The sequence below is a fragment of the Bartonella taylorii 8TBB genome, assembly GCF_902825155.1.
Lineage (GTDB): Bacteria > Pseudomonadota > Alphaproteobacteria > Rhizobiales > Rhizobiaceae > Bartonella > Bartonella taylorii_A.
In genome coordinates this window covers 1-57671 of record NZ_CADEAG010000008.1, presented here as the reverse complement: position 1 = coordinate 57671, position 57671 = coordinate 1, and the positions used below count along the sequence as shown (strand labels likewise).

The 57671-nt window shown below is 41.3% G+C and carries 56 protein-coding genes and 3 pseudogenes (1 of these 59 running past the window's edge); 41 read left to right on the top strand and 18 right to left on the bottom strand.

Annotated elements, in window-relative coordinates:
• The 11 genes and pseudogenes from virB9 to J7R13_RS06925 all read right to left on the bottom strand — a co-directional run.
• A protein-coding gene (gene virB9 / locus J7R13_RS06975; RefSeq protein WP_208438047.1) for a P-type conjugative transfer protein VirB9 crosses the window boundary here: on the bottom strand, positions 1-239 show its 5' portion. The gene continues 613 nt to the left of window position 1, outside the view; 239 of the gene's 852 nt are visible here — the first part of the coding sequence; its start codon is at positions 237-239; the stop codon falls past the left edge of the window.
• A 3-nt stretch (positions 240-242) separates the two neighbouring features.
• Positions 243-914 (bottom strand): VirB8 family type IV secretion system protein, encoded by a 672-nt coding sequence (locus J7R13_RS06970; RefSeq protein ID WP_208438046.1) that lies wholly within the window; start codon positions 912-914, stop codon positions 243-245.
• Positions 911-1147, bottom strand: coding sequence for a type IV secretion protein VblB7 (locus J7R13_RS06965; RefSeq protein ID WP_208438078.1), 237 nt, complete (start codon positions 1145-1147; stop codon positions 911-913). The genes J7R13_RS06970 and J7R13_RS06965 overlap by 4 nt, the downstream gene beginning before the upstream one ends.
• A 58-nt stretch (positions 1148-1205) precedes the next feature.
• Positions 1206-2126 carry a TrbL/VirB6 family protein gene (locus J7R13_RS06960; protein ID WP_208438045.1) on the bottom strand — a complete coding sequence of 307 codons (921 nt, stop codon included), beginning with the start codon at positions 2124-2126 and terminating at the stop codon, positions 1206-1208.
• Positions 2127-2188: 62 nt separating this feature from the next.
• Positions 2189-2512 carry an EexN family lipoprotein gene (locus tag J7R13_RS06955; RefSeq protein WP_208438044.1) on the bottom strand — a complete coding sequence of 108 codons (324 nt, stop codon included), beginning with the start codon at positions 2510-2512 and terminating at the stop codon, positions 2189-2191.
• 302 nt (positions 2513-2814) lie between these two features.
• Positions 2815-3186 carry an EexN family lipoprotein gene (locus J7R13_RS06950; protein WP_208438043.1) on the bottom strand — a complete coding sequence of 124 codons (372 nt, stop codon included), beginning with the start codon at positions 3184-3186 and terminating at the stop codon, positions 2815-2817.
• A 14-nt stretch (positions 3187-3200) separates the two neighbouring features.
• Positions 3201-3452 (bottom strand): annotated as a pseudogene (locus J7R13_RS06945) (EexN family lipoprotein); the annotation flags it as partial.
• Between the two features lie 24 nt (positions 3453-3476).
• On the bottom strand, positions 3477-4232 hold the full coding sequence (locus tag J7R13_RS06940) for a TrbJ/VirB5 family protein (protein WP_208438041.1): 756 nt from the start codon (positions 4230-4232) through the stop codon (positions 3477-3479).
• Positions 4229-6589, bottom strand: a complete 2361-nt coding sequence (locus tag J7R13_RS06935; RefSeq protein ID WP_208438040.1) for a VirB4 family type IV secretion/conjugal transfer ATPase — start codon at positions 6587-6589, stop codon at positions 4229-4231. The genes J7R13_RS06940 and J7R13_RS06935 overlap by 4 nt, the downstream gene beginning before the upstream one ends.
• Complete coding sequence (locus tag J7R13_RS06930) at positions 6586-6912, bottom strand: VirB3 family type IV secretion system protein (RefSeq protein ID WP_208438039.1); 327 nt, start codon at positions 6910-6912, stop codon at positions 6586-6588. Before J7R13_RS06930 ends, J7R13_RS06935 begins: the two co-directional genes overlap by 4 nt.
• Before the next feature lie 23 nt (positions 6913-6935).
• Entirely contained in the window at positions 6936-7286 is a 351-nt protein-coding gene (locus tag J7R13_RS06925; RefSeq protein ID WP_208438038.1) for a TrbC/VirB2 family protein, read from the bottom strand.
• Between the two features lie 146 nt (positions 7287-7432).
• On the opposite strand from J7R13_RS06925, the gene J7R13_RS06920 reads away from it, so the two are divergent.
• From J7R13_RS06920 to J7R13_RS06910, 3 genes are all read left to right on the top strand, one after another.
• On the top strand, positions 7433-8173 hold the full coding sequence (locus tag J7R13_RS06920; RefSeq protein ID WP_208438037.1) for a nuclease: 741 nt from the start codon (positions 7433-7435) through the stop codon (positions 8171-8173).
• A gap of 581 nt (positions 8174-8754) precedes the next feature.
• Entirely contained in the window at positions 8755-9600 is an 846-nt protein-coding gene (locus J7R13_RS06915; RefSeq protein ID WP_208438036.1) for a TIGR01459 family HAD-type hydrolase, read from the top strand.
• Positions 9600-10622, top strand: coding sequence for a bifunctional riboflavin kinase/FAD synthetase (locus J7R13_RS06910; protein WP_208438035.1), 1023 nt, complete (start codon positions 9600-9602; stop codon positions 10620-10622). The genes J7R13_RS06915 and J7R13_RS06910 overlap by 1 nt, the downstream gene beginning before the upstream one ends.
• Positions 10623-10843: 221 nt before the next feature.
• Here the strand turns inward: J7R13_RS06910 and J7R13_RS06905 are convergent, their stop codons facing one another.
• Entirely contained in the window at positions 10844-11173 is a 330-nt protein-coding gene (locus J7R13_RS06905) for a protein tyrosine phosphatase family protein (RefSeq protein ID WP_004861252.1), read from the bottom strand.
• A 581-nt stretch (positions 11174-11754) separates the two neighbouring features.
• Between J7R13_RS06905 and parA the strand changes: the two genes are divergently transcribed.
• The 4 genes from parA (at position 11755) to J7R13_RS06885 (ending at position 16813) form a co-directional block, all read left to right on the top strand.
• The gene (gene parA, locus J7R13_RS06900; RefSeq protein WP_208432854.1) at positions 11755-12384 is read left to right on the top strand and encodes a ParA family partition ATPase; all 630 of its coding nucleotides are present in this window, start codon (positions 11755-11757) and stop codon (positions 12382-12384) included.
• A complete protein-coding gene (locus J7R13_RS06895) occupies positions 12381-12611 on the top strand; it encodes a hypothetical protein (RefSeq protein WP_208432855.1) in 231 nt (76 codons plus the stop codon). The genes parA and J7R13_RS06895 overlap by 4 nt, the downstream gene beginning before the upstream one ends.
• A 1685-nt stretch (positions 12612-14296) precedes the next feature.
• Complete coding sequence (locus J7R13_RS06890) at positions 14297-14572, top strand: EexN family lipoprotein (protein ID WP_208434427.1); 276 nt, start codon at positions 14297-14299, stop codon at positions 14570-14572.
• A 1818-nt stretch (positions 14573-16390) separates the two neighbouring features.
• Entirely contained in the window at positions 16391-16813 is a 423-nt protein-coding gene (locus J7R13_RS06885; protein ID WP_208438034.1) for a flagellar protein FlgN, read from the top strand.
• A 308-nt stretch (positions 16814-17121) separates the two neighbouring features.
• Here J7R13_RS06885 and J7R13_RS06880 read toward each other — a convergent pair whose 3' ends face one another.
• The 4 genes and pseudogenes from J7R13_RS06880 to J7R13_RS09935 form a co-directional block, all read right to left on the bottom strand.
• Positions 17122-19779 carry an autotransporter outer membrane beta-barrel domain-containing protein gene (locus J7R13_RS06880; RefSeq protein ID WP_208438033.1) on the bottom strand — a complete coding sequence of 886 codons (2658 nt, stop codon included), beginning with the start codon at positions 19777-19779 and terminating at the stop codon, positions 17122-17124.
• 138 nt (positions 19780-19917) lie between these two features.
• Complete coding sequence (locus J7R13_RS06875; RefSeq protein WP_208438032.1) at positions 19918-22260, bottom strand: autotransporter family protein; 2343 nt, start codon at positions 22258-22260, stop codon at positions 19918-19920.
• A gap of 556 nt (positions 22261-22816) precedes the next feature.
• A pseudogene (locus J7R13_RS06870) lies at positions 22817-25053 on the bottom strand (autotransporter outer membrane beta-barrel domain-containing protein).
• A 1912-nt stretch (positions 25054-26965) separates the two neighbouring features.
• Positions 26966-30160, bottom strand: a complete 3195-nt coding sequence (locus J7R13_RS09935) for an autotransporter outer membrane beta-barrel domain-containing protein (RefSeq protein ID WP_425523232.1) — start codon at positions 30158-30160, stop codon at positions 26966-26968.
• Positions 30161-32768: 2608 nt separating this feature from the next.
• Between J7R13_RS09935 and J7R13_RS06860 the strand changes: the two are divergent.
• Positions 32769-33894 (top strand): annotated as a pseudogene (locus tag J7R13_RS06860) (hypothetical protein); the annotation flags it as partial.
• A gap of 916 nt (positions 33895-34810) precedes the next feature.
• Here J7R13_RS06860 and J7R13_RS06855 read toward each other — a convergent pair.
• A complete protein-coding gene (locus J7R13_RS06855) occupies positions 34811-35326 on the bottom strand; it encodes a helix-turn-helix domain-containing protein (protein ID WP_208438030.1) in 516 nt (171 codons plus the stop codon).
• A gap of 81 nt (positions 35327-35407) precedes the next feature.
• Positions 35408-35938: a helix-turn-helix domain-containing protein gene (locus J7R13_RS06850; protein ID WP_208438077.1), complete on the bottom strand. Its 531-nt coding sequence runs from the start codon at positions 35936-35938 to the stop codon at positions 35408-35410.
• Between the two features lie 150 nt (positions 35939-36088).
• Between J7R13_RS06850 and J7R13_RS06845 the strand changes: the two genes are divergently transcribed.
• From J7R13_RS06845 to J7R13_RS06685, 33 genes are all read left to right on the top strand, one after another.
• Positions 36089-36382 (top strand): helix-turn-helix domain-containing protein, encoded by a 294-nt coding sequence (locus tag J7R13_RS06845; RefSeq protein WP_208432535.1) that lies wholly within the window; start codon positions 36089-36091, stop codon positions 36380-36382.
• 73 nt (positions 36383-36455) lie between these two features.
• A complete protein-coding gene (locus J7R13_RS06840; protein ID WP_208438029.1) occupies positions 36456-36596 on the top strand; it encodes a hypothetical protein in 141 nt (46 codons plus the stop codon).
• Positions 36580-36978, top strand: coding sequence for a hypothetical protein (locus J7R13_RS06835; protein ID WP_208432536.1), 399 nt, complete (start codon positions 36580-36582; stop codon positions 36976-36978). Before J7R13_RS06840 ends, J7R13_RS06835 begins: the two co-directional genes overlap by 17 nt.
• Positions 36978-37925: a ParB/RepB/Spo0J family partition protein gene (locus J7R13_RS06830; RefSeq protein WP_208438028.1), complete on the top strand. Its 948-nt coding sequence runs from the start codon at positions 36978-36980 to the stop codon at positions 37923-37925. The genes J7R13_RS06835 and J7R13_RS06830 overlap by 1 nt, the downstream gene beginning before the upstream one ends.
• On the top strand, positions 37922-38380 hold the full coding sequence (locus J7R13_RS06825; protein WP_208438027.1) for a hypothetical protein: 459 nt from the start codon (positions 37922-37924) through the stop codon (positions 38378-38380). Before J7R13_RS06830 ends, J7R13_RS06825 begins: the two co-directional genes overlap by 4 nt.
• Positions 38377-40356, top strand: a complete 1980-nt coding sequence (locus tag J7R13_RS06820; RefSeq protein ID WP_208438026.1) for a transposase domain-containing protein — start codon at positions 38377-38379, stop codon at positions 40354-40356. Before J7R13_RS06825 ends, J7R13_RS06820 begins: the two co-directional genes overlap by 4 nt.
• A gap of 343 nt (positions 40357-40699) precedes the next feature.
• Positions 40700-41731: an AAA family ATPase gene (locus J7R13_RS06815; RefSeq protein WP_208438025.1), complete on the top strand. Its 1032-nt coding sequence runs from the start codon at positions 40700-40702 to the stop codon at positions 41729-41731.
• Positions 41728-42009 (top strand): hypothetical protein, encoded by a 282-nt coding sequence (locus J7R13_RS06810; protein WP_156851549.1) that lies wholly within the window; start codon positions 41728-41730, stop codon positions 42007-42009. The genes J7R13_RS06815 and J7R13_RS06810 overlap by 4 nt, the downstream gene beginning before the upstream one ends.
• Entirely contained in the window at positions 42006-42257 is a 252-nt protein-coding gene (locus J7R13_RS06805) for a hypothetical protein (RefSeq protein ID WP_246786309.1), read from the top strand. Before J7R13_RS06810 ends, J7R13_RS06805 begins: the two co-directional genes overlap by 4 nt.
• A 14-nt stretch (positions 42258-42271) precedes the next feature.
• A complete protein-coding gene (locus tag J7R13_RS06800; RefSeq protein WP_208434631.1) occupies positions 42272-42895 on the top strand; it encodes a DUF3164 family protein in 624 nt (207 codons plus the stop codon).
• Positions 42896-42904: 9 nt separating this feature from the next.
• Positions 42905-43522, top strand: coding sequence for a regulatory protein GemA (locus J7R13_RS06795; RefSeq protein WP_208438024.1), 618 nt, complete (start codon positions 42905-42907; stop codon positions 43520-43522).
• Positions 43523-43528: 6 nt separating this feature from the next.
• Positions 43529-43936, top strand: coding sequence for a helix-turn-helix domain-containing protein (locus J7R13_RS06790; protein ID WP_208431550.1), 408 nt, complete (start codon positions 43529-43531; stop codon positions 43934-43936).
• A gap of 87 nt (positions 43937-44023) precedes the next feature.
• The gene (locus J7R13_RS06785; protein WP_208438023.1) at positions 44024-44605 is read left to right on the top strand and encodes a glycoside hydrolase family 19 protein; all 582 of its coding nucleotides are present in this window, start codon (positions 44024-44026) and stop codon (positions 44603-44605) included.
• A complete protein-coding gene (locus J7R13_RS06780; RefSeq protein WP_246786307.1) occupies positions 44602-44889 on the top strand; it encodes a hypothetical protein in 288 nt (95 codons plus the stop codon). The genes J7R13_RS06785 and J7R13_RS06780 overlap by 4 nt, the downstream gene beginning before the upstream one ends.
• A complete protein-coding gene (locus tag J7R13_RS06775) occupies positions 44882-45220 on the top strand; it encodes a hypothetical protein (RefSeq protein WP_208438022.1) in 339 nt (112 codons plus the stop codon). The genes J7R13_RS06780 and J7R13_RS06775 overlap by 8 nt, the downstream gene beginning before the upstream one ends.
• Positions 45213-45428 (top strand): hypothetical protein, encoded by a 216-nt coding sequence (locus tag J7R13_RS06770; protein ID WP_246786305.1) that lies wholly within the window; start codon positions 45213-45215, stop codon positions 45426-45428. The genes J7R13_RS06775 and J7R13_RS06770 overlap by 8 nt, the downstream gene beginning before the upstream one ends.
• The gene (locus J7R13_RS06765) at positions 45425-45739 is read left to right on the top strand and encodes a DUF2730 family protein (protein ID WP_208432544.1); all 315 of its coding nucleotides are present in this window, start codon (positions 45425-45427) and stop codon (positions 45737-45739) included. Before J7R13_RS06770 ends, J7R13_RS06765 begins: the two co-directional genes overlap by 4 nt.
• A complete protein-coding gene (locus J7R13_RS06760; RefSeq protein WP_208432545.1) occupies positions 45736-46035 on the top strand; it encodes a VpaChn25_0724 family phage protein in 300 nt (99 codons plus the stop codon). Before J7R13_RS06765 ends, J7R13_RS06760 begins: the two co-directional genes overlap by 4 nt.
• Before the next feature lie 21 nt (positions 46036-46056).
• Positions 46057-46638 carry a phage protein Gp27 family protein gene (locus J7R13_RS06755; RefSeq protein WP_208432546.1) on the top strand — a complete coding sequence of 194 codons (582 nt, stop codon included), beginning with the start codon at positions 46057-46059 and terminating at the stop codon, positions 46636-46638.
• Positions 46631-48253 (top strand): hypothetical protein, encoded by a 1623-nt coding sequence (locus J7R13_RS06750; RefSeq protein WP_208438020.1) that lies wholly within the window; start codon positions 46631-46633, stop codon positions 48251-48253. Before J7R13_RS06755 ends, J7R13_RS06750 begins: the two co-directional genes overlap by 8 nt.
• 12 nt (positions 48254-48265) lie before the next feature.
• Entirely contained in the window at positions 48266-49864 is a 1599-nt protein-coding gene (locus J7R13_RS06745; RefSeq protein WP_208438019.1) for a DUF935 domain-containing protein, read from the top strand.
• Positions 49857-51062, top strand: a complete 1206-nt coding sequence (locus tag J7R13_RS06740) for a phage head morphogenesis protein (RefSeq protein WP_208438018.1) — start codon at positions 49857-49859, stop codon at positions 51060-51062. The genes J7R13_RS06745 and J7R13_RS06740 overlap by 8 nt, the downstream gene beginning before the upstream one ends.
• A 432-nt stretch (positions 51063-51494) precedes the next feature.
• Positions 51495-52538, top strand: coding sequence for a phage protease (locus J7R13_RS06735; RefSeq protein ID WP_208438076.1), 1044 nt, complete (start codon positions 51495-51497; stop codon positions 52536-52538).
• Positions 52535-52876: a DUF2190 family protein gene (locus J7R13_RS06730; RefSeq protein WP_208438017.1), complete on the top strand. Its 342-nt coding sequence runs from the start codon at positions 52535-52537 to the stop codon at positions 52874-52876. Before J7R13_RS06735 ends, J7R13_RS06730 begins: the two co-directional genes overlap by 4 nt.
• A gap of 12 nt (positions 52877-52888) precedes the next feature.
• A complete protein-coding gene (locus J7R13_RS06725) occupies positions 52889-53854 on the top strand; it encodes a major capsid protein (protein ID WP_208432551.1) in 966 nt (321 codons plus the stop codon).
• A 15-nt stretch (positions 53855-53869) separates the two neighbouring features.
• Positions 53870-54292 (top strand): gp436 family protein, encoded by a 423-nt coding sequence (locus J7R13_RS06720; RefSeq protein WP_156851562.1) that lies wholly within the window; start codon positions 53870-53872, stop codon positions 54290-54292.
• A 1-nt stretch (position 54293) separates the two neighbouring features.
• Entirely contained in the window at positions 54294-54788 is a 495-nt protein-coding gene (locus tag J7R13_RS06715; RefSeq protein WP_208438016.1) for a phage virion morphogenesis protein, read from the top strand.
• On the top strand, positions 54785-55309 hold the full coding sequence (locus J7R13_RS06710; protein ID WP_208438015.1) for a hypothetical protein: 525 nt from the start codon (positions 54785-54787) through the stop codon (positions 55307-55309). The genes J7R13_RS06715 and J7R13_RS06710 overlap by 4 nt, the downstream gene beginning before the upstream one ends.
• Positions 55302-55895 carry a phage baseplate assembly protein V gene (locus J7R13_RS06705; protein WP_208438014.1) on the top strand — a complete coding sequence of 198 codons (594 nt, stop codon included), beginning with the start codon at positions 55302-55304 and terminating at the stop codon, positions 55893-55895. Before J7R13_RS06710 ends, J7R13_RS06705 begins: the two co-directional genes overlap by 8 nt.
• A gap of 11 nt (positions 55896-55906) precedes the next feature.
• Complete coding sequence (locus J7R13_RS06700) at positions 55907-56107, top strand: hypothetical protein (protein ID WP_208438013.1); 201 nt, start codon at positions 55907-55909, stop codon at positions 56105-56107.
• Between the two features lie 3 nt (positions 56108-56110).
• The gene (locus J7R13_RS06695) at positions 56111-56497 is read left to right on the top strand and encodes a GPW/gp25 family protein (protein WP_208438012.1); all 387 of its coding nucleotides are present in this window, start codon (positions 56111-56113) and stop codon (positions 56495-56497) included.
• The gene (locus tag J7R13_RS06690) at positions 56484-57350 is read left to right on the top strand and encodes a baseplate J/gp47 family protein (RefSeq protein WP_208438011.1); all 867 of its coding nucleotides are present in this window, start codon (positions 56484-56486) and stop codon (positions 57348-57350) included. The genes J7R13_RS06695 and J7R13_RS06690 overlap by 14 nt, the downstream gene beginning before the upstream one ends.
• The coding region (locus J7R13_RS06685; protein WP_246786303.1) for a phage tail protein at positions 57350-57671 on the top strand (322 nt) is incomplete at its 3' end. The genes J7R13_RS06690 and J7R13_RS06685, both read left to right, overlap by 1 nt.

Genomic DNA, 57671 nt, shown 5'->3' with positions numbered 1-57671 from the left:
ACTTCCCATGCCACGCTGTTGCCAATAGCGACATGAGCAATTTCTTCATCAGCGGAAAATTCTATTTGCACCGATGAGCGTATGGAGCCAATAATTTTTGTGACATTATAAGCATCATAATTGATAAAGCGAATGCGGCTATCGTTGGGAGCACGGGTGGGAAAAATACTGGCATGGCCCAAGGGGGCAGGAGAAAAGGCGACAGCACTTAAAAAAAGAAGAAGGAATTTTTTTTTCATGGATCAGTTGACCACTTCTGGATCGGTTCTATATTCATTAACAATAAAGCCAAGAGGATTTATCAAACGGTTTTGTACAGAGATTGGAGCGTTGATATATTCAAAGGTGAGGGTTGAAACCCAGTGCGTGATAAATTCTCTGTTTTTATCATTGTCACGGACGGTTTTGTAATAACGCACTTGTGCGACATCTTGATTGATAAAGGAGATTGATTTTATCGTGACCGTGACGCTAGCGTTTTTATAGAGAATTTGAGGGCTTTGTGGATTTCTTGCTCCATACCAGCTGGCAAATCTTTCTTGCTCTTCGGGAGAAGAGAGCAGGGAGACGGTTTGGAAGTTATGTTGTATCTCTTCGGCTTCAAAGCCTTCACGGGAGCGAACATATTTTGCGGCGAAATAGCGGGTGATCGCTTCGTCGACATTTGTTGGGCCTTCTTTTAAGGTTTCTACCACTTCGACGATGCCGGTTGAATTGTCTACACGGATGACGAAGGGCTCAACGGTTTTGAGCGGGGTGAGGGTGATGACCGCGATGGAGGACAGTATCGCGACGATAACGGCTATCGCGGCAATGGTGAGTGAGGCGCGGGTGATGCGACGTGAGGCGAGCATACGGTCTTGATCAAACAAGCGCGCTTCGGCGATGTATTGTTCTACGTCTTTTTCTTTCATGCTTTTTGCCCGCAATCTTTGTAGGATTTCATTTCTTCATCAGTTAATTTTTGTGCGAGAAGCGTTTCGAATTTGCCCTCTTTGACTGATGCTTTTATGTCTTTATTGTTGCTGATGATGATGGGAGTGGGAGAGGGCGTTTTCCCTTCCCAATTCCACATTGATTTGTTTAATGGTCGCTTAGAATATCCATTGCATTTTGGTAATGACTTCAAGGTGTTTGGTGAAGACATACAACCGCTCAAGAGGATCAGCGATAAAATTACCCCAATTTTTTTTAACACTATCCTATTATCCTTTCCCAAACATTTTAGCCATTATTTTTCCGAACATTCTTTCTAACTTTTTAGCACCTTTCCAAGCCGTTTTTGCTGAGTCTGCGCCTAATTTTGTTGCTCCTGTAAGGGAGGCTCCCCCAGAGGCTAAAGCGGAAGCAATACCAGGTAAATGGAAGAAAAGGTAAATCCCACAGATGCCGACAGCCATAAAGTTAAGTAAGGAAAACAAAATATCTTCCATGTCTCCTGAAAAGATATTCGTTGCAATCTTGATATACAGACCACCAAGTAGCACTACTAATACCTGTAAAATGATGAAGTTTGCTGTTTGGTTTAACCACGCTTCTGTAAAACGCCTTGTTGATGAAAACATATAAAGGCTTATAAAAAGTGGTCCCACTGATATGACAAGAAATAAACCAAGCTTAGCCAACATTGAGACGATAAAACCGATTGTACAAACTATAATAGCAACTACATAGCAGATACAACCAGCAATCCAGTTGGCAATAAACGTACCGATTTTACGGCCTGGTGTATTGCTTGCTGCATCAAAAGCGTGTGCAGCAGCATTTTGCAACAAATTATCCCATACATTTTTATCCGAGTGAGCTCCTTGTGTGACATTTGCAATGGCATTTGGCAGATCACTGAAAAATATATTTGTAACCCATGTATTATAGTGAGCAGCATTTGTTGTGAGTGCAACAATGATGCCAAGTTTGAAAGTTGTTGCTATAAAGTCCCATAAGGGCATGGAAGAACGTCCATAGATGACATTGTAACCAATAAATATAATGTATAATGTACAAGATACCTTAAGAGGCCCCCCTAAAGATGTTGAAAGATGTGTAATGCTGTTACCCATCACCTTTTTAAGGGGTTCCATTATACCGTTGTCTATTGTGGTAAACGGGTCTATACTTTTAGCCATTATATGTCCGTTCTATCTAATTTTGCAAATGTAGTTATTTCTGGTTGTGACAATGATTTCATTTATGGGTCAAAATTGTTATCCTGTTTTTGTTTAGCGTTCCATTTTTCATATTCAGCTTTCTCTTCTTTTTGCTTTTTCTCTCGCTCCTCTCTACGTTTACGAGCTCTTTCTTCAGCGTTTTGCTTATATTCTTTCTCAAGTTCATCTTCTGCTAATCTTAGATTTTCACAATTTTTTGAAGTTCCTGCTAATCCACACCTAGCATCCCACTCTTCCATCAATTTTTTATCTTTTTTAAATTCTGCTACGCTATGGGTTTTTTCACACCCAGCAGTGACAATTGCAGTGCAAAGCAGCAATATGGTGATAATGACTTTATTCACGATTAATTCCCCTTCTTTCTTTCAGTTTTTGAGGTTTGAGCACAATTTTAAAATTCTGCTATGTTCTGGTTTTTTATAACCAGTGATGATAAATCTAGAGCGCAGACATAATGTTGCCATAAATATATTATAAAATGCACAAAGCTCTTTAAGTTGAGCAGATAAAGCGCAATAGCGGTATGTAGTGGTGCTATCCATTGTCTTTGTAAGAGGATTCATCAACATCTTGTCTATATTAGTAAATATGTTTTTGAAGTCCATTGCCTTTAGATACTCCGCTATTCGTTGTGTATTTTTATAATTTAATTGTTATTTTGTTCTTCTTCAGCGCGTTCTTTCGCTCTTTGTTCTGCTAGCTTTTTTTTAGTCTGAGCCTCCATTTTTTCAAGATCAGCTTTTTGTTTAGCCATAAATTCTTCCATACGTTTTTTATTCTCCTCTGCAACTTTACGCCTTCTTTCTGCTTCTTTTACTTCAGCTTCTTTCTGAAGTTCTAAAAATGCTAATCTTAGATTTTCACAATTTTTTGAAGTTCCTGCGAATCCACATTTAGCATCCCACTCTAAGCGTAAATTTTTATCTTTTTTAAATTCTGCGACGCTATAGGTTTTTTCACATCCAGCCGTGATGAGCCCTGTGCAAAGTAGCAATGTTGTTATGAGAACTTTATTCATTATTTATTGTCCTGTTTCTTTTCAGATTCTTGTTTATCGTCAAGAAGTTCATTCGCAAGGTTATGGTAATATTCCTGTTCAAGTTCAAGTTGTGCTAATCTTAGGTTTTCACAATTTTTGGCAGTTCCTGCGAATCCACATTTAGCATTCCACTCTTCCATCAATTTTTTATCTTTTTTAAATTCTGCGACGCTGTAGGTTTTTTCACACCCAGCTGTGATGAGCCCTGTGCAAAGTAGCAATGTTGTTATGACGATTTTCTTCATGTTCAAGTCCCTCTTTTTTCCTGTTTATTGACCACGCAGTTTTTTTGCATAATCTTTGTAACGTGCTCTAAATTCTGCATCTTCACGTTCTTCCCTAGCTTTGTCTTCTGCTTGTTGGATCATCATGGCGGCTTGCATTTGGAGTATTTTTGCTTGCAGGTCTGCTTGTACCGCTGCTAATTTTGCTTGAATGCCTTGAATTTTACCCGCATCTTCAGTACTTCCAAGTTCGTCAAGGAGCTTGTTAATGCTTTTTTGTGTTTCACTGGCTTCTTCGTAGACGTCTTGGCCTTTTGCTGCTTGTCCTACCGTGTTCTGTTGCGCTTTTTTCACTTCCTGTGCGTAAAAAGCATCTACTGCTTCTTTTGATCCTGCGCCCCCCGCGGGCTCTTTGTATACGAGCTCTTCTTGCCATTTTTGCGCGTTTTTGCTGCTGCTGCTGCCGCCACCGCCGCCGCCGCCGCTGCCCATCGATTGTTGAAAGTGGTTAAAATCTGAAGGAAGGGCGCCACTGCTCCCTTGCTTGTTAAACATGTCTTTCAATCCCGAGATGTCAGGCTTGACATTTAAGGAGTTATATAATTGTTTCGCTTGATCGAGTTGGCTCTTTAATTGCTCAAGCTGTTGTTTGCCTTGTTCGAATTGTTTCCTCAATTCGTCAAGTTGCTTTCCCCCTTGCATAAAAGATTTTAAATCGAATGTAGGCATTTGTGCGAATGCATTTGTTTGAAAGCCAAATGAAGCTGCACAGATGGCTGTTGCCAATAAAAGTTTTTTCATTGTTTTGACCTTTCTTGAAAAAGAGGAAGCCATTTTTCTGGAGATTCACCAACTTCATCCATAATGGTTTCTAGGAGTTCAATATTCTTGGTGGTACCGCTTAAGATCGCTATTTCATCATCAAAACCACGTAGATTCAGCTCTGCTACAACTGAACTTTGACCTTGTTTGACAAGAAAACGCCGTGACTCACGGCTTAATTCTGTTTGTATCAGGTTAAATTCCCTGTCTGATAATTTAAAACCCTCTACATAATCCCCATGATTGCCCTTTTGATTGGGAAAATAAATCTGTGTTGGGCATTGTTCTATAATGGTGTGGGCAATTGTCGAGTTGATTGCATCTTTGGGGCTTTGCGTGGCAAACAACATCAAGCCATTTTGTTTACGAATTGTTTTCAGCCTATCTTGTGCAAAGGCTTTAAAGGAATCATCTTCTAAGGCTTTCCAAAATTCATCAATGACAATGATAATGCGACGCCCATCAATGAGAGAAAGAATTCTATGAAAGAGATACATCATTAAGGGAGGACGAATTTCTTCATTGTCCAAAAAGTCCGTCATATCATAGCCGATAAATTTTGCATCAATGCCTATATCATCATCAGGATTGTCAAAAACCCACCCCAAGGCATTGCCTTTACACCATCTCTCTAAACGACCCGATATCCCCTCCCTGTGCGTGGTATCAAAAAACATTTGTAAGGCAGAAATTGTCCGTTGTTCCTTGGGCAATAAGGCAAGTTGGTCAACCGCCGCAGCAATATCTTGCCTTTCCGATTCACTAATTTTTTGACCCTCAGCAGAAACAAGTTTGGTAATCCATTGCCGTAAAAACACTCTATCTGCTGGATTGTCATAATCTAAGCCTTTTAGCGGTGCTATCCCTGTCGGCTTGCCATTTTTTAGCGGCATATAGGTGCCACCGCCCGCTCTGACAAAAAGTTCTGCACCACGGTCTTTGTCAAAAAAGACCATATTCGGATCATGCTTTTGAAGTTGTGCTAAAAGAAAATTGACAATCACCGTTTTTCCAGAACCCGACGGTCCACACACAAACGTATTGCCTAAATCACCAAAGTGAAAGTTAAAATAAAAGGGTGAGCCGGCAGAGGTTTTCATCAAAGCTACCGCTGGTCCCCACACATTGCCATCTATTTTTCCAACCGGAAAAGAATGAAATGGAGAAAGGGCTGCATAGTTGCGGCTTGTTATCGCACCAGAGCGTGTGCGATAGGCATAATTGCCAGGCAGTTGTGCCCACCAAGCAGCAGCAAGCCCTAAATCTTCCCGTGCAATAACGGCGCCACCATCTGTAAGACGAGAACGCGCCTTGGCAAGATTATCTGCAAGCTCTTGCGGTGTATCAGCAAAGACCGCCAAGGATAAGTGATGTTCGCCTAAAACAAAACGGTTGGATTCAAGATCATCAAGCGCATCATCCAATTCCACAATTTGTGAGCCCGCACGATCTCCGGAATTGACCATTTGGTTTTGTTTGCGCCCCATAATCTGCTTGGCAATGTTTTTGCTCTTGAAAACAAAAGATTGGGTAAAAATAAATTCAAAGGGAAGAGTCAGCAAACCATCTGCCATGCCTACTCTGGTTTTTGCTGGATATTCTTTCCAACCAAACATTCCAGCAAAACGCTGTCCCGCCTCGGTGCGTATTTCTATGACTTCTTTCCCGAAAATAAGACGGTCTGAATAAACAGTCGACGCTATCGTCCCCCATGTGAGGGGAATACGTTCACGACGACCTCCCACCAATTGGTGGATAAACTCACTTTGCTGCGAAAAAATATTGCCTTCATGTTCATAAAGGCTAAGCCTTTTCGCACCATAGCGCTCTAAATTTTGAATAATGTCTGTGGTGATATCTTCAAGCTTGCGAATGGACTCTGCATCAACTTCTGTCTTTTCTTGTTTGGCTTTTCCCAGACGCTTAAAAAAATCAACCAATTTATCCGTTTGATCAACATGGGGATTCCACAAGATGGAAAGATAAAGATCATTGCGATACAGCTCCTGTGAAACCATCCGTTCACGGTATTTGTCATCTAATTGCTTGGCAAATGCCGAGCGAAAAGTGCCATCCGGATAAACGGTTTCACGCTTTCTGATGATATGGCTATAAAGCGCTATCCGTTCATCCGCTATGTTTTTAAACAGGTTGTTTAACTGTTCGTGAAGCACATTCAGATCAATAATATCCGCTGTCTCAAAGTTAATGCCTTCAAGTTTAATAACGGACATGAGAGCGCGTGAATCTAGCGCAATGATATGTTTATTGACATGGCGCACGTAAGGGATGATCGCCTCTGGCTGCTTTTCACGTTTGCGCTCTGTTGTCTTCATTGTAATTCCTCATAATTACGAATTAATCGTAATGGAGAAATACTTCCCCCGCCCCATAGACTCGAATTTCTGGCAAAAATAGATGTCTTTTGCCATGTCAGAAGAATACGAAATTTGTTATGGTCATGCTTGAGAATTTCCTTGAAGATGAAGTGCGTAGTAACACCAAAGGTTATAAGAAAAAAATTGCCTGTCATAATAAACAATATCATTGTTCCCATGGCATTTAATCCCATAGCTTCCACCGTCACGCCTGCAATCATTGCAGGGCGTGTACAGGCAAGAAACAACGTATCTTCCGTTAGTTTATCGTGCTCTTTCATGATTTTGAAATGCTGGAGTCAAATCAATTAGAAAGCATTGTAACAATTTGTGATGCGCCCATAACAATGCCGATGCCAACACAAACAAAAAATGCTTTACGCATTTCGACATAACCGGCAATCCATGCAAGCCCAACACCAGCAACAGCAATTGTTGCAATTGCTTTTGCAATGGGTCCTGTTAGAGCGTCCACTATCTTCTTAAGAGCACTTTCGATCTTTCCAAAGTCACCTGCTGCAAATGCTGGCTCACTCAGTGCAATGAAGGCAATGAATAACATAAGTAGTGTCGTTAACCATTTCTTTTGTGATTGTGAAAAGGTTAATTTTTGTAAAGTACGACCGTTGTTAAATTGATTGTTTATTTTTAGCATGGAAATGTCCCCGCGTATTAATAGAATTTGTCCAATGTTTAATTTAATATCATGTATAACTTAAAAAAATTATGATCGCTACTGTTTCATTTATAGTATATTATTTTTTATTAGTGAAATGAGCAAAAATATTTATAATATTCAAAATGATACTTTTTAAAAAAACCTTTCGTTCATCATTTAAATACCTGATTTTTATTTATATTATTATTGCAGGACTTTTTTATTTTAGTCAATCTTCTGAAAATTTTATTAAAAATCCTTTTGTGCAAACGATAAAAAAGACAGTGGAAAAACAGTTCCAAGAACCAGTTCAAGAACCAGATTTAAAATTGACGGATCAGGTTAATCAACGTGAAGAGCCTCCGCATTCAGAATCATTATCGCCACAATTTTATGAAGAAAACGTGCCAGTTTATTCAGGTGCTATACAGGTGACAAGCGGTGTCACTTTTAAAATGGTTACGCCTATAGATGAAGGGTGGAGAAAAAAAATTGTTCGCAATATCCGATTATATGGTGTTGAAACCTGTGAAACACGGCAATTTGCCTCACGAAATGGAATCAAATGGCCATGTGGTGCTTTTGTTACTGCGTGGCTTGTGACAAAAACAATCGATAAAAATATTACTTGTCGGCAAACGCGTGTTATTCAACAGATTCATTATGCACAATGTTTTGTTGATGGCATTGATCTAGCACGCTTGGGGCTTGCAGAGGGGATGATGGTGTTGACAAAAGATCAGCATAATTTTCCCTCACCAGCGGATTATAAAAACTTGCAAGCCACGGCTCAAAAAGCACAAGTGGGATTGTGGTCTAGCCAATTTGAACAGCCAGAAGAGTGGAGAAGAGACAATGGCACTTATAATCCCATTGATCCTTAAAGATTTTTAGAAAAATTGAGAAAGTAAGTGAAGCGATCATTTGTTGTTGCTCTATAATAAACAGATTTTTTGCAAGAATAAATCTCTAATATTAAAAATCTCACGCAATCTATGGTGTGCTTTGGGGTTTCAAAATCACTGCATTGCATATAACAATGGTGAAATATTTTGTATATCCAAGTTCGTTTGCATTGTAAGCTCGTGTTCTTCAGGGAAGTAGAACTTTTTCTTTTGGGTCTTCTTTATTAAAAGATTTATTTCCGTGTGTTATTCAAAATAAAAACTTGAGTATTTCAGATCAGAAACTGTATCAATATAATAATTTTTGAAATTAAAGTTTTTATGCATAGAAGTAGCATTGGAGAAGTATAAGCTTTTAATATGAGGCATTTGAAAGTTTTGCACCCTTTAACGATAGCTTTTTGTTTTATCATTTCTCATGATCTCTATACGCGATGCAAAGCGATTAAGAGGGGAAATACAGGGTTGGGAAAGCAGATGACAGAAGAATACTCTTTCGATTAAGTGATTTTGAAGTAAAGACAATTTTGTAAAATGGCAAAGATATAAACAGGTGCAACATGAATGAACTTACCCATATTGATACTGTTATAGCGCATTACGATGCTGTTTTTTGTGATGTGTGGGGTGTTGTGCACAACGGTGTGCACGCATTTGAACCGGCATTGAACGTGTTGCACAAAATTCGACAGATGGGAAAAAATGTCATTTTCTTGACCAATTCACCTCGACCACGCGAAGATGTCATTGCTCAATTACAAAGTATGAATGTTCATAGAGATTATTATGATGCACTTATTACTTCAGGGGATGTGACGCGTGATCTTATTCGCGCTGCTCCGCGGAAAGTTTTTTTCATTGGACAGCAACGTGATTTGATATTGTTCGAAGGGTTAGATTGTGAACTGGTTGAAGAATGGGAAGCCTCTGTCGTGGTTTGTAGTGGTTTTCTTGAAGATCTTGATGAAGAACCATCTGCTTATGAGGAGATGTTTCTTCGTATGCGGGCACGCAATTTGCCTTTTATTTGTGCTAATCCCGATGTGATTGTACATTATGGAAATAAAGAGTTTTGGTGCGCTGGTGTATTGGCGCGCCTTTATCAACAATTGGGGGGAGAGGTGCGCATTGCCGGAAAACCTCATGCGCCCATTTATGAGTGTGCTTTTGAAAAACTTCAAAAAATTCGTGGGAAAGTGGAAAAAAGTCAAGTTTTAGCTATTGGTGACGGTCTTTTGACCGATATCAAAGGTGCATTTCATTTTGGACTTGATGCGCTTTATATCATGGGGGGAATTCATCGTTATGATTATATGCAAAATGGTGTGGTGGATAAGCAAGCGTTGCACTCTTTTCTTGAACGTCATGGCTATAAGCCACAAGCGGTAATGTGGGCCCTTCAGTAATGTCTAACTTTTTGCGTCTTCAGGGGACAAATATGCTTCCTTTGGCTTGGCGGGGAGCGGTGTTAGCACTTGGAAACTTTGATGGTGTTCATTGTGGGCATCAGGTGGTGCTCCAAAAAGCACTTGATTTAGCGCGCGTAAAGAATAGGCCAGCTGTTGTTTTAACCTTTGAACCCCATCCAAGGAGTTTTTTTTGCTTCTCAGCTCCTGTTGATCGCTTGACAGAAGCTGCTGAAAAAGCAGAAATTTTTAAAATTCTCGGGTTTAATGGGGTGATTGAACAGCCATTTGATGCCCATTTTGCGGCTCTTTCAGCGGATGAATTCATCCATGTGATTTTAAAACAAGCTTTTGATGTTTCCGTTGTGGTAACGGGTGAAAATTTTCAATTTGGTCATCAGAGAAGTGGAAATCTACACCTTCTTTGTCAAAGGGGAGAAGAATATGGATTTGAGGTTGTGCAAGTTCCTTGCGTCTCTAGTACGAAAGATCTCCAACAGTTGGTCATTTCTTCTAGTTCTATTCGTAAGCTTCTCTCACAAGGTCAGGTGGAAACAGCAGCCCATTTATTGGGGTATCGTTATCGGGTACGCTCAAATGTTATCCAAGGCGAAAAACTCGGACGCCTTTTAGGGTTTCCTACCGCTAACCAGATGTTATCTCCTCAAGTTAGTTTGGCGCATGGGGTTTATGCAGTACGATTGCGTCGTGCTAACGGTGTTTTGCATGATGGGGTTGCAAGTTTTGGTTGTCGTCCAACGGTTGTTAAAGATGGCGCACCGCTTCTGGAAACTTATTTGTTTGATTTTAACGATGATCTTTATGGAGAAAGTTGTACCGTTTCTTTCTTACAGTTTTTACGAGGGCAAGAAAAATTTGATGGTCTTGAGCCTTTGATTGCGCAAATGCAACGTGATGAAGAAGCAGCAAAAGCAATTTTGGCGGCAATACAACCATTGTCGCAGTTAGATCGATTGCTTACTTTTAAAAATATGCCTTCAGTTGATCTGAAAAAGATATAAGAGCGCCAACGATAGCACTTAAACTGACTATAATCACGAAAATATACTCTAAGACATCATGGAAGATATGTGTTTTTCGTTGTTTCGAGGGGGAAACGAATGTATGGAGATCTGATTTAAGCATGATCTTTATCTTTTTCAGAAACTTATGAAATTTTATGGCTTTTATTATAGTTCAAAAATTTACCGTTTATTTCTTTCTGATCCGTTAAGACTCGTGATTAAAGACAGGCTAAACGATAAAGGTGCATTGAACGTGTTCCGTGGTGGCAATAAGCAAGAAGAGGTACAGATGCTGATTTTAAAATTGTTTTCATGGTTTCAACATCTGATTTTTGTATGGTAGGTGGTACAATAGGAATATGATGTGCTTTTATGCCATATTCGTGTGCTGCTGCTTTAATGGTGGAAAAATCAGGTTGATGAGGATCTTCTTGATCGGGGCGGTTACAGATAATTGTTTTAAAGCCAGCTTGTGCTAATGCTTTGATATTTTCAACGCTGATTTGGGCGCTGATAAAAATATCAGGGCCAATTTGTTGTAAGTTCATCTTTGTTTGTCCTCATAGCTATAGCTACATGATTTTTTCTGCTATGCTATATTATTAAGGTGAAATTTTTTGATGATAACAAAAATGTTCTCTTTGTCGAGAAAAATAGATCTCGTTGGAAAAAAATGAGCCACGATTATTAAGATATTTTATCTCCCTTATATCAATAAAAAAAATCCTTTACTTGCCATGTTAAAAAAGAGATGTGCACGTGAACAAAAACTGTTTTAAAAGTATTCTATATGCTTTTTGGTGAATTGTCTTAATGCAAGGGTAGGTGCAACACGCAGGGTAGTTAATATAATGATACTTTTTCGCATCTGGTTATGTTGGCATCCTTTGTTTGTACTGTACGATGGTGTTTCTGCCCGAGGGTTTTAGGGAAGGATTGATTTTTTAATTGTATTAGCTGTGGCGAAGGATAAGGATGCTTCAAGTATTTAATGGATGCTGTATAGAGTAGGTGTTTGTAGCTTTTCTCGTAAAATAAGAGAGGTGATTGTTTTGCGTGTGTTAGATGCTTGCCTACTTTGTTATTTTCTGTATAATCGTAAAAACGATAAAACTGAAAGGCGTAATTAATGATCATTGGAGTCCTGAATCAAAAGGGGGGTGTAGGGAAAACCACGTTGAGCGTGAATCTTGCTGCTAGCTTTGCACGTACCGGAGCACGTGTGTTGCTTATTGATGTTGACCCGCAAGGGAGTGCATTGGATTGGGCTGCTGCTCGTGAAGGTGATCCTTTGTTTTCAGTTGTTGGTTTGCCGCGTGCAACGGTTCACAAAGAAATTACACAGATTGGCTATAATTATGATCATATCGTTATTGATGGTCCTCCACGCGTGACAGATCTTGCTCGTAGTGCTCTTATGGCTTCCGATTTGGTGCTCATTCCTGTACAGCCTAGTCCATATGATATTTGGGCAGCTGATGGAATTGTGAAGCTTATTGATGAAGCGCGTGTTTATAAAGAAAATCTGAAATCTGCTTTTGTTATTAATCGTAAAATAGTCAATACAGCGATAGGGCGTGATGTGGGCGAAGCTCTTGGAGTATATCCAGTACATGTTCTTTCTGCCAGCGTTGCGCAGCGCGTGATTTTTGCGGAAGCTGCGGCACAGGGGAAGGCTGTTTATGAAGTGGATAAGCAAGGACCAGCAGCAGCAGAGATTGAAGCTGTTGCAGCAGAAATTAAGGAGCTAGAACTATGAGCAAAAAAATTAAGATTGGTACGAAGCCAACCAATAAATCAATTCCTTTAACAGCTGATGCGTGGGTAGGAAACCACAAAGGAACCATGGATGGAGGTATGAAGCGTCTCACCATTGATGTGCCGGAAAGTTTGCATCGTTTGATTAAGATGAGTTGCGCAAGTCGTGGAACAAAAATAGCAGATGAAGTGCGCGAATTGCTTTCACAGAAATACGGAAAAGTGTAAAAAATGATATACGATAATAAGTTTTTATTGACTTGATTATTCTCCTAGGAAGCAGAGGTCATAAATATAAAACTCTGGTGGGATATATTATGATTGTGCAGTGTGCCGGATTTGCTTTGTTTGTTTGCATCTTTTTAAAAAGCTGAATTCAGTAAATCTTGTATTGGCTTGTTGTTTTTGGATTGGATAGGAACCATCGTATAATCCTATTATCGTGAGAAGGTAAATATTGGGTTGTGTAAATGCGCAGTGGACATTGTTGTGCGATATATTCTCGTGATAATGAAAAGAAGGCAATTGTGGCATTCAAATAAATAAAGGTGCGTATATCCGATTTAATTTGTCTAAAGCTCGTCCGTAATTTTACCGGAAATGCCGTACAACATTGTCTTTTAGGACGTTGATAGGTGGCGCATTCATGCATATTAAAAGCAATGTCTTCTCTGCCTAATTTCAGTTTTTTGTATTAAGCAAGTATGGAAGTGTAAAGTTGAAAATATTTAGGGTAGGATTCGCCCAGAGAGTTTAGAAGTGAATTAAGTGCGTTTAGAAGTAAATCACTTTTAAAGGGGCAGTAAGTGGAACGTACTCGAGCGAAGGCAATCTGATTACAAATTGGTGAAGAGAGGAGGAAGCTTCTTCTTTTGGAGCGAAGAGGGTACAAAACATTTGCTATTTTATTTCTGCTGGTGAGGGAAAAGGGTATGTTTTTTTGCTAAGATTAATGTTTTCTGCAAGTTGCAAGTGTACAAGATAAATTTCATCAACAAAACATTTGCGTATAATAAATCACTTTCATGACACGGATTTGCCTAAACGTAATATCGATTGCTCCTTGTATAGCATCTGAATAAATAGGCAGATTTCTTTCATAAAATTGTGTTGATATTGTTTTTAAATGTGAATTTTTTCTTGCTTATTTTATTATAAAAAAGCAGATATTGTAACTTGATAGTAGCGCTAATTATTTTTTTAGCTATACATTTTTTTGTTTTATTAAATTATACTCATGTTGAGAGGGGGGACAAAAATAAATAATGCGTTTACTGATATTGGTGCTTTATAAAACTTACTCTCTTGCAAGTACGTAAAAGAAATCCTTTATCATATCTATTGGTATTGCTTCTTTCCTTTGTGCTGTTTTATGCTCTCACAGTCTTTGATGTAATTGTGGTAGTTCTCAAGAGGGTTATCTCAATTTTTGTTTTGTTGGGATGTAAAGGGTTGTTTTTTTGAGTATTTCTATTGGCATTGTTTTAAACGCACAGCAATTGTATCAAAGCTTTCTTCACTTTTCTGGTGATTTAAGAATGATGAGAGTGCAATTCGTTCATTGAATCTATGTTGTTTTTGCTTACTGGCAAATTGCAATGATTACAGGCATTACAAATGCTTATAATTACTATACGTGTTGCTTCATATCTCATTACGGAGTGGTTTATGAAAGAAAAGAAGCAATTAAAAAGCTTCTTATAAAATGCAAAAGTGTTGCTGAATTTCAAAACCTTCAAACACAATGAGCAGCTGTGCGGGTAATGTTACAAACGCAAGTTACTATCATGCTTCAACATGTTTGTGTTGATGCTGTAAATATTCATCAAAATAAAGTGTTTTAAGCGCGATACAAAGATCACGTGAAAAACAAGGGTTATTATTAAATTGAAGGACAGAAGGGGAATTTAATCATGAATAAATTTATTATAACAGCATTGCTTCTTTATATTGGACTTGTCGTTGCTGGTTGCGAAAAAACCTATAGCGTGGAAGAATTGAAGAAAGATAAAAAATTGCTCGCGGAGGTGAAAGATAAATGCGAGAAGATGGGGCCATCTTCTCTAGAGACATCCAAAAATTGTCAAAATTTTGTACAAGCCGATATGGAACTTTATCAAGAGCATTATAGAAACCTTGCAAAGGAACTTCGTGAAAATACCAAAAAGAGGGATGAAACTGAGAAGTAACAAGACAATAATTAAATATAAAAATATTTATAATAGCTTTTTTTCAAGAACAAGAAAGAGTGCATTTTTTCTTGCACATCAAATACATAGATTTCAGAAAATGAGAAACCTCCTATTCTTTTTGGAGGTTTTCTCTTTTTTAGATGCAAGAGGCAGTTCTTATGAAAGACAATAGTTTTGCGTCTGAAATAATATGAGCACAAGCTGTACTACATTTCTCTATCTCACCAAAAGCCAATGAGTTTTAGGGGTTGTTGTTTTCTGTTTTTTAATAGGGAAAAAATGAAAAAGTCATTCTGAGGAATATTATGTTTTAAGGTAGAATGAAAATATTAAGCTTGATTGTTAAAAATATATATATAAAAAAAATCAAAGATTAACACGAAAATAGTTGTAAGTGACGGTTGAAATTTGCCTGTGATTTATCTCTGCCTTAAAATCTTTCTTTGATTTTATGAGAGTTTGGGGATTTTATGAGATTCTAGGGCGTTCGTTTGCACAGATCCTGAAAAAGCTAAGAGAGCATTGCTAATGCGTTTCTATTACGAGAGCTAAAACAATGACAAAAGCATTGATGGTGACAATCAATGTTGAATAAAGCATAGCGGTTTTTATTGTGTCAGACATAAGAACCTCTTTTTGTTCTTTGTAGTATCAATTTTATGAATAACAGTATACTATAGTCCATAATATATGCTGATACAATGTATGCGGCAAGCTTAAAATCCTTTTTTATAAGGATGAGAGATTGTGAGGATAAGAGGCATTTTAGCCTTATGCAGCATGAAAAAAGTGAAGATTTGTTATATTTCTTTATTTTTTGTACAGGTATTGTATGGCAAAAAACTCTTTTTATACAAATTATCTGTTTAATTTTATACCATAACAAAATTCGCTAAAACTGCTTTATGAAAAAGTATCCAATATGGTTATTAAAGGAGAAGAGCAACAGTATAGCCTCATCCTGAGTGTTGGGAATAGAGGGTTCGCAGTAGAAGCTTTGTTTTTACAGAGTAAATTACTGTTCCTGTGATTTTTTCTTTTACGTATAGAGTGGGCATACAGAAGCGATATTAATAGAGAACTGTACATTGTGGAGTAGAATAATCTGCGAGAAGATTATTGGGGCTGTGCGTTTTTTTATGAACTCTTGAAAGGGTTTCTAAAATCCTATATAGTCGTTCGTTGCAAAGAAAAGCGAATGATAATTAAAAAAAGGCAATCATTGATTATTCTGAGTTATCTTTTTGATATTGTCGCGTGGCTATGTTCAGAAAGTTCTTTTGTTGTGTGTGTAAGATGCTGTGCGTGTGAGTAGTAGAGCAAGTAAAAAGGGTGGATCTTTCTGAATGGATGCAAGCTGATTCTGCGAAGTGCCAAAAGGCATACAGAATGTCAGGTGTGTAGTGAAGCTGAAGGCTGAGGAGATTGAAATGCTGAAATCTTTAAAGAGTTTAACTCTTTATATGCACTAAATTTTTGGTGGCATATGGTTGGTGTCAGTGCGTTGTCATTTTTTCCAAGATAGGCAGAATAAATTTGAAGGTTTCTGATATCTACTGGTAGAGTTTTGAGGATTTGTAGCGTTTTAGAAAATTGGTATCGCGCCAATTGGGAGTTTGGGAGCAAAGCAAAAGAAAGATGTTTCATTTGATGCGTTGAAAGTCGAACAGGTATACGCTTTGAGGATTATTGTGCTGTTATTGGAGTAATATTCACATAATAAATTCAATTGAGTGTACCGGCATTGAAGGGAAGCTGTTTAATCTCCCTTATTTGAGAGCAAGATTGAACAATACTGTTGAAGGGGAAGTAAAAATGTCTGTAATACAATATGGTGATGATAGTTTTGCATCAAAAGCAAAAGTCTTTGATAACACTCTTATTGATCGTGATTGGGCAATGACAAAGTTTGTTGCAGCTGTTAAAGGGTTGGCACAAGTGGTCGATTATGAAAGCAATATGCTAGAAAGCAGTGGTGTTCCAGATTATGAAGAAATAAATTTATGTAAAATACGTGGCTTACGTGACCTGAATAAATCTATAAGTGATATGAAACGCTATATGAATGAAGATATTGAAAATGAGGTTGAGAGTTTGTTATCGGATTTACAAGAAAAATTACATCGTAATAGCGAATTGCTTCAAATACATTTAGATGCAGTCAATGATCTTTCGCAAGTTATGCAGATAACTGCTCGTACAAAAGAAGCAGATGGAATTGGTGATCCAGTTAAGTGATAAAATAATTTGCGTAACGTATGGATTTATCTAGCGGCTATGCGCTTTTTAATCTGTTTCGAGTCTTTAATATTTGGCTTGATAATTTATGAAATTTTAATGCTCCTCACAAAAAAATCCGCTCTTTACTATAAAAGTGGATGATTTTTGAGAGAGGGAGGTGTGTGTATTTCTATTTCGTTGATTGGAAAGTATTTTTGCCCTGATATCAGATGATCTTTTATAAGACTTTTTTTGAGAAATAGCAGACCCCATTAACAAAAGGCAGCATGTACTGCCTTTTGTTAAAATGAACATTGGTTCTTTTCTTAAAAATGGTAACGTATTCCACCAGAAAAACTGGTTCCAGATACACCAGCTTTTTGAAGTTTCTGCCTATAGCTAATATCGCCGTGGAGTGCGATATTTCGAGAGAGGTAGGCATTAACACCAACGCCCCCTTCAATTGAAGCTCCGGTAGAATCAAGATAAAATGTATCGGCAATTTTTATCGTTCCATCATCACCAAAAGCTCTAATGACGTTCAGTTTACCGTAGAAGGAAAGAGCATTGCCTTCTTTTACGGTATTGAGAGTTTGTGTTAAACGCCCACCCATCCGTATCAACCATTGACGCGAATTGCCCATATCAACTTCAAGATTGTTGGCATCCGAAATAACATCAAACATGAGATTCTGATAAATGAATTGTGCTTGTGGCTCAAACGTTAGCCCCTTTGTAGCAGTTGCTAATTTTTTACCAACAGTAGCAGATACACTTAATGCTCCAGTACCATCTAATTTTGCGACATTACCAATGAGAGCTGTGGTAATATCACCTTTCAGAGTACCATAGGAGAGAAGTGTATTTATATATATACCACTGCTATGCTGAATACCATTATAGATTGTAAATGACCATTTATCGAACGTTGTCTTTTCAGAATCTTCCATACCCTTTGGAGTAAAAGCGAGTTTTCCGTATGTGCCTAAAATCCCGAAATATGTATTGATATCTTTACCTTCCAATGCACCTAACACAACACCTATTTGTAAAGCATTATAGTTCACATCAGCACCGTAGCCATAACCCAGTGGGTCACGATTGGAAGACAGGGTAACTCTCTCGCCATAGGATGACAAGAAGATGCCTTTCTTTTTATTATTCTCTGTTCCAAACATTGTTGCTTGTATATTGTCTAGCAGTACGTTTTGATTGCTCACATCAGCGTATCCGGTAGAGAACAGAGAATTGGGCATGACCAAATAGTTTGCTACCTGTGGTAAAAGTGCTCTAATTTTTCTATCTTTGTCAATGTAGGCATTTTGCAGACGGAAATCCCAGAAATCACGGCTATTCTTACCAAAAAGATTCTGGTTAGCATGAGATGTACCCGGTGCATAGGCAGTCAGTACGTATTTATAAGGTAATCCCCCCATCGTCATATAGTTTCCCGCTAACTTGAAGGAATTCTTGTCCGCTTTCCCAGAAACTTGAATGACTGAAATTCCATGGGTTTCTAAAGGAAGTGAAGCCATGCGTTCTTCCCAAACAGAATCGCTATCGGTTATTTTTTTATTCTTTTTTAGAAGATTGATGTGGACTACCGTACTTCCTAATACGTCACCATTGATCACAAGGCGATCGGTTTCTTGCTCAGTTACTGGAGAATGACTGCTCCATTTAGAGTTTAAATGAATCTCTGTAGTCCCTGTTGCACTATAAACCGCTGGTGCATCGGGAGTTCTGTTTTCTTGTTGTAGGTCAGATCCTATAAACAAAGTTTGGTAATGCCCCGCCGCTGGCTTATCAAACACAACCATGCTGTTTGCGAGTTTTAATGTAGAAAGATTAGAATATGATTTTTGATCCACACCAAGCTGCTCATAGACAGGCGAATCTATATCATTATTCAAAATATTCTTATTCGCCTTTAAAAACCATTTTGTACCATTCCTTAGATCAAAAACTGTTCTGTTTCCTTCTAATGTTCTTACTCGCCCTTCCAAAAAAGAATGATCTGCCGTTAACATAAAGGTGTTTGCGGGAGCATCTTCTTCTTTTGTACTTTTCAATAAAACATCAGCACGGACTTCTGAATTTCTAAGGCTAACGCGTGTATTTGGATGTGATCTGTAAACATCAATACCTACGCCATGTTCAACGAGGAGTTTTGTATTTTCTAGCATTATATTACTGGAATTAACTTCCGGAGAAGCAGGATCATCTCCTCCTTCAGTACTTGAAGTATCGTATGCATCTCTAACAACAATACCATGAGCTAAAGCATCACTGGTAACAATTACAGTTGAATCTTTCAGGCGAACTGTACCATTTTTGATCGTCAAACCAGCTATTGACGCCGCCACAGTAACATTTGTTGCCTCAATACTTCCATTCTCTGCCACAGCCAATCCTATAAAATCTGATGAAGCTGTTCCTCTAATCAATTTAACTATCGAATTTTTATTTTGTGCATTTGCGATAACAACTTTGTTGTGCATTCTAATATCATGCCGCGTTACAGTACTCCCTTTCTCAGACTCAATTGTAGGTTGCTCTTCCTCAACTCGTATTGATTTTACAGGTTGTATAGGCCCTAGCTGTTCCAGTGATAGTCCTTTATCTGCGGATTCTGCAGAACTAGGCCTTAAAAGCGTTTGTAATACATTTAGTGCTGGTTGTACAGGCGCTGACTGTGGGGATTCAGAAAGTCTAGGAGGGATATCTTGTGTGGTAGGAGCTGGAGAAGAAGCGTCAGGAGCTGAAGGTTTTCTAGAGTTACCGTTTCCTTCTGTTTTAGATGCCGAGCTCTCAGGCGCTTTTTCTGGGAGATTCGTAAGCTTAACCTCTGTGGCACCGTGTGTAGGTTGTGCAGACGGAACATTTGGCACTACAGCAGCTACTTCTGGAGAGGCATAAGACCAACTGGAATAAGAGCAAAACAGAATTCCAGAAACTGTGCATAGTAAGAAGCGTTTATTCATGTAGATATATCCCTAAATATTTGCTCCCCCCTCTCTCTAATAAAAATAAAAACTATTTAGACCATTATGTTTCTTTTGTAAACCACAAAAGAAACATATATGGTGCTGATTATATTTCAAGATGTGAATAAAAGATTTTTAGAAGCGATAGCGCATTCCACCAGAAAGATATATCCCAGATACACCGGCTTTTTGGAGTTTTTGTTGATAATTAACATCAGCATGAAGCACGATATTTTGAGACAATTGTGCATTCACACCAAGTCCACCTTCAACTGCATCTCCCATGGGATCGAGGTGGAATGTATCACCAATCCGTATTGTCCCCTGATCACCAAAAGCTCTAATGACGTTCAGTTTACCGTAGAGGGAAACAGCGCTTCCTTCTTTGGTTTTAGAGATATCTTGTGTTAAACGACCTCCAACACGAACTAACCATTGGTGAGGGGTTCCTATATTCACGTCAAAGCCATCAACATCTGAGAGGGTGCCAAGCATGAGACGTTGATAGATGAGCTGTGCTTGTGGTTCCAAGACTAATCCTTTAGCGCTGGTTATGAGCTTTTTTCCGATGATGGCCGATACACTCAATGTATTCGTATCATCCAATTTTGCAGTATTTCCTCTGGGGTTTGTGGTGATATTTCCCTTCAGAGCTCCATAGGAGAAGAATGTATTGACATATATGCCATTGTTATGATGAACGCTACCATATGCAGTGAGTGACCATTTATCCAGTGTACTCTTGTCAGAGTCTTCCATATCTTTTGGAGTAAAAGCTAGTTTCCCGTATGTGCCCAAAAGACCAAACTCTGTAGTGAGGCTTTTGTCTTCTAGCACTGCTAATATAACACCTGCTTGTAAGGCAGCATAATTTACATCAGCGCTATAGCCATATTGTAGTGGGCTACGGCTGGAAGATAATGTGACCTTGTTACCATAGGTAGATACAAAGATCCCTTTGTTTTTATTATCCTTTGTTTCAAGGGCTTTTGTTTGCATCGTGTCTAGCAAAGTATTTTGATTATTGACGTCAGAAAGTCCAGCGGAGAATAAAGCTTGAGACATTACCAAATAACTCCCCACTTGAGGCACGAGAGCTTTGATCTTTTCTTCACCATCGAGAGTAGCACTTTGCAAACGGAAATCCCAGAAATTCTCACCTTCTCTCAACAGGTTTTGCTGTGCACTGGCTTTTCCACGGCTTGATGTTGGTCCATAGGCATTCAGCGTATACTTATAGGGCAACCCATTCATTGTGATGTAGCCATTTGCGAGCTTGAAAGCAGACTCTTCTGCTTTTCCAGATACTTGAACGAGCGAGAGACCACGCATGTTGGAGGGAACGGAATCTTCACCCAAAGCTTTTACTTTCTCATTGTTTGAAAGATTATTGAAATGGATTGTTGTGGTGCCTGATACGTTCCCATGAACAAGGAGACGGTCCGTCTTTTGTTGCTCTTTGGCCAGACCATCACTCCATTCAGTATTAAAATAAATCTTTGCATCACCTGTCACATTGTAGACTGCTGCCACATCGAAAAGCCTATTTTGTTCTGGTTCAGACGCATCGGTTGCTCGTCCTACATAGAGGGTTTGATACTGACCCTTTACCAGAGCATGTGGGGCATTAAACACGATAGAGCTATCATTAAGATTCAGTGCTGAAACAACAGAAAGCGCTTTTTGATTAGTGTCGGGGAGCTTCTCCACATAATATAATTCAGCTTCGCCCTTCTTGTCTATTTCAAATTTACTAATCTTTAAGTACCATTTGCTGTTATTTTTCAGAGTAAAAGCCGTTGTATTTTCGGGAAAAGCTTTTACTCTTCCTTCTATAATTGAATTATCGGCAGTTAAGTTAAGAGTACCAGGCTTAGCATCCTCCGTCTCGGTTTTATTTTTTAATAACATATCGGCACGAAGCTCTGAATTTTTAAGGTGAACTTCAGCAACGGCACCTGAGTAATACGGGCCTACAATACCGATACCATCTCTCACAAGAAGCTTTGTATTGATAAGAGTTGCCTTATTGATAACTTCTTCACCCTCTTTGAGATTGGAACTTATGATGTGACTAAAAAAGATACCATAGCTTTTATGTTGCTCAGAGACGGTTATGATGGAATCTTCAACATGGATTGCACCATTTGCAATTTCTAAACCGCGGATGCCAGCTTTTCCGATAATTTCTTTGGCATAAATGCGTCCACTTGTCCATGCAGAAAGTAAAGCCGAATCTGAGCGCAGTGTCGAGTTTTTAATAATAATAGAGGCTTCATCATCAGCAACCGCTGTAGAAAATCCACTGCGGACAAAAACATTACTAAAGGTCTTTTCTTCTCCTCTCTTATCCGCACGAAGCATAATCATTTCAGTAGGTGATTTATCTGCATAGGTTGGACGGAAATGAGAGAAAATCAAAGTTCCAGCAATTGTACATAACAAAAAACTTTTCTTATAAATAGATTTCTTACACATAGATATGCCTTTATTATTGGTATGCCTTTGATGCTTACTTCATTCCCCTGATGGCGCAAGTACCGTGGCGGGTTTATATCATTATATTTTTTATTGTAAAGAACAAAACGAATTATTGAGGCAATACTCTTTAAAACGAGAAAATTGCCTCAGGAAACTTTTTAAAAGGGTTCGTAAAATCAGTGAAAATGAAGTCCTAGAAAACTTACTTTAGTAAGTTTATACCCCAAAAATCCTGTGAAACAGGGTATTTGGAATATGCTTCATCAACTAAAGTTTGTTGTCACGAAAGTTTTATACAGTTAAGGAAAAAGATATCTCCATACTCTCCAAAAGCTTTCAGTTAATTCTTTTGCGCAAGAAAGAAGAGCGGAAATATGCATTACGTATTCTATATTTTAGACATAAAATGAAAAAATCGAAATATCTTATATTTTTTCTTTCTTAAAGAAAAAGAGAGACTATAATAAAATAATTCCAATTTTTATAAATCGAAAAAAGTGCAATATACCTTTCTTTATATTAAAGTGTATAGTGCACTTTTATTTGCTTTATTTTAGAAGCGATAGCGCATTCCACCAGAAAGATATATCCCAGATACACCGGCTTTTTGGAGTTTTTGTTGATAATTAACATCAGCATGAAGCACGATATTTTGAGACAATTGTGCATTCACACCAAGTCCACCTTCAACTGCATCTCCCATGGGATCGAGGTGGAATGTATCACCAATCCGTATTGTCCCCTGATCACCAAAAGCTCTAATGACGTTCAGTTTACCGTAGAGGGAAACAGCGCTTCCTTCTTTGGTTTTAGAGATATCTTGTGTTAAACGACCTCCAACACGAACTAACCATTGGTGAGGGGTTCCTATATTCACGTCAAAGCCATCAACATCTGAGAGGGTGCCAAGCATGAGACGTTGATAGATGAGCTGTGCTTGTGGTTCCAAGACTAATCCTTTAGCGCTGGTTATGAGCTTTTTTCCGATGATGGCCGATACACTCAATGTATTCGTATCATCCAATTTTGCAGTATTTCCTCTGGGGTTTGTGGTGATATTTCCCTTCAGAGCTCCATAGGAGAAGAATGTATTGACATATATGCCATTGTTATGATGAACGCTACCATATGCAGTGAGTGACCATTTATCCAGTGTACTCTTGTCAGAGCCTTCCATATCTTTTGGAGTAAAAGCTAGTTTCCCATATGTGCCCAAAAGACCAAACTCTGTAGTGAGGCTTTTGTCTTCTAACACTGCTAATATAACACCTGCTTGTAAGGCAGCATAATTTACATCAGCGCCATAGCCATATTGTAGTGGGCTACGGCTGGAAGATAATGTGACCTTGTTACCATAGGAGGATAAGAAGATTCCTTTCTTTTTGCGCGTTTCAGGATCAAACACTCTTATTTGTGTATTTTTAAATAGTGTATTTTGATCGTTCACATCAGCGTATCCAGCGGAGAATATAGCATTAGGCATCACCAAATAGTTTGCTACTTGTGGCGCAAGTGCTCTGGTTTTTTCTCAGGATCAAGGTGGATATTTTGCAGACGGAAATCCCAAAAACTCTCATCTTTTCCCAAGAGGTTTTGGTTAACATCAGCCTTTCCATTGCTTGATGTGGGGCCGTAAGCGTTCAATACATATTTATAAGGTAAACCATCTATTGTAGTATAGCCATTTGCAAGTTTGAAAGAGGTTTCTTCTGCTTTTCCAGAAACTTGAACGAGTGAGAGACCGCGCCTATTAAAGGGAACAGATTTTTTTGCTTTTTTGCTTTCATTTTTCGAAAGATTGTTGATATAAATTGTTGTAGTACCTGACACATTGCCATGAATAAGAAGTCTATCAGATTTTTGTTGTTCTGTTGGTACACCATCACTCCATTCAGTATTAAAATAAATCTTTGCATTGCCTGTTGCAGTGTAGACTGTTTTGTTTGTTATGGTGTTATTTATGGTGTCAGGTGTCTTAGTCCCTATATGTAATGTTTGATATTGGTCTTGCGTTGGTTTCTTAAAAACAATGTTACTATCGTTGAGATTAAGCATAAAAACCGTGGAATGTAATTTCTTTGTCAGATCAAATGGTTGGCTGTTATTGTTGTTTGTACTGGCCTTTAAATACCATGTTGTGCCATTGATCAAACTCAAGACTGTTTGGGTAGGGTTTCTCTCTGAATCTTTTGCACTTCCTTCTAAAATAGAGTGGTCTGCGATTACGCTGGATTCGCCAGAAACACCTTGATTTGGGCGGCCTATTAATAAAGTGTTGGCACGGATTTCTGAATCTTTGAGTATGATTTTTGATTGGTTTCCTCGTACTGTGAGTCCATTGCTATCGGTATGTATATGAGCATCTACTAGCTCAATTTGTCCACCACATGTTGCAAAAATAACAGATCGCCACCCCGTCGTGGTAAGTGTCCCTCCTTTCATGGTGATTTTTGACTGTTCATTTTGTGCTTGTAGACCTATATCATTGGTTTCTATAGAAACATCGATAAGATCAATTTTTCCGCCAGAACTTGCTAAAACAGCAGGATTTATTCTGGTTATAGACAATGTTTCTCCCGACGTTGTAATTGTTCCTCTCTTCATTGTGACTTTTGATTGCTCATTTTGCGCTTGTAATCCAACATTGCGTGCGTTCATAGAAACATCGATAAGATCGACTTGTCCTCCAGAACCAGCTAAAACAGCAGGTTGTAAGCCAGTTGTGGTCATCGATCCTCTTATCATGATGACTTTCGATTGCGCATATTGTGCTTGTAGTCCTTGCGTCATTAATATCTCATCTTCTTCTTGTGGCTTTTGTGTCAGTGTTCCATCATCATTGGTATGTACAACGACGTCTGTAAGATAAATCTGCCCGCCAGAATTAGCTAGGACTGCAGGTTGAGCACCAGCGGTGGTAAGCGTTCCTCCTTTCATGGTGATTTGCGACTGTAAACCATTGGCTGAGAGTCCGTGGTCATTGGATAAGATTTCAATATTATTCTCTAAGGTTATTTTACTTTCTTTTTCGGCATAGACGCCCATATTGTCTCCTTGGATTGAGCCGCCAGATATTGTTATTTGAGAGTTATCATTTGCATGTATGCCGGTTCTTGCATGCGTAATTGTTATATTTTTTAAAGAAACTTTGCTTTTTTTGATAGCACTTATCCCTATGTTCTCTTTGAAGGCAATAAGAGGACCAATGATATCAATTTTAACATTTTCTAACGCGTTTTTATCATTATGGCTCTCTTCAAAAGCGACACCTAGGTGGTTAGCTTTAATGGAGCTAGCGAACATACTCAATGTTCCTCCGCTTTTTATACTCGTTCCAACCCCCTCTATTATCTCAGTTTTATCGGTTGCCTTTGTATTTTGGTCTTGATTGCTTACTTCAATCGCTACATTTTTTAATTCAATGCTACCATTCGTTTCGGCTTCTACACCGATCGGTATCCGTATGTTCACCTTTTTTGGACGAATGGAACCGCCAGTCATCTTAATCCTACCACTTTCATGCGCCCACAAACCGGTTGCAACGTTTTTTATCGTTGTGTTTCCTTCTAACTCAATGACGCTACCGGATTGATTAGCTTCTACACCACTTATGACTTTTATTGTTGATCTTTCTTGTGCTGGAAGTCCACTGATTGTGAGGTCTTTGCCATGAATTTTACCACCATCCAGCGCATAGACATTTTCGTAGTTTTCTCCAGTTGGAGCAATTTTATCTGCCCCTTTGTTGGCAAAAAAGGAGCGGGTGTGTGCATTGGAATGAGCACTCAATAATATTGTCGCTGTTATAGCCGCGTATGATAAGAGAGTTTTTTTTATACATCTAATATCACCTGAACTTATAAGTCTTACATGTCATCCTTCAAGTTTAATTAATATGATTCAAGAGTATTTTATCGTACTTAAATTTTTATATAAAGTTTAAAATTAAATTATACTATAAAAATAAAATTAGTATATTTAAATTTTAATTTTTTAATTTATAATAATTATTTATTTAATATAAAGTGATTTTCTAAATATTATTATTTTACAATGACAATTTTTATTATAAATTTATATAAAAATAATGTTGAAATTTATTTCATAGTTTTATTATAATATATAAAATTTCATGTATTAATTATTTTTAAGTTATATGCATTTATGTTCATAGAGTTTTAATTTTCTAGATTATTTATTCTATGCTGTTTTTAATCTGGTAAGTTTGATCATGTTATTGTATGCCATTCTTTCTACTCTTTTAACAGCTTAACTGTTGAGAGAAGGGTATGCTATTTTTTATCATTTTTCACTTTTTTGTTTACGCATATGTAGTGTTTCATGACAAATGAATGAGTGAAAATCACATATTAAAGAATAGATCCTGCTATGGATAAGAAATAAAAACATATAATTTATTCAATTATATCTACTTATAATAATATTTCGCACAGGATATTTAGTTAAAATCTCTTATGAGAAAACAAGAAACTTTCTTTTCATCAATCGATACTATAGAAACAGCCATAAGATTTACTCTTAACTGTAGTAATTTATGAGTGCGCCTTTTTTCCACATTGAAAATAAAGGGGGGGAGGGGGTGATGAGGCAATTCGGGTTTATAAATCAAAAAGGCAGCATAATGTGCTGCCTTTTTGATAAAGTGTAGAGATAACGATCCACTTATTGTTACAGTTTTGTCTTAAAACTGATAGCGTATTCCGCCTGAAAAACTTGCACCAGAGATACCAGTTTTTTGAAGCTTTTGTTGATAACTCACATCACCATGAAGGGAAAGATTGCGAGACAGTTGCGCATTGATGCCAACGCCGCCTTCAATTGCAGGTCCCATAGGATCAAGGTCAAAGTCTCTGCCAATATGGATGGTACCATCATCACCAAACGTTTTGATCAAGTTTGCTTTTCCATAGAAAGACATAGGACGGTTGTTTTCGGTGGAAAGCATTTTTGTCAAACGTCCGCCAACGCGGATCAACCATTGAGAAGGATTGTGCATATCAACAGTAAAATTATCAGCATCTTCAATGGTGTTAAACATCAAATGTTGATAAGCAATTTGTGCTTGTGGTTCGAAGGTTAAGCCTTCCATTCCAGTTGCAAATTGTTTGCCAACGGTGGTGGAGATGCTCAATATGTTGGCATTTTTCAATTTTGCGGTATTTCCTCTGATGGCATTGCCGATATCTCCCTTTATTATCCCATAGGATAGCAGTGTATCGATGTAGAAGCCGTTGTCATGCTGTATGCTGCCATAGGCTGTGAGAGACCACTTATCCAGCGTGCTCTTCCCAGCGTCTTGCATATCTTTTGGGGTGAAAGACATCTGCCCATAGGTGCCTACAAGACCAAAACGTGTGGTTATATTTTGTTGCTCAATTGCTGCCAATGTAACACCGGCTTGAAGAGCAGCATAGCGAATATCAGCGCCATAACCGTATTTGAGAGGGCCACGCTCAGAAGATAAGGTCCCTGTGCTTCCATAAGTGTAGAGGAAGAAACCGGTTTGTTTCTTTTCTTCTCCTCCTAAGACTGATGTCCTTATATTGGCTAAAAGTGCGTTTTGTTTAGCCATATCGGTTAAACCCGTAGTGAAGAGAGCATTTGGCATGACCAAATAGCTTGCCGTTTGTGGTACGAGGGCAGGTACGAGACCGGAGCCTGAACCCGTGTCAAGAAATGCTTTGTGTAAGCGGAAATCCCAGAAATTTTCATTCTTTTCATCAAAGAGGTTTTGCGCAATATCGGCGTTACCATGGCTTGATGTTGGTCCATAGCCCGTCAGCGTGTATTTATAAGGTTCTCCCCCTATCGTGGTATAGCCCTTGGCTAATTTGAAAGAATCCTCTTTTGCTTCTCCAGAAACTTGGATGAGCGAAAGACCCCCTGTATTCGAAGGAGCAGAAGCATTTACTACACTATTTTTATCCCCTAAATCGCTTGCGATATAAACTGTTGTGGAGCCTGAGACATTCCCATGGATCAGAAGTCTATCGGTTTTTTGATCAGCACTGGCATCGCCATCACTCCACGTAGTGTTGAAGTAAATCTTTGCATCCCCAGAAGCGTTGTAGACTGCTTGCGTGTCTGGTTTTCCAGATCCTATATGCAATGTGTGATAATGCTCTTCTGTTGGTTGGTTAAAAGAAATAGTGCTGTCATTGAGGTTGAGCACAGAAATATCAGAACGAGCTCTTTGAGCGATATCAAGCAGATTACCTTCATCATCTTTTTCGTTTTTGCTGTTCTTCAAGGTCCATGTTGTCTTGTTTTTTAGATCAAAGAGTACATTTCTTTCTTGCTCAATTTTTGCTCTGCCCTCTAAAGTAGACTGATCAGCGTTTAATGTGAAGGTACCGTTGGATATTTCTTCAATTTCTTTATCATCCCATAAATTGTCATCTTTCCCCCAAATTTTGTTCCACAAAATACCGTCATCCAATAAAACATCAGCATGGATCTTTGAATTTTTAAGATTAACTGTACCGATCGATGGAGCAGGACTATTTTCGATGCCTTTTTCAACAATAGCTCCAACGAGAATTCCTGTGCCATTTTCAACGTGAACATCCACATTGGTCAGATTAATCTCATTGCCTTGACTTTTTTGTAGATCATCTGGATTAGCTTCAGAGAGAGATGTGAGTTGCAAACCAGCCACTTCTTTTGCTGTTACAGAGGCATTTGCAAGATCAATGTGTCCATTAAATTCTGCTAATAGTGCAACTTTTTTTGCTTCTATCTTGTTTGCAATTGTATCAATAGCACCATTGATCATCTTAATTGTGCCATTATTGGCTGCAGCAAGACCAATAACAAAGTTTCGAAGGATTGTTTTACCCTTTAATTCAATTGAACTGTTAGGTTCATACGCTCCCATACCAATGGTTTCTTTGAACTCACTACCGGTTATTGTTAAATCTCCGCTAACAATTTTACTTCCACCGTCTGCATAAAAACCTTCATCAACATTTTCAATGATTGTTTTGCCTGTTAAGTGAATTTCACTCCCAGCGCTCGATGTCCATATACCAGATCGTGCTCCCTTGGAGTTTTGATCAATTACTTCACCACCGATTATCGTTAAATCTTCGCTAGTAATTTTCCCACCACTATTTGCTTCAAGACCGCTCACAGTATTGTTAATTGTTGTATGTCCATGCAATTCAACTCTGCTACCAGAGTCAACTGCAAATGCACCAGTTCCCTTACCATTTGTTGTTAGGGCAATATTTGTGGCATCAATTTGTCCGCCTTTTTCTGCAAATAATGCATTTTCTCCAGTGACTTCTCCTCCGCTCATTGTAATTTTTGATTTTAGACCATTTGCATGGAGTCCACGACCATCAGATGATATGACTTTAGCGTTGTTATTTATAGTAATGGTGCTTTCGTTTGCAGCATATACTCCCGTCTCTTTTGCAGCAAATAATCCTCCAGAGACTGTTATTGTAGAGTTATTGTCTGTAACTATGGCGTTTGTTGCTTGAGTGACGGTTACATTTTTTAAAGCGACGGTACTTTTGTCTGCTCTTATTCCAAAATTCAATAGCGCATCGTCTTTACTATTCGATATCTTCACACCTTCTAGATTATTTTCACTGCTGTTACTGTTTAAGAAGCCAGCGCCAACTAGAGAAGTTTTAATGGTTCCCCCAGTCATCTTGATCGTGCCACCGTCTTTTGTTGCAAGCCCGATGTCACTATCATTAATCATTGTTTCTCCAAGCAATTCAACTACACTGCCCATGCCATCAGAAACTACGCTGAATGACATATCACCACCTGTTGTTTTTAGAGACACATTGGTGACAGTAATATGCCCACCATTTTCAACAACCAATGCACCATCTTTCCCTGTGACGGCTCCTCCCGTCATGTTGATGGTGGAGTTTGAACTGTTTGCATAGAGGCCAATGTTATCAGATGATGTAATATTTGCATTGTCGGTTAAAGTGATGGTGCTGCCGTTTTGAGCAGATATTGTTGTATTTTGTGCATGAAATGATCCTCCTGAGGCTGTTATTGTCGAGTGATCATTTGCAACTAAGGCACTGGTTGATTGCGTGATGGTTACATCTTTTAAAGTGATAGTACTGTTTTTGTCTGCTATTGCCCCCAAGCTTCGTGGTGCATTGCCTTTACTATTTGAGGAGCCAGCATCAACTATAGAAGTTGTAATAGTTCCCCCTGTCATCTCGATCACTCCACCGTCGTTTGCCCAAAGCCCGATTCTGCTATCACTAATCGTTGTTTTGGCAAGCTTAACTATGCTGCCTTTATCATTAGAAAACACAGCAGACGATTTATCGTTATCTGTTGTTTTTAGAATCACATCTGTGACATTAATATGCCCACCATTTTCAACAACCAATGCACCATCTTTCCCTGTGACGGTTCCTCCCGTCATGCTGATTGCGCCACCGTCTTTTGCAACAAGTCCGGAGTCCTCAGATGATGTAATCTTTGTAGCGTCGGTTAAAGTAACGATACTGTTGCCATTAGAAATTATTGTGGCATTTTTTGCATCAAATGATCCTCCAGAGACTATTATTTTCGAACTATTATCTGCAACTATACCGGCAACTGCTTGAGTCACTTCTACATTTTTTAAAGCGACAGTACTTTTGTCTGCTCTTATTCCAAAGTTCAGTAGTGCATCGTCTTTACTATTCGATATCTTCACATCTTTTAGCTTGTTTTCACTGCTGTTACTGTTTAAGAAGCTAGCACCGACTAGAGAAGTTTTAATGGTCCCCCCAGTCATGTTGATTGCGCCACCGTCGTTTGCCCCAAGGCCGATTGTGCTATCACTAATCGTTGTTTTGTCAAGCTTAACTATGCTGCCTTTGCCATCAGAAAATACAGCAGACGATTTATCGCTATCTGTTGTTTTTAGAATCACATCTGTGACATTAATATGCCCACCTTCCTCAGCAATCAATGCACCATCTTTCCCTGTGACGGCTCCTCCCGTCATACTGATTGCGCCACCGTTTTGTGCAACAAGTCCGGAGTTCTCAGATGATGTAATATTTGCACTGTTGGTTAAAGTGACGGTACCGCTGTTTCGAGCAAATATTGTTGCTTGTTCTGCTTCAAATGATCCTCCCGAGACTGTTATGTTTGAATCATGATTTGCAATTATAGCACTGCTTGCTTGCTTGACGGTTACATCTTTCAAAGCGACGGTACTGTTGGTGGCTATTATTGCATTGATTAGCGGTGCATCATCTTTACCACTTGATATTGTCACATCTTCCAGTTTATTTTGGGTGCTTTTGCTGTTAGCGAAGACAGCACCACCTGCAGAAACCGTAATGATTCCTCCAGTCATTTGAAGTGTAGCGCCTTCTTTTACCATAATACCTAAGGAAATGATAGAATCAGTGCCTTGAATGGTTGTGTTATTTAATTTAATTGCACTGTTATTGCCTTCGGCGGTCACAGAAAAAGCGCTTTCATATATATTTTGGTTTGGGTCTACGCTTTGGTTTGTATCTTTATTTCCAACCACATTTAAATGGTCGCCTGTGATTTTACCACCGTCTTTTGCATGAATAATTTCATAAGTTTGGTCTTTGACTTCTTCCTGTTGCCCTTGAGAAACTTCAAGGTTTCCAGCATGTGCACTGAATTGGATGTTAAACAGGATGATGGCTACTGTAGCCGTGCATGATAAAAGGGATTTTCTATACATAGTACTCTCCTTATGAAAGCCCCCAAATATTCATTTCCCCGCGAACTTTTATAAGAAGAAGTGAAAATGGATAATTGCTCTTAATTTTTATAATTTTCTTTGCTTTGATAGTTTATTTTTGGTTTGTTGTCAAAATTAAAAATTGAATTATGTAAATACTTATATTTAATACATAATGTATTTACAATTAATTGTTATTTGCAAATGTAAATTTATTTATAAAAATATTATTTTGATATTATAATTTTACTATGCTTTATTTATGTTTTATTCATATAAAATAATGACGATATTTTTTATGATGTTTTTTACAGTCTTATGTCTTGTCAATGTTAGGTATGATAGTAATACTTAAATATTACTGCCAGAACTTTTGATTATTTATAAATGATTTGTTATCAGACTCTTGAGTGTTTGTGTTTGATTGTTATAGGCGCTGGGTGGTTACACATCGCAATGCGTTTGTTTCTCATGTTTTCTTCTGTTTGGAACATTTTGTGCTATACAAATACTCTTCAGTTTCTTATAAGAGCCTGCGTTCTCATAGGCAGCTTCGATGGCATCTGAAAGAATCTTACCTAAAGCTCAACTAATAAGGTGCTGCAAGTTGAAAGTTTGAAACTAACAGTGTTTTGATATCATCAAAGTGCACTTTCATTGAAAAATAATTAGCTTTCATTATTTTGAATTTTTGACACATTCTTGGCACGAAAATCTAAAAGGCTGCCTTTAAAAGAGGGCGGTTTATTATAATACAATAAACAGAATAGTTTTTTGTGATGTGTTTATGAGATATAAAGTTGAATTGGTAATCACCGTGATTGCTTTTGCTTTCTCTCTGGTCGTTTTAATCTTTATTCTGGACAGTTAGAAGGGAACCGAGAGGCTTTTTCATGATGCATTCATGGATTGGTTTATGAAAGAAAAGTTTCTCGCAGAAAATTATACTGCTATCATCATGACTGATCCGCAACCGTGACATTTAAACTCTGGTGATCTCAATGGAATATCGGACAGGGAGTTATGGTTAAAGATAAATAAGCAGGTTGCCGGTGTTATAAAAGCGCACAAAGCTGCATTCCATATTGTTAATGGTGATTTGACAGAGTTTGGCCAACAAAAGAACTATGACGATTATAAAAATGTCTAAAAAACCTTGGATCTCTTGTCTGTGAGGGATTAGAAAATCATGATTATGCTAATAATGTTGGTAACTGTACAAATCCTTATGCATTCAATTTTTACAAAGATGCCTGTACTCTCAGTGCTATTTCAAGAATAATATCGGAAATCGAAAAATATCGCAGTCAAGTATCACATTTCAACGTAGAGGTTACTGAAAGTTTACTTCCTGTTTTGCGTGGGAGTATTCATGTAATCAAGAGGAATTTGAGTTACTCTTGGGATTATGGGGATGTTCACTATGTGCAGCTTGACAATTATCCAAGTTATACGGTTCGTTTGATGGGACAATCTATGGAGGTGCAAATCAATAAGTCTTTGGATTAGATTAAAAAAGATTTAGCGGTTGCTGATACGAGAGGTAAAGTGACAATCATTAATTTTCATGATGCTTTTACTGCTTCTATTGATAGTGAGTTCTTTTTTGTTAGAAAAAGGAATGCTAAAGATTTGTCAGTGTTTAAGCCAATTATCACCTCTCATAATGCCAAAGCAATCTTTGTGAGGCACATGCATTATCAGTCTTATTGTCGCGCAAAAAAGGATAAGTTTTTTGGTCGTCTTCCTGTTTATACAGCAGGTGCGCTTTTCAATGGAGATATTACCTTATAGATGTAAAAGAGAAAACCATTCACGTTAAAGCCCATAATGGAGAGATAGGAAAACTCCTCTTCATTAAAGATCTCAGCATTATAGGAAAAGATATAAAATTTTCCGTAAGTTGTAACCAATCATCAATTTTTTTCTTCTCTAATACTTTAGAGAAGAAGTTTATTGTCTCACAAATTTGGATGATAGTATCTCACTATCACTCGTGCATGAATTTTAAAAAGCGAAGATCTGTTGTTTGTATCTTTTATAAAACTGTCATGGCTTTCTTTCTTAAAACGTATACGCCATGGTGCGTCTAGAGAGGCTTTTTCTATTGTAGAAGTATCGTTCAAAAACTAGAAAATAGGGAAAATATACGCAATCAATGCATGGGCTACGGTTTTATAAATAAAGGCAATTTAGGGTTAAAATAAAGACAAAACACTACCATTTTTATACCACATTATGTGAAACATCAAAAATATGCCATAAAATTGAGCATAAAACTTCAAAAATTTTACGAGCAGTGAAAAATGAATTCAAGGTAATAGGAAAACGCTAAGTTTCCAAAATTTTTTCTCAGTGTAGTTTGACACTAGGTTTTATACTAAGTGGGATTAGGTGGGATTAGGTAGGAATACGTGGTAATTTGTTGTTTTTATGTACAATTTTTACCATTAAATGCGCGTTTTGTCAAAATAGATTTTGACACCTAAAATTGTAAAAAAGAGTGAAAATCAGAAAAAAGTGCGTTTTCATGGTGAAAATGAAAGAAGGCTTTGAAAGGTCTTTGAAAACCCTGTGAAAAATTTTGAAAAGTCTGTGAAAGCCCAGAAAACCGCCTTTGAAGCCCCTTTAAAAAAATCAATCCAAAAGTTCAATTGACTCCAAAATCAGCCAAAAATGACCAAAAAAGCAAAAAAGATTTTCACCTATTGATGATTATCTATTTTTATAGGCAAAATATACTTATTAATCAAATAGTTATATTATTTTTTTAATGTAAAAAGATTTTCATATCGATTTTTCATATTAAAGGGGCTATTAAGCTGTATCTTATGTAGTTTCTGGATGTGCATTTTCAGCTTCTATTTGACGCTTTAAATGCAGTTTTAGAAGAGGCAAAGTAAGCTCTACTTCTTCGCTATCGTTGATGTCTTGAACAAGCTCTTGCAGTTTTCCATAAAGTTCTGCCGCGAGTTCCGCTATATCTTCAGGGGGGATTTTTATATTTGCATCGCGATAGGTTGTATAAGCCACGCGACCGAGCTTTTTCATGAGTCCAGTAGGAATGGTAGGCGCTTTAAAACCTGCTTCTTTCGCTTTTGCCATGTCACTAAACATTTCACCTTCACCGGTAACGAGCCAAGTTAAGTTGACATTTAATTGCTGTGATAAAGCAGTCAAAAATTCTACATTGGGAAAGGTGGTCCCTCTTTCAGCGTAGCTATAAACTACTTTATTAATACCTAAACGGGTAGCTATCTGATCTCGATTAAGCTCTAAGCTTTCTCGTATCAAACGTAACCGCTTTGCCTGTTCTGTTTTGGGTTCTTTTTCAGGGCGTGCCAAAAGTGCTCCTTATTTATATTGAGATTTGTTTTAAATTACAGGATTTTAAAAAGAGATTCCCCCATTCATTTTAGAGTAGCATTAAGCCGAATTTTGTGCAGCTTTGGAGTGTTCTTTTTCAGCCTCTATTTGACGCTTTAAATGCAATTTTAGAAGAGGCAAAGTAAGCTCTATTTCTTCCATGTCGTTGATGTCTTGAACAAGCTCTTGCAGTTTTTTATAAAGTTCCGCCGCGAGTTCCGCTATATCTTCAGGGGGGAGTTTTATATTTGCATCGCGATAGGTTGTATAAGCTATGCGACCAAGCTTTTTCATGAGTCCAGTAGGAATGGTAGGCGCTTTAAAACCTGCTTCTTTCGCTTTTGCCATGTTACTAAACATTTCACCTTCACCGGTAACGAGCCAATCTAAGGATATTCCACAGCGATCTTTATATATTCGCATTATAGATGCAGGGGGTTCTTGCAAACCCGTTTCATAATTGCGCATAGTCGTTTCGGGGATTTCAAAATGTTTAGCAAATTGCTTACGCTCTGTGAAACCAAGGGTATGCCGTATTTCACGCAATCGTTTTGCGAGTTCTGTTTGTGGTTCTTTTTCAGGACGTGCCAAAAAAATCACTCCAAATCCATTTTCGGTATTTACAAAAGCCGAATTTGGCATTATACATCTAATTACCGCCCGATATAGAGGGCAGATATTTTACAATTAACCCCACAAAAAACGGATGTGGGAGCATCCGTTTGAAGCAGGAGCGAAGTTATGACAACCACACAAAAATGGGATCGCCATAGTATTTTAGCTGAGCTACGCCGCCGTAATATGACCTTGGCGGAGCTCGCGAAAGCTTATCAACTCTCGTCATCCAGTGTTCAACATATCTGGACACGGTCTAACGAGAAAGCCGAACGCGCCATTGCCGATTTTATCGGTTTGCCCGTAGAGCAAGTGTTTAGTGACCGCTACCCCAAAAGTCGCCGTCGCATTTTTAAAGCAGCAAAACATGCCAATACGGATTCTATAAAGCATTCCGCATTGCGCGGTAATGCTGCTTGAACTTCGTTACACGGCTTTGCGTTTTTGCGCATTTGCCATGAATTTAAATACCATAAGATAAAAAGGTTTATCAATGTCTAAAGATCAATACGAAATGGGCAAGATAAATTGCAGAGATTTGCATCATAGAACAGCCGTTTGCATGGGTTGGTTTTGGCGATTAGGGGGTGGTCATATTGTTTTTATAGGGGGTGGTTATGGTTGCTGCTTGTAATTTATGGACCCCAGAAGCCAGAAGCGATATCGTTAATCCTTATTCAGAAGTTGAACGTTTGGAAGCTATGCTTGCCTGTTCTTTAAAAGCCGTGAGTGGTGGATTTAAGCATTTACCAATCCGGTATATTATTGACCCTCCGCATTGCTTATTTGATGCGGCGTTAGCACGACAGATTGTTATTCATATCTTGCATTATCAGTTTGAGGTACCGCGGCGGCGTCTTGTTGCCATGCAAGAGCGTGAACGCACTGCTGTTGCTCGCTCTTTGCGTACCATTAACCGGCGTTTGGAAGAACCAGTTTTTGCCAAATCTTATCAAAGATGGGCGGGGCGTGCGATGGATTTATTCTTTAAAGAGATCAGAAAGGCGGCGGCGTGATGGCACAGTTTCAAAAGCTTGCTCTTGATGTGATTGTGGTGCCGGAGCGTATACGCCCTGTGGATGATGAGCATGCCAAGGCACTTGCACAATCAATGGCGCGGGAGGGATTAATGAATCCCATTACGGTGCGCCATACCCCTAATGCTAAAGAGGGTAATTATACGCTTATTGCTGGTGCGCATCGGCTTCGTGCTGCGGAGCTTTTGGGCTATAGTGACATTGATGCCGTTGTGGTGCAGGCTGATAAGGACAATGCCGCGCTTTTAGAAGTGGCTGAAAACCTCTTTCGTAATGAGTTGTCTGTTATTGACCGTGCGCTTTTTGTCCAAACTTACCGCGAATTGTGGGAAAAGAAATATGGGGAGATTAAGCGTGGTGGGGACGGTAGTAATCAACATAAAGTCAAAAAAGAGCAATTGGGACAAGTTGTCCCAATTGCTCAAAGGGACAGCAATGCAACTTCAGATCACAATAAAATCGGGTGTGAAGGGGACAAAGTGGCAAAGGGTCAAATTGACCCTTTGCCAAATGATGGTGACTTAAATGGCAAAGTGCAAAGTTTGCACTTTGCCAAACATGTGGCGGACCGCATTGGTTTGTCTTCAAAATCAGTAAGACGTCTCAACAGTATTGCTCAGCATTTACAGCCGGAGTTGCGCTCTGTTTTGCGGGGGACGGCATTGGCGGATAATCAAGCGCAGTTGTTAAAATTAGCAAAGATGGAGCCGGTTTCGCAACGGCGTGTGGCAATTGCTTTGCAACAGGTTGAGGGGGATTTACGGCGGGCTGTTGATTTGGTCAATGGGGTTAATACGCCACCGCAAATTAATGAACAGGAACGGATTTTTGCTCAGTTATTAGGGGTGTGGCAGAGAGCAGATGCGCAGACAAAGGCGCGGTTTTGTGATTATCTTGCAAGAGAACAAGGGGAGGTGCTGTCATGAAGAGGCATGGTTGCGGGCAGCTTGATTTTTTCCAAAAGCCGGTTTTTCCTTGTCGTGAACCCGTTGCGCAGATTGATTTAGGGCGGTTTCGCTCACGCATTAAGCGTGCCATGGCGCGTGCTTTGAGAGAATGCCGGGTTGAGCGCAGTGTGATTGCGGAGCGTATGGCGCATTATTTAGGGATTGGGTGTTTAAGTAAGGCCAGTTTGGATGCTTATGTTGCGGAAAGTAAGCAGGTGGATATTTCCCTGCCGCGGTTTAAGGCATTTGTGCGGGCGACAGAGGCATTTTGGCTCTGGGATGAGGTGGTGAGTGAAGATGGTTTATTATTGTTGCAAGGGGATGAGGCGCGGTTAGCAGAAATTGCACGGTTGCAGCAGGAACAGCGGGAGATTGCAGCGCGATTGAAAGCCATGCGCGCAACGCCGGTTCGCATTAAAAGGGGGCAGCCATGAAAGAATGGTTTCGTATTGCCGAATTGGCTGAGGCAGCTTTGCCAGGGTTGCCGAAAACAAAGATCGGTCTCAACAATCTCGCGCTTAAGAAATGGCGTTTGAATACACAATTGTTTCGCCAAACATTAGGCAAAACCAAGCCGGTTTGGGAGTATCACATTTCCTTATTGCCGGAGGTTTCACGGGCGGCATTGTTAGTGCGCTCTGGAGTGGGTGTTGATGTGAAACAAACGCAAGGGGAGCAAAAGACAAGCATTTGGGTGCGTTATGAGGGGCTTTCCAAGGCGCATAAAAGGCGCTGTGAAGAGCGTTTGAAGGCACTTTGCTTTATGGATGATTTGCTCCATGCCGGTATGGGTGTGCATGATGCGGCAAGTTTTTGTGCGGTGCAATTTGGTGTGAGCCGGATGTCGCTTTTTAATTGGCGGCAGATGGTGGAGGGGTATGAGCGCCCTGATTGGTTGGCAGCGCTTGCGCCTTGTTATGGTGAGGAGAATGTTTCGCAATTTGCGCCGTGTCATGAGGGGGCGTGGGAGGTTTTTTGTTCGGATTATTTGCGCCCGTCTCGCCCTGCTTTTTCGGCGTGTTATCGGCGCATGGTTTCTGTGGCGCAGGAGAAAGGTTGGGAGCCCATTCCTTCTGAGCGGGCTTTGCGGCGTCGTTTTAAGGCGCAAGTTTCCAAAGCGGTTGTGGTTTTAGCGCGTGAGGGAGAAGAAAAGGCAAAAAAGCTTTATCCGGCACAACGGCGTGATCGCTCAAGCCTGCATGCACTGCAAGCGGTGAATATGGATGGACATAAGCTGGATGTTTTTGTGCGTGTTCCTTGGGGAGAGAAGCCTGTGCGGCTTTATCTGATTGCCATTCAAGATCTTTATTCGGGCAAGATTTTATCGTGGCGCTTATCGGATGCTGAGACTTGGGAAATCGTTCGTTTGGTGATTGGGGACATGGTGGAGGCTTATGGGATACCGGAGCGTATGACCTTGGATAATGGGCGTGCCTTTACCAGCAAGTGGATTTCTGGAGGTGTGCAAAACCGTTTTCGTTTTAAGATTAAGCCGGATGATCCGCAGGGGCTTTTGACGAGTTTGGGGGTGCAATTGCAATGGACGACCCCTTATAGCGGACAGTCTAAACCGATTGAGCGGGCATGGCGTGATCTGGCAGAAGCGATTTCCAAACATCCCTTTTGTGCGGGGGCTTATACGGGCAATAAACCGGATGCCAAGCCTGAAGATTATGGCAAGCGGGCGATAGGATTTGATGAATTCAAGGCCCATGTTGGTGCGCAAATTTGTGCACACAATGCGCAAGCAGGGCGCAAGGCGGTTAATTGTGCGGGGCGCAGTTTTGATGAGACCTTTACTGAGAGTTTGCAAGCCGAGGGGACGATTATTCGGCAAGCGAGCGCAGCACAACGGGCTTTATGGCTTTTAACCTCTGAGGCATTGCGTGCGCAAAAGGGTACGGGCGAGATCCATTTTTATGGCAATCGTTATTGGGCGCGGGCGTTGAATGAGCATGCGGGGCAAAAGGTGATTGTACGTTTTGATCCGGATAATTTGCATCAAGATTTACGGGTTTATGATTTGCATAATCGGTTGCTTTGTTTGGCACCTTGCCTTTGCGATGTAGGTTTTTATGACCAGCAGGCGGCGCGCTTGAATGGGCGTTTGCGTAAAGAATATGTGAAGGCTGTTAAAGCAGAAAAACAGCTAGCGGCAAAGCTTGCGCCCGATCACTTGGCCGATGTTTATGGGCGCCTTGAGAAAAAGGATGAAGTGTTCAAATCTAAACTTCCGATAAAGCCAAAGGTGAGCCGCTTGATGCCAAACCATGTGGGGAATTTAGCTTTGACAGCAGACGATGATGAGGCTTTGGACGCCCAAGAATTTAGTCAACATTTGCACAAAGCTTTGAGAAAGCTTTCGTCCTCTGATGAGGGGCGTGAAGTGATTAAGTTTCCTAAACGATAGGAAAGGAAAGAGGGGGGATTTGCAAGAATTCTCAAAAGGAAGCTGGTTTTGTATCGCGTACCAGCTTGAAGCGTTAACAAAGAAAAGGGGGGGGGAGAAGTCTTAATCCTTTAAAAGTTTAAATCAATACAATTAAATTTTCAGGTGCCTTTGCCTTAATCGGGCGAGGAGCGTGAAGTTAGCAAGTTCCCCGATGTGTGAGAAAGAGAGGGGGATTTGTCAGGGAGCCGTTTTAGTATCGCGTACGGCTTTAGAGTAACAAAAATGGGTAGGTGGGAGCCTACCCATTCAATAAAATCTAAAATCAATACGAATCTAGATCAATACGAGAGGGAGATCATAGATGAAAAACGCGATAAATGCAACGGTCGATAAAAATCCTTGGGCGCGACCAAAAATCCAGCCTAATGGAACAGCCCAAAACCGCAACAGTGATGACATTGCTTTATGGAATGAGCTTGTGGATTCGGTGAGAGCTTTGGGGCAAATGAATGATTGGTCGAAAGCAGAGGTGGCGCGGCGCATAGGGATGCCGGATGGGACGTTTTCGCAATGGTATGCGGGCAGTTATGCGGGGCAATTGGGTAAGCAAAATGCAAAAGTTCAACAATGGGTTGAGGTTTTAAAAGAAACGGCGGGGTTTTTGGAAAAGATCCCAGAAAAGCCAGCCTTTCAGAGGAATCGAATTGCCAGTGAGATCATTGATACTTTAACACTGGCACAAAGCACGGGGGATATGGTGATGATTACGCTTGATGCGGGCAGTGGCAAGACCGAAACCTGCCGCCATTACCGCTCTACCCGCCCGCATGTTTATCTGGTGACAGCAAGCCCACATACGCGCAGTGTTCACGGTATTTTGAATGATATGGCAGCAGAATTGGAAGTGGTGGAATATAATCCCACCCGCTTAACGCGTGCCATTGGCAAGAAATTAGAGCGTGTGGGCAGTGGCACGTTGTTGATCGTTGATGAGGCGCAAAATTTAACGGATGAGGCGATTAATCAGTTGCGCCATTTTGTTGATATTAATGGCACGGGGCTCGCTTTGGTTGGCAATGATGAGATTTCGGGGCGGTTGGTTCACCGTCAAAATGGTCCCTCTTATGCACAAATTAAAAGTCGTTTGGCGATGCATCTGAAACGGCGCAAGCCCTATAGTGAGGATATTGCTGCGCGCATCCATGATTGGGGCATTGAAGATTCAGGGGCGATAAAGTTTCTGACAGGGATAGGCTTAAAGGCTGGAGCTTTGCGGCAAATTGACAAAACCATGATGTTGGCACGCATGGCAGCGCTTGGAGATGGGTGTGAGGTGACCCTGAAACATGTCAAAGCGGCATGGAAAAACCGTGACGTGGAGGAACTGGCATGACGCGGATAAGCAATAAGGAATTATCCGATACGCTTGTTGGTCTTTATGACGATTATCAATGCGGTTTGGAGATTGGAGAACAGCTTAAATTGTGTGTTGATTGGGCATTATCGCTTGAATTGGAATTGAGTGTTCACCGTTTGGGCGAAGCAGAAGGGGTTTTAGAGGGACAAGTTGTAGAAGCTTTGTCGCGTTGCAAAGTTTCTTATTCCAAGAGGGATGAGAGAATTGATGAGACAGGTACAGTTATTCATATGGATTTTGGAGGCGGAAAATGATGGAACGGAACCCTTATATGGTAAGAGATTGCTTGGTTGCTTTGCGCTCTGCCTTGTTAAAACATGAACTGGATGGGATTTTTTTGCATGGACAAGATGTTCGAGAATTGAATGATTATTTGCGCCGCTTGGCAGGCTATAACCACGTTTTAGGTCATGAGCTTTTGCGGTGTCGTTGGCAATTGAAAGCGGGATGTGCGCCTTCTTCAGGGGATGTTGTGCCGTTTCGCCGTTTTCAAAAAACATAAGGAGGAAGTTGGTGATGAATCCACAAATTGAACTTGAAGGAACGCATTATATGAAGGATGCGAAAGGGGCTTTGGTGCCGGTAAGCTTGATCCGCCCTGCGGATTTATTGGAAGATGAAACGGTGCGCAAAATTATGGGATTTGCCAAAGAGTTATCGGCAAGGATTGCGCGTTTTAACAACCATACGATTGCAGATTTGGGTGCTTTTGATAGCTTGCTTGCGCAAGAATATGGTGTGGAGCGGCGTGGCAAAAAGGGCAATTGTACTTATACAAGCTTTGATGGTTTGCAGCGCATTAAGGTGCAAGTGCAGGAGAGTTTTGATTTTGGACCGCAATTGCAAATTGCCAAAAGCCTTCTTGATGAATGTTTGAATGAATGGTCTGCGGATGCACGTCCTGAAATCCGTGCCATTATTACGCGTGCTTTTAATACGGATAAAGAAGGCAAAGTGAATCGGGGGGAGATCTTTATGCTGTTGCGTTTGGATATTGATGATCCACGCTGGAAGCAAGCTATGCGGGCGATCCGTGAAGCGATCCGTGTGACGACATCTAAGGAATATGTGCGTTTTTATGAGCGCGATAGTTTGGAAAGCGCTTGGCGTGCTGTGACCATTGATCTGGCGAAGACATGAGGGGATGACATGTCTTTAGCCGCTATTCATCTGGGAAAACGCGCTTTAGGTCTTGATGATGAGACCTATCGCGCACTGCTCTATCGCTTGACGGGGAAGCAATCGGCAAAAGATTTGAACTTTTCAGAAAAGCGCTTGGTCGTCGCTGAAATGAAAGCTTATGGTTTTGCGCCGAGTGTGAAGCGTTTAGAGGGCAAATATGCCAAGAAGCTCCAAGCACTCTGGATAGCTGGGTGGAATCTTGGCATTATTCGTGATCGTTCAGACAAAGCATTGCTTGGCTTTGTAAAGCGGCAAACGGGGATTGATCATATCCGCTTTTTACGCGATGGAGATGATGCGGGCAGAGCTATTGAGGCGTTGAAAAGCTGGTTACAGCGTGAGGGCGGGGTTGACTGGAGAGGGAAAAAGATTCAAGATTCTTGGAGGAATAAACCAAGTATTTCGATTTTGTGTGCCCAATGGAAGCGTTTGAATCCTGCTGTAGTGTTTGATGTGGAAGCTTTTCATCAAAGTGTTATGGCGTTAAGTGGTAAAGCTTTGGGCGAGATGGATGGGGACGATTTTCGCCAAGTAATGAATATTTGGGGGCGGAAAATCCGTAAAAGTGTTAAAAGCGAGGGGTAAGCATGCATGCAAGAGGAAATCTATAGCGATTTTCCTGCCTTATTGCGTGAAATAGCTGATGTTGCGGGTAGTGAGGCGGCATGGAATATGATGCGTGCTTTTGGTGGACGAGAAGTTTATATACCCGGGCGTCTTGAGAATGCGGATTGGTTGATTGAAATTGTTGGGTTTGAAGAGGCGCAACAATTGATCAACCATTTTTGTTTTAATGGTTCGGGTGTGCGCCTTCTTATCCCCCTTGGTAGAGATGCTGAACGGCGGCAAAAAATGCTAAAAGCGTTGCAAAAAGGTTGGTCGGTGGATGCAGCGTCTGCTGTTTCTGGTATGCATGTGCGTACAGCCTATCGCTTGAAGAAGAAAATTTCTTCAAAAGAGCCACAAGGTTTATTATTTCCAGAGTTTTATGAGTATTGAGAGTTTTGACTGACAGTGTCAGGCTTATATTGGGGGGTTGAAATTCGATAAACTGTGGATGGATTTTTATTCATTCATTGGTTTGTTATGGTTTCAATAGATACATATTTTCTTCATCGCCTTGCTCCTAAATTGGCGCATCATGCGCGCCAAGATTTTATTATTGTTGAAATGGCACGGGTTCTGCCTGAAGCTTTGTCTTATGGGGCGATCACGACAGGTTTGCGTATTGCGCATTTTTTAAGCCAATGTGCCCATGAGAGTGATGGCTTTTTTACCGTTTGTGAATATGCCTCTGGGCGTGCTTATGAGGGGCGACGTGATTTAGGCAATGTCAACCCTGGGGATGGTGTGCGCTTTAAGGGGCGTGGTTTAATCCAATTAACGGGGCGCAAGAATTATCGGCGCTTTACACAGTTTTGGTGTTCGTTCGATGAACAAGCGCCCGATTGTGAGGCTTTTCCAGAAGTGGTGGAAACGTTTCCAGCAGCGCTTTGGTCTGCCATTTGGTTTTGGCAGATGAGAGGCTTAAATAGGCTTGCTGACCAAGATGATTGTCTCAGAATTACCAAGGCGATTAATGGTGGCAAGAATGGACTTGTGCAACGTTTGACCTACTTAAACCGCGCCAAAAAGCTTTTGGGGCTGTCATGCGAGGTGAAGGCATGAAGCCGTCTTATCGGGGATCTAGACTCTATTTATGGTGGTCTTTTTGGTTTGCTTGGGGAGTTATTTTTTTGCTCATTTGTGGTGGTTTGTGGGGTGCACCACGCATTGTTGATATGGCGGGCATTTCTATCCCTTCGATGGTGGCGATTATCGTTGGCAATTTGGGTGTGCACCGCGGTTTTGGCTCTTTGGATTTTTCCAATAGGAAGTCTGAAAACCCGGATAAGAACCAAAAACAGAGTGTGAAGGCGGTTTATCGGCGGGGAGATAAGCGCAATGTTTAGTCCTGTTTCAAAATTGTCTTTTGGGCTGCTTTTTTTTGTGGGTGTTATTTTATCTGAATTTGGCTTGATGAAAGCGCAAATTTTAAAGGCGGAAAGAGCGCGTGATTTGTATTGGCAGCTTGAGATTGCCAAGGTTTCGTTAAAGGCGAAATTTGAGCAGGAGCGCCAGAGGAAAGCAGCATGGGCAGCAGAGCATCAGGCACAAACGACCATTTCTGCTTTGAAACAAGAGCTTGTAAAAATGGAGAAAGTAAATGGGATATTGCCAACTACTGGCTGTGTTATTGGGGTTGAGCGTGTGCGCTTGCTCAACAAGCAAGCCGGTGGATAGTCTTTCTTATCAGTTTTTATCGGTTGAATTACCGCCTGTTGTTGGCATGGCATGTAGCCGCCCAGCTTTATTGCCGCAGCGTGCTTTGAATGCGCGCGAAGTGGTGCACTATTGGGGGCGTGATCGTGCTGCTTTATTGATTTGTGAACAACGCAGAGGAGCTGCGGTTCGAGCGATTTTAGGCAAGAGGGAGGGGGCTTTCAAGTGAATTTAGATATCAGTGTTGCGAATGGCTGGTTGTCTTTGCTTTTATCGGTTATTGCGATTTCTGGCGTTTTGAGAGCTTATTTTTCTTCTGGCGCTAAGGAAATGCTGAAAGATATCGTTGGACTTAAAGAACGTGTGCAAACGTTAGAAACGGAGATGGATTTTTTGCCAGATCGTGATGCGCTGCAAAGGTTGGAAGTGAATATGGAACGCTTAGATGGTCGTCTCAATACGCTTTCTGCACAATTACAAACGGTGGGGGCGATTGGTGAGCGCTTGCAAGAGTTTTTACTGGAGAATGCCAAGAAATGAAAGCAGATATGGATAAAATCATCCGTGAAGAAGCACGGCTGATTATTTTAAAGGGACTTGTTTGTGAGCGCAGTGAAACCTTATCAAGTGCAATGATTGAGCGGCTTTTATACAGTTATGGCATCAGGCGTGATCGCGATTTTGTGCATAATGAACTGGCATGGATGGAAGAGCAAGGTGCTGTCACATTAAAACAGGTGGGTTCAGTTTTTCTTGCGGCGTTAACAGAACGGGGAGCGCGTCATTTAGACCGGAGTTTTTCTATTGAGGGGATTAAGCGGCCTAAACGTTTATAAATAAAAGGCGAGGTGAGAGGGATGCGCAAGATCGGGCGTGGACGCTTAACAGCGATTGATTTATTGCCGCAAGCTTGTGATCAAATTATTGCTGCGGCTGCTGAGGCTTTAAATGGGCGTGAGAAGACACAAATGGCTATTTATGGTGAGTTTAAAGCGGCTTTGAAGGCTCTACAAAAGGAAACAGGTTTAAGCTTTTCTATACCCTCTTTTTCCAGTTTTAATCGTTATTCTTTGCGTTTAGCGGTGATGTCACGGCGCTTAGAACAGACACGAGAAATTGCCGCAAGCCTTTCAAAACGTTTTGATGCCAAAGCTTCTGACAATATTACTCTTTTGACGGCAGCGGCGATTAAAGAACTGATTTTTTCCACGTTAAGCAGTGGCAAAAACCTTTCACCAAAAGCGGCACAAGAATTGGCCAATGCGCTCAAAGGGGTTTTGGCAGCGGAACATTTGTCCACTACGAGGCGGCAAAAGTTGGAAAAGGATTTTGCCTCTAAAGCAAATAAAGCGGTTGAGATGGCAGCAGTCGCGGCGGGGCTCTCAGAAGAAACAGCGCGCGCTATTCGTGCGCAAGTGTTGGGGGTGAAAAATGGCTGAACAGCCTCTCTCAAAAAGTCATGTCTTTGATCATCAAAGTGGTTTTGATATTTGGCAGGAAAGTGCTTTCCCTCAAGAGCAAGATCCTTTAGCGGAAGGGATTTTGATGGCACATCAACGCGCATGGATTGAAGATAAGTCACCGTTAAAATTGGTTGAAAAGGGGCGGCGCACCGGCATTACTTTTGCGGAAGCTTTGGATGATACCCTTATTGCTGCAGCGACGCGTGAGGCTGGTGGCGATAATGTTTTTTACATTGGAGACACCAAAGAAAAGGGACGTGAATTTATTGGTTATGTGAGCAATTTTGCTTCAGCTATAACCAGTAATAGTGGGGACGTGGAGGAGTTTTTATTCTCTGATCAAAGGGCGGATGGTTCAACAAAATATATCTCTGCTTACCGCGTGCGTTTTGCTTCAGGATTTCGCATTGAAGCGCTTTCTAGCCGCCCTGAAAATATTCGTGGTCTACAAGGCATTGTGGTGATTGATGAGGCTGCTTTTCATCAAGATGTGCGCTCTGTTTTGGATGCGGTCAATGCTTTGTTGATTTGGGGTGGCAAGATCCGTGTGATCTCAACGCATAATGGTGTGCTCAATCCTTTCAATGAATTGATCCGTGAAGCGCGTGCAGGCAAAGTTCCTTTTTCGGTGCATTGTTACCCCTTTGGTGAGGCGGTTAAAAATGGCTTGTTTAAACGGGTTTGTGCCATGAAGGGGGAGGTGTGGAGTTTAGCATCTGAACAACAATGGGAAAAGCAAATCCGTGCCTCTTATGGGGTGCGTTTGGCTGCTATGCGCCAAGAATTAGATGCTATACCAGCCGATCAAGAAGGGGCGGCTTTAACACGCTTACAGATTGAAAATTGTTGTGCGCCTGATATTGCGGTGTTGCGTTTTGCTTGTGTGGATAATTTTAAAAATCAATCGGATTATCAACGAAGTCAAGCTGCTTTTAATTGGTGTGAGGGGCGCTTAAAACCTCTTCATATTGGGCTTGACCGACGGCGCCAACATGTTTTTGGCGTTGATTTTGCCAGATCGGGCGATGCGACGTCGATTGTGGTGATGGAAATTGGGCAAGATCTGGTGCGCCGTGTCCGGTTTATGGTGGAATTGCGCAATACGCCGTTTGACCAACAAAGAGAGATTTTATTTTATGTGGTGAATGGCTTGCCGCGTTTGTTGGGGGGCGCTTTGGATGCACGGGGCAATGGAGCTTATTTAGCGGAAAAAGCAGCACAGCGTTATGGGGCTTGTGTGAGGGAAGTGCAATTGTCGCAAAGTTGGTATGGCAAAGAAATGCCGGCTTATTTAGAAGCTTTTGGGGATGGGTCCATTGTTTTGCCGCGCGATAGTGACATTGTTGCGGATCATCAAGCGCTTGCTTATGTCAATGGCATTGTGAAAATTCCAGACAATCATCGTTTTAAAGGCAGTGATGGTTTTATGCGCCATGGGGATAGCGCGATTGCTTGTGCTTTGGCTTATTTTGCTAGCCGCCAGACTCCTGAAATTTATGATTATACACCTGTGAGAGAGGCTTATGGTTTTGATGAAAGCCCGCTCTTTTCAACCCCTTTTTTTTCAACAATGCGATCAAAGATTTATTGATGGAATGATGAGATGGTAAAACTTTTAGATCAGTGGGGTAGGGCGCTTAATATCAAAGGGTTGGAGCGAGAAGTCGCAAGCCCTACCATTGGCGGTGTTCGTAATGTGTGGTCACAAACCATTGTGAGTGGTCTCACCCCTGCGCAACTTGCTGAGATTTTACAACAGGCAGCACGAGGGCATCCAGAACAGTTTTTCCAGCTTGCCGATGATATGGAAGAGCGTGATTTGCATTATCGTGCTGTGCTTGGCATGCGTAAAAATGCTCTGACAGGGGTGGAGCCTGGAGTGATTGCCGCAAGCGACAGTGCACAGGACAAAAAGATTGCGGATGCGGTGCGAGAAGTGATTACAGCACCCACCTTTGTTGATGATTATGTGACGGATTTGTTAGATGCTTTGGGAAAAGGTTATGCTGTTGTTGAAACCTTGTGGGACAAGAGCGCTAAGGAATGGTGGCCGGTTGCTTGGAAATGGCGTGACCAGAGGTTTTTTCAATTGGACCGGCGGGATGGTTTTCATTTGCGTTTAAAAGAAGAGGGGTCTCACTATGGTATTGAATTGCCTGCTTATAAATTTTCCATTCATCGACCAAAGCTGAAAAGCGGTTTGCCTATCCGCACGGGACTTGCCAGACTTGCGGCTTGGGCGTTTTTGTTTAAGTCTTATACACTGAAAGATTGGATGGCATTTTTAGAAGTTTACGGCATGCCTTTGCGCGTGGGCAAATATGGTGCGAGCTCTTCTCATGAGGAACGGCGGGTTCTCATGAAGGCTGTGCGTGATTTATCCAGTGATGCGGCCGCCGTTATTCCCAAAGAGATGGAGATTGAGTTTATTGAAGCGGCAGGGGGGAGTGGCAATGCGGTTTTTGCCGCAAAAGCCGAATATTTAGATCGGCAAATCTCAAAGGGTGTGTTGGGACAAACGATGACGACGGATGATGGGTCGTCCTTTTCACAAGCGCGTATTCATGAAAATGTGCGCCATGATATTGCCAGAGCTGACGCCCGCCAACTGGCGTTGACGGCTAACCGTGATTTGATAGCGCCTTTTGTTGAGATTAATTTTGGGCGCCAAGAGCGTATCCCCCTTGTCTATTGGCCGATTTCGGAAAATGAAGATATTAAAGCCATTAGTGATGCGCTGGAAAAACTCGTGCCCTTGGGATTGCGTGTTGGGGTGCAAGAAGTGCGCAATAAGATTGGCTTTTCGCAACCAAAAAGGGGAGAAGATGTTTTAAAGGCTCTTGATAATGCGCCTGATGATGAGAGGGGGCAAGAGGATGATGAGGCAAGGCAAAAGGCTGGTATTTGTGCTGATTGTGGGGGTGTTGATGTTTCTATGACAAGAGAGGGTAAGGGTGGAAAAGAGCAGGCTGGGAAACATCACGACGAATTGGACCAGCTTTCTGAAGAAGCTTTAAGCGACTGGGAAGAGGACTTAGAACCCCTTTTAGAGCCCTTTAAAAAGCTTGTAAGAGAAGCAACCAGTTATGAGGATATCCTTAAAGGCTTGGATGAGTTGCTAGGTGAGATGGATCATCACGCATTAGCAGCGCGCTTGGCAAAAGTACAAATGATTGCACGTGGGCTTGGGTATCATGGATGAGGAACTTTTTAAAACTGCTCCCAAAGAGGTCACCCGTTATTTTGAAGCCAAGGCACTTGTTCCAAGCTTTGATTGGCGTGATGTGGCACCAGAAGAGCATGCTTTTTCCTTTACGGTGGCAAAATCGGTGGGCTATGACATTTTGGATGATTTTAAGCGAGCGGTTGGAGAAGCCATAAAACATCAAGTTCCTTTTCAAGATTTTCAAAAAAATTTGATGCCGATTTTACAGGAAAAGGGTTGGTGGGGGAAAAAGACCAGCATTGATCCCAAAACTGGTGAAAAGAGCGTGGTGCAATTGGGGAGTCCACGGCGTTTAGAAACGGTCTATTGGGCTAATACCATGAGTGCCCATGCGGCAGGTGAATGGGAGCGTACGCAAAATAATAAAGAATTTTTGCCCTATCTCACCTATGCTTTGTCCAGTTCAGAACATAAGCGTTTAGAACATGAAAGTTGGGTGGGGTTTACCGCACCCGTTGATGATCCGGTTTGGGATTGGCTTTATCCACCGAATGGCTGGCGGTGTAAATGCAGTGTGCGACAGGTAAGCCGTTATGAAGCAGAAGATTTAGGCTATGAAGAGGGGGCGGAGCCACTTCAAGTGGAACAGAAGGTTTGGCACAATAAGCGAACGGGACAAGTTGAAAAGATACCAAAGGGGATTGATCCTGGATGGCATTTGAACCCTGGGAAACATCGGGCGCAAAATTTAAGCAGTTTTTTAAGTGATAAAGTCTCTGTGATGGGGGACAATGACAAGCGCATTGCCATTGAAGATATTGTGGGTTCGCCGCTTTTGGAAGCCATGTTTGAAGGACGTTTGCCGCGTGGGTTTATACCCATTGCACCTATACCACAAAAGGTGGGTGATGTTTTTGCAGCGGAAAATTCTCTTATTCGCTTATCCTCAGACAGTGTGAAACATATTTTGTTAGAGCATCAAGTGCGAGCTCTTCACTTGGATGATTTTCGAGGCGCCATTCAAACACTCATCCGCCCCCATGGAATTATCAGGCGAAAAGGTGTACCGAGCGTTGTGTTTTTGGGTGAAAATGATGGGGTATGGTGGCGCTTAGCGGTTAAATTTGTGGCAAGCAAACAAGAATGGTGGTTGACCTCCATGCATAAAAAAAGCTCTAGAGAAATTGAACGCTTATTGGATGCGGCTGAAAAAAAGGGCGAGAGGTTGTTGTAAAGAAAATAACAGGAAGAAAGTCTTGTGTTCTTAACGGAAAAGAGGCGAGGAAAATGAGAAGGCGTGGAGGGCGGTCAACTCCTCGCAGATCCGGTAAAACCGTCCTGGTATAACTGGCTCACGCCTCGTGGATAGAAATAACAGTTTAACAGTTTAAAAGCAATCTTTAAAAAAATGGCTCGAGAGAAGCTTCTTTTGTATAAGACGATAAATTGTACCTCTCACTTCACAACGGCGCTCTATCGCCTTTGAAGTGCCTTTGAAAACGATTTTATGGGATGGTTTGGCACGGAGGTTTTTCTTACAAGGAGAATAATAGGGAAAAGAGTGCTTTTTTGAGAAATGCTCTTTTGACTGACAGTGTCAGACTTATAGTGGGAGTAAGTTTCATGCATTGTATTGCCAATAACAATTGTAAAGCAATAGGCAATGATGAAACAGGAATTTCACGAAAATGGCGAAGATGAGCATGCTGAGATATTTCATGCTGCGTTAATAGATCTTTGCCCAGACGTTTTATACAAAGACGTTTTATGCCAAGACATTTCATGTGAAGACGCCACCGTTAGCCAAGCGCCTGAATGGGTAGAGCTTTTGCCCAAAGCGCCTCATGTGAAGGCACGTGATGGACGACAATGGCATTATAACCCGCAAACGATTTTAAAAGCCTTTGCAGCCAATAAAGGACCGCTTGTGATTGATTATGAGCATGGGCAACATCACCGTGCGAGAAATGGTTTAGAAGCGCCTGCCAGTGGCTGGATTGAAGAATTAGCAGAGCGGGATGGTGCGATTTGGGGGCGTGTTAAATGGACCGATATGGCTACCCAAAAAATTATTTCCCGAGAATATCGCTATCTTTCGCCTGAGTTTCGCCATTCCAAGAAAGGTGAAATTTTGCATTTAGCAGGTGCAGGACTGGTCAATCGTCCAGCCCTTGTCATGACGGCTTTAAGCCGTGAACAGCCTTCCCCTATAACTTTGACGGAGAAAATGATGGATTTGACAGCCATTGCCAGTGCACTATCGCTGGCAGAAGATGCTAAAGCGGATGAGGTTTTAGCAACGCTTAAAGCGCGCGAAAAGGAACGCGTGGAATTAAATGCCCAATTAACAAAAGCGCGAGAAGATTTAGCGCTTTTGCAAGAAGAGCAAAAAAACAGTGCCATTGAGAGTCTTTTAGACAAGACAATTGAAGAGGGCAAGATTTTGCCGGCTGCGCGCGAGGAATATCGTGCGTTATGTAGCCTTAAAGGGGGCATCGAGCATTTTAAAAGTTTGGTCGAGAAGTTGCCGGCGCTTGCCTCAACAAGCCCTTTAGAGGCGTGTGCTTTGGTGCAAGAACAAAAGCTTGCTCCAGAAGAGGTTGCTCTTGCGGCACGCCATTATCAAGAAGAGCAGAAGCAAAAAGGCTTCGACATCACCATTAGCCAAGCGGTTGATTATATTTGCGAACAAAAGGAGCGCCAATCATGAGTACGATGATTTTGATTAAATCTTTTCGCGCCACCGATGTGATCTCACCTTATTGCATTGTTGCGGCGCGCACCGATGGTTCGGTGGCAACGGCTTCTGGTAAGGGTGATAAATTATTAGGCAGTGCTGGCTCTCTTGGCGCAAAGGCTGGTGAGATGATTGATGTTGGCCAATGTGGTTGGGGCGAAGTGGTTTGTGGGGGCAATGTTTCCTTTGGTGATTTTTTGACCTCTGACCCAAAGGGGCACGCCATTAAGGCAGAAGCAGCAGATCGCACCATTGGCATTGCCATGAGTGATGGCTCTGCTGGTGATGTTATTCCTTTTAAAATGAATTAATCGAGGCTTAAAATGAACAGACCTTTTCCCATTGATCCAACACTCACTGCTATTGCTATTGGTTATCGCAATCCAGCAGGTTCTCTTATTGGCGATAAAGTTTTGCCACGCGTTTGTGTTTTAAGTGAGGTGTTTAAATATAGTGAATTTCCTTTAGCGGAAAATTTTACCGTGCCTGAACTTGAGATAGGGCGGAAAGGGCGCCCGAATGTGGTGGAATTTTCTGCCTTTGAACGGGAAGCCAGTGTTAAAGATTACGGATTGGATGATCTCATCCCCAATTCAGATATTGAAGCAGCGGCGCGTGCACGGGCGGAGCGACGCTCACGTTATAACCCCGAAAAGACAGCTGTAGAGGGACTTGCCAATTTGCTAGAATTGGGGCGTGAAGTACGTGTTGCAGCCCTTGTGCAAAGAAGTGAAAATTACGCACCAGAGCGGGTGATTACTCTCAAAGGTGAAAATAAATTTAGCGATTATGAAAAATCTGACCCTTATGCCACTTTAGATGAGGCGATGGATAAAGCTCTCGTCTATACGCCCAACACCATTGTGATGGGCAAAGTTGTTTGGTCAAAACTCAAACGCCATCCTAAAATCATTAAAGCTGTTAAAGGAGGTGGCACTGCTGATGGTTTTGTCACCAAGGCGCAATTTGCTGATCTGATGGAAATACACCCTGAACGTTTACTCATTGGTGAATCGCAAGTGAATTTGGCCCGCAAAGGGCGTTCGGCGCAATTGGCACGTGTTTGGGGCAATAAGATTGCACTGCTTTATATTGATCCTACCAAACAACAGGCGGATGGATCGGTCATCAGTTGGGGTTTTAGCGCCCAATTGGGTGAACGTTTATCAGGGGTGATCCAAGATCCAGATATCGGCTTGTCAGGCGGTAAACGGGTGCGTGTGGGGGAACGTGTGTGCGAATTGGTGGCAGCAAAAGATGCCGGCGTTTTATTGCAAGAAGTTGTCTAAGGGAAACTTTGAAATATGGCTTATGCAAGCAAAACATTGATTGAAGAGCTCTGGGGTGATGACTTCTTGGATGACTTATGTGGAATGGATGAGAATTCTGATCCAGTTTTTTCAGAGCAAGCCATTGCCCGCGCGCTCGAACAGGCAAGCGGTGAGATTGATGTGCATTTGTCTCATCGCTACGTGGTCCCGATTGCTGGACAGCCAGCGGCTTTGGGCATGATCTGTGTCAATATTGCTGTTTATAATTTAGCCATACGCCATACGGCACTGACCACGACCATTGAAGATCGTTACAAACAGGCGGTTGAACTTTTGAAACGCATTGCGGAAGGCAAAGCGGGTTTAGGGGTCGATGAACCTAAAATTATGAGCGAAGATGGCCCCGTGCGTGATGGGGCTTTTTTTCATGCTAAGCCGCGTTTGATGGGAAGGTAACATGTCTGTTTCAACCCATATTGAGATTAAAGAGATGGGGCTTGAAGCGGCTTTATCCTTTTTGCAAAAGGGCGCTGATAGCTCGATGGGGACTTTGGCACAAGGGGTTGGGCGCCTCATTCAAGAGAGCACAAGGCGGCGGATTCAAAGCGAAAAAACCTCTCCCCAAGGAGAGAAGTGGAAAAACAATTATGCCCGTACCTCTATTCTTTATGCCAGTGGGGCGCTTTCACGCTCCATTGATATGAAAGCTTCACCAGAACAGGTGATTGTGGGCTCTGGGTTGGTTTATGCGCGGATTCACCAATTGGGTGGGGTTATTCGCCCGAGAAATGGCAAGACACTGCGCTTTTTTCTTAAAAGCGGCAATGCACACCGCTTTGTTTGTGTGCATCAAGTGACCATGCCCGCACGCCCTTATTTGGGGCTTTCAGAGCACAATAAAGTGGAAATTGTCAAAGCGGCAGAAGATTGGCTGGAAAGGGTCTTTTCATGAGTCAAACAGTCAAGCAAGCAGGGCGCATTAATGCGTTTCGTGAGGCGGTGATAAGGAGTCTTAAAGGCGCTTTTCCAGATGTGCGCGATTGCGGCTGTCAATTTGGACGTTTTAATTTAGAAGAATTGGAAACACAGATGCTGGTGGCACCAGCAATACGGGTTGCGGTGTTAGAAAGCCGTTTAATTTCTGTTGCTTCTGGGCACATGAGTGCTGATCTTCATTTAGGGGCTTTTATTATCACCACAGGCAAAGAGCGTGATGTTTCCAGTTGGCTTTTAGCAGAAGCTATTGCGGTGCTTTGTCATAGCGGGCAATTGTGGGGGCTAACGCATTTGAGCGCCCCGCGAGATGTACAAATTGAACCGATTGTCTCTGTGGCGATTAAGCAGCGTGGTGTATCGATAAGCGTGGTGGAATGGCACCAAGATTTGCATCAGTTGGGACAGAATATTTTTTGTAATGAAGGACAACTCAAAAGTGGTTTGATTTCATGTGATGATGAGGTGGGGCATGAATGATGCGCATCTTTTGAGTGACACCTTGCGGCAAATAATGAAGCGTCTTGATGCGCTTGAACGCTGTCTTGCCAACCAGCACATGATCGGTCGGGTTGCAGAAGTTGATGGCCATAGGGTTCGGGTGAAACTTTCCGAACAGGGTTCCAATGGACAAGCGGTTTTATCGCCTTGGCTACAAGCGCAAGAGGCTTCTGGCGCTCTCTCAAGCAATATGCCCCTCCATGTTGGTGATCCGGTGCGGTTGTTAAACCCCCATGGCGAAATTGGTTCTGCCTCTCTGGTGGTGCGCGATAGCTATAGTGAGGATGCGCCTAATCCCGCACGCTCTTTCCAAGAATTTGCTCTGTGTTATGCCGGTGGCGCTTTGCGTATCACGAAGGATGAACTCATTCTCTCCCATGGGCAAAACCAAATCCATTTGAGTAGCCAAGGTTTGGTGCTTTCTCATCAATCAACCCGTGTTGAATTGACGGGTAGTGTGCACATTCAAGCAGAAGATTTGCAGCACAATCAAAAATCTGTTGGCGCAAGCCACAAACACGGTGGGGTCAAAATGGGTCCCTCCACAACCTCTCGCCTCCTTTAAAGGAGTTTATCATGCGTGAGAACACTTATGTTATTTTAACCAATGCAGACTTTGTTGCAGGCAAGCGTTCACCGGGAAAAGGTAAAGAAATTTGTTTAAGTGAGGAAGCGGCAAAATATCCGTTGCTGCTTGGTCAGATTGCTGAAAAACCAGCACCTGTTGTTTCTGCGGCCCCAACTGTTTCTTCCACAAAGACAACGAAGGGTGCTTAAAGCATGCGGTGCGGGATGAGCGAAAAGGATGGCTCTCTTTTATATGGTTGGGACCATTGCCAACAGTCACTGCGTAAATGTCTGACGACAAGAATTGGGACACGGGTTTTGCGTCGTCATTATGGGTGTGATGTTGGGGCCTACCAAGATGCCAATGCTGACCCTGCAACGATGATGCAGCTTTATCAAGCAATTGTTGAAGCGCTAGATGATCCAGAGTGTGGAGAGCCTGGGTTTTCGTTGCAGAGGATTGATCTGACAAAAGCAACGCGTGAAGGCACTTTTCATTTTGTTTTAACGGGTGTTTTTTATCCCGATGGGCATTTGGGGGATTGGTCACACAAAGAGCCAATGAGCATCAATTTAGAGGTTGGTGATGACAGAGTTTGAACCTTTTCCTCTCCCACAACTCCCTTTGCCACAAATTATTGAAGAGCTTTCTGTTGAAGCAATTTTAGAGCAAAAGATCACGCGTTTGACTGAGCTTTTTGCAGCGCATCATATTCCTTATAATGTGGAAAAGACGGCTTATGATCCGGTAGTCATTCAATTGCAAGCGGCCGCTTATGAAGAGTTGCTTTTGCGCCAGCGGATTAATGAAGTGGCGCGCGATAATTTACTCACATTTGCCCGTGGAACAAGTTTAGATTATTTGGGGGATTTTCATGGGGTCACGCGCCTTTTGGATGAAGATGATGCGCGTTTTCGCCGCCGTATTCGCTTGAATAGACAAGGACATTCTACAGGGGGCACGGTACCACGGTATCAATATTTTGCCCTCTCAAGCGACATCCATGTCAAAGATGCTTTTGTTTATCGTGTGGGTAAAAGCCCGCTTATTCATGTTGCGCTTTTTAGTGATAGCCCTTCAGGGGTGGCTGATGAGGCTTTAATTGCTAAGGTGCAAGCAGCTCTTGATGAGCCTCATGTTAAAATGACCAATGATCACATCCTTGTGAAAAGCGCGGTACAGCGGATGATCGATATTTCTGCTGATTTTTGGTTGTTACCGGATGAAGGCACCTTTGTTTTGGAAAAAGCGGAGCAGAATTTAAGAGCAGAATGGGCACGTGCGCAAAGGCTTGGGCGTGATCTGTCTTTAAGTTGGATATTAAGCCGCTTGATGGTTGAGGGTGTTCACCATGTGAACATAACATCCCCCTTAACAGATATTTTGGTCGCACCCGATGAAGCAGTGGCTTTGGGGGATATTGTCTTGTCTGAACGGGGGCGTGCTTATTGATGCTTTCCTCACTTTTGCCCCCAAATTCGAGCTTGTTTGAACGTTGTTTTGCAGAAGCAATGGCTTTTGACCCTCACGTTAAAACTGCACTCGAAGAAATACCACGTGCGAAATTTATTACGCGTCCGCCTTCTTGGTTGCCCTTTTTAATAGACGAATATGGCTTACAAGAATTAAGCCCTTATTTCTCTAACCTTTATGATTTAATTGATCAGGGTCTTGCATGGCAAAATATTCGTGGCTCACTTGCGGCAATAGAGTTGGGGCTTGAATGGCTAGGGATTTCGGCACGCTTTCAACCCGCCTGGACAGGACGGATAT

Bases quoted from the DNA above. Each gene is read 5' to 3' on its own strand.
- J7R13_RS06830 (WP_208438028.1), top strand. From the start codon at position 36,978: ATGGCACAGTTTCAAAAGCTTGCTCTTGATGTGATTGTGGTGCCGGAG.
- J7R13_RS06700 (WP_208438013.1), top strand. From the start codon at position 55,907: ATGCGTGAGAACACTTATGTTATTTTAACCAATGCAGACTTTGTTGCA.
- J7R13_RS06755 (WP_208432546.1), top strand. From the start codon at position 46,057: ATGCGCAAGATCGGGCGTGGACGCTTAACAGCGATTGATTTATTGCCG.
- J7R13_RS06750 (WP_208438020.1), top strand. From the start codon at position 46,631: ATGGCTGAACAGCCTCTCTCAAAAAGTCATGTCTTTGATCATCAAAGT.
- J7R13_RS06705 (WP_208438014.1), top strand. From the start codon at position 55,302: ATGAATGATGCGCATCTTTTGAGTGACACCTTGCGGCAAATAATGAAG.
- J7R13_RS09935 (WP_425523232.1), bottom strand. From the start codon at position 30,160: ATGACGGGAGGAGCCGTCACAGGGAAAGATGGTGCATTGGTTGTTGAA.
- J7R13_RS06840 (WP_208438029.1), top strand. From the start codon at position 36,456: ATGTCTAAAGATCAATACGAAATGGGCAAGATAAATTGCAGAGATTTG.
- J7R13_RS06970 (WP_208438046.1), bottom strand. From the start codon at position 914: ATGAAAGAAAAAGACGTAGAACAATACATCGCCGAAGCGCGCTTGTTT.
- J7R13_RS06785 (WP_208438023.1), top strand. From the start codon at position 44,024: ATGGTTTCAATAGATACATATTTTCTTCATCGCCTTGCTCCTAAATTG.
- J7R13_RS06715 (WP_208438016.1), top strand. From the start codon at position 54,294: ATGTCTGTTTCAACCCATATTGAGATTAAAGAGATGGGGCTTGAAGCG.
- J7R13_RS06965 (WP_208438078.1), bottom strand. From the start codon at position 1,147: ATGTCTTCACCAAACACCTTGAAGTCATTACCAAAATGCAATGGATAT.
- J7R13_RS06710 (WP_208438015.1), top strand. From the start codon at position 54,785: ATGAGTCAAACAGTCAAGCAAGCAGGGCGCATTAATGCGTTTCGTGAG.
- J7R13_RS06695 (WP_208438012.1), top strand. From the start codon at position 56,111: ATGCGGTGCGGGATGAGCGAAAAGGATGGCTCTCTTTTATATGGTTGG.
- J7R13_RS06740 (WP_208438018.1), top strand. From the start codon at position 49,857: ATGGATGAGGAACTTTTTAAAACTGCTCCCAAAGAGGTCACCCGTTAT.
- J7R13_RS06735 (WP_208438076.1), top strand. From the start codon at position 51,495: ATGAAACAGGAATTTCACGAAAATGGCGAAGATGAGCATGCTGAGATA.
- J7R13_RS06940 (WP_208438041.1), bottom strand. From the start codon at position 4,232: ATGAAAAAACTTTTATTGGCAACAGCCATCTGTGCAGCTTCATTTGGC.
- J7R13_RS06775 (WP_208438022.1), top strand. From the start codon at position 44,882: ATGTTTAGTCCTGTTTCAAAATTGTCTTTTGGGCTGCTTTTTTTTGTG.
- J7R13_RS06790 (WP_208431550.1), top strand. From the start codon at position 43,529: ATGCAAGAGGAAATCTATAGCGATTTTCCTGCCTTATTGCGTGAAATA.
- J7R13_RS06920 (WP_208438037.1), top strand. From the start codon at position 7,433: ATGATACTTTTTAAAAAAACCTTTCGTTCATCATTTAAATACCTGATT.
- J7R13_RS06820 (WP_208438026.1), top strand. From the start codon at position 38,377: ATGAAAGAATGGTTTCGTATTGCCGAATTGGCTGAGGCAGCTTTGCCA.
- J7R13_RS06690 (WP_208438011.1), top strand. From the start codon at position 56,484: ATGACAGAGTTTGAACCTTTTCCTCTCCCACAACTCCCTTTGCCACAA.
- J7R13_RS06910 (WP_208438035.1), top strand. From the start codon at position 9,600: ATGTCTAACTTTTTGCGTCTTCAGGGGACAAATATGCTTCCTTTGGCT.
- J7R13_RS06810 (WP_156851549.1), top strand. From the start codon at position 41,728: ATGACGCGGATAAGCAATAAGGAATTATCCGATACGCTTGTTGGTCTT.
- J7R13_RS06915 (WP_208438036.1), top strand. From the start codon at position 8,755: ATGAATGAACTTACCCATATTGATACTGTTATAGCGCATTACGATGCT.
- J7R13_RS06730 (WP_208438017.1), top strand. From the start codon at position 52,535: ATGAGTACGATGATTTTGATTAAATCTTTTCGCGCCACCGATGTGATC.
- J7R13_RS06890 (WP_208434427.1), top strand. From the start codon at position 14,297: ATGAATAAATTTATTATAACAGCATTGCTTCTTTATATTGGACTTGTC.
- J7R13_RS06805 (WP_246786309.1), top strand. From the start codon at position 42,006: ATGATGGAACGGAACCCTTATATGGTAAGAGATTGCTTGGTTGCTTTG.
- J7R13_RS06720 (WP_156851562.1), top strand. From the start codon at position 53,870: ATGGCTTATGCAAGCAAAACATTGATTGAAGAGCTCTGGGGTGATGAC.
- J7R13_RS06780 (WP_246786307.1), top strand. From the start codon at position 44,602: ATGAAGCCGTCTTATCGGGGATCTAGACTCTATTTATGGTGGTCTTTT.
- J7R13_RS06825 (WP_208438027.1), top strand. From the start codon at position 37,922: ATGAAGAGGCATGGTTGCGGGCAGCTTGATTTTTTCCAAAAGCCGGTT.
- J7R13_RS06725 (WP_208432551.1), top strand. From the start codon at position 52,889: ATGAACAGACCTTTTCCCATTGATCCAACACTCACTGCTATTGCTATT.
- J7R13_RS06930 (WP_208438039.1), bottom strand. From the start codon at position 6,912: ATGAAAGAGCACGATAAACTAACGGAAGATACGTTGTTTCTTGCCTGT.
- J7R13_RS06845 (WP_208432535.1), top strand. From the start codon at position 36,089: ATGACAACCACACAAAAATGGGATCGCCATAGTATTTTAGCTGAGCTA.
- J7R13_RS06960 (WP_208438045.1), bottom strand. From the start codon at position 2,126: ATGGCTAAAAGTATAGACCCGTTTACCACAATAGACAACGGTATAATG.
- J7R13_RS06950 (WP_208438043.1), bottom strand. From the start codon at position 3,186: ATGAATAAAGTTCTCATAACAACATTGCTACTTTGCACAGGGCTCATC.
- J7R13_RS06935 (WP_208438040.1), bottom strand. From the start codon at position 6,589: ATGAAGACAACAGAGCGCAAACGTGAAAAGCAGCCAGAGGCGATCATC.
- J7R13_RS06885 (WP_208438034.1), top strand. From the start codon at position 16,391: ATGTCTGTAATACAATATGGTGATGATAGTTTTGCATCAAAAGCAAAA.
- J7R13_RS06815 (WP_208438025.1), top strand. From the start codon at position 40,700: ATGAAAAACGCGATAAATGCAACGGTCGATAAAAATCCTTGGGCGCGA.
- J7R13_RS06905 (WP_004861252.1), bottom strand. From the start codon at position 11,173: ATGAACTTACAACAAATTGGCCCTGATATTTTTATCAGCGCCCAAATC.
- J7R13_RS06895 (WP_208432855.1), top strand. From the start codon at position 12,381: ATGAGCAAAAAAATTAAGATTGGTACGAAGCCAACCAATAAATCAATT.
- parA (WP_208432854.1), top strand. From the start codon at position 11,755: ATGATCATTGGAGTCCTGAATCAAAAGGGGGGTGTAGGGAAAACCACG.
- J7R13_RS06835 (WP_208432536.1), top strand. From the start codon at position 36,580: ATGGTTGCTGCTTGTAATTTATGGACCCCAGAAGCCAGAAGCGATATC.
- J7R13_RS06800 (WP_208434631.1), top strand. From the start codon at position 42,272: ATGAATCCACAAATTGAACTTGAAGGAACGCATTATATGAAGGATGCG.
- J7R13_RS06925 (WP_208438038.1), bottom strand. From the start codon at position 7,286: ATGCTAAAAATAAACAATCAATTTAACAACGGTCGTACTTTACAAAAA.
- J7R13_RS06760 (WP_208432545.1), top strand. From the start codon at position 45,736: ATGAAAGCAGATATGGATAAAATCATCCGTGAAGAAGCACGGCTGATT.
- J7R13_RS06795 (WP_208438024.1), top strand. From the start codon at position 42,905: ATGTCTTTAGCCGCTATTCATCTGGGAAAACGCGCTTTAGGTCTTGAT.
- J7R13_RS06875 (WP_208438032.1), bottom strand. From the start codon at position 22,260: ATGTGTAAGAAATCTATTTATAAGAAAAGTTTTTTGTTATGTACAATT.
- J7R13_RS06745 (WP_208438019.1), top strand. From the start codon at position 48,266: ATGGTAAAACTTTTAGATCAGTGGGGTAGGGCGCTTAATATCAAAGGG.
- J7R13_RS06880 (WP_208438033.1), bottom strand. From the start codon at position 19,779: ATGAATAAACGCTTCTTACTATGCACAGTTTCTGGAATTCTGTTTTGC.